The 55,191-nt window shown below is 63.3% G+C and carries 58 protein-coding genes and 1 tRNA gene (2 of these 59 running past the window's edge); 28 read left to right on the top strand and 31 right to left on the bottom strand.

Features of this window, described 5'->3' with window-relative positions; translation table 11 throughout:
- On the bottom strand, positions 1-32 hold the beginning of the coding sequence (locus tag JQ567_RS11010; protein ID WP_192736088.1) for a hypothetical protein. Its footprint begins 181 nt before the window's first position; 32 of the gene's 213 nt are visible here — the first part of the coding sequence; it begins with the start codon at positions 30-32; the stop codon falls past the left edge of the window.
- Between the two features lie 234 nt (positions 33-266).
- Between JQ567_RS11010 and cysK the strand changes: the two genes are divergently transcribed.
- From cysK to JQ567_RS10995, 3 genes are read left to right on the top strand one after another with little or no spacing between them, the layout of a single operon-like run.
- Positions 267-1,244: a cysteine synthase A gene (gene cysK / locus JQ567_RS11005; protein WP_212438828.1), complete on the top strand. Its 978-nt coding sequence runs from the start codon at positions 267-269 to the stop codon at positions 1,242-1,244.
- A 2-nt stretch (positions 1,245-1,246) separates the two neighbouring features.
- Complete coding sequence (locus JQ567_RS11000) at positions 1,247-1,486, top strand: BrnA antitoxin family protein (protein WP_192736086.1); 240 nt, start codon at positions 1,247-1,249, stop codon at positions 1,484-1,486.
- A gap of 23 nt (positions 1,487-1,509) precedes the next feature.
- Entirely contained in the window at positions 1,510-1,872 is a 363-nt protein-coding gene (locus tag JQ567_RS10995) for a hypothetical protein (protein ID WP_249165391.1), read from the top strand.
- Between the two features lie 50 nt (positions 1,873-1,922).
- On the opposite strand, the gene JQ567_RS10990 is transcribed toward JQ567_RS10995, so the two are convergent.
- Positions 1,923-3,341, bottom strand: coding sequence for a caspase family protein (locus JQ567_RS10990; RefSeq protein WP_212438827.1), 1,419 nt, complete (start codon positions 3,339-3,341; stop codon positions 1,923-1,925).
- Positions 3,342-3,539: 198 nt separating this feature from the next.
- Positions 3,540-4,418: a DMT family transporter gene (locus JQ567_RS10985; protein ID WP_212438826.1), complete on the bottom strand. Its 879-nt coding sequence runs from the start codon at positions 4,416-4,418 to the stop codon at positions 3,540-3,542.
- A gap of 171 nt (positions 4,419-4,589) precedes the next feature.
- Here JQ567_RS10985 and JQ567_RS10980 point away from each other — a divergent pair, with 171 nt between their 5' ends.
- Both JQ567_RS10980 and JQ567_RS10975 read left to right on the top strand, forming a co-directional pair.
- Positions 4,590-4,988 carry a RidA family protein gene (locus tag JQ567_RS10980; RefSeq protein WP_212438825.1) on the top strand — a complete coding sequence of 133 codons (399 nt, stop codon included), beginning with the start codon at positions 4,590-4,592 and terminating at the stop codon, positions 4,986-4,988.
- 42 nt (positions 4,989-5,030) lie between these two features.
- Entirely contained in the window at positions 5,031-5,249 is a 219-nt protein-coding gene (locus JQ567_RS10975) for a hypothetical protein (protein ID WP_212262814.1), read from the top strand.
- A gap of 87 nt (positions 5,250-5,336) precedes the next feature.
- On the opposite strand, the gene JQ567_RS10970 is transcribed toward JQ567_RS10975, so the two are convergent.
- The 5 genes from JQ567_RS10970 to JQ567_RS10955 form a co-directional block, all read right to left on the bottom strand.
- Positions 5,337-5,894 carry a hypothetical protein gene (locus tag JQ567_RS10970; protein WP_409363591.1) on the bottom strand — a complete coding sequence of 186 codons (558 nt, stop codon included), beginning with the start codon at positions 5,892-5,894 and terminating at the stop codon, positions 5,337-5,339.
- Positions 5,839-6,195, bottom strand: a complete 357-nt coding sequence (locus JQ567_RS38110; protein ID WP_249165390.1) for a hypothetical protein — start codon at positions 6,193-6,195, stop codon at positions 5,839-5,841. Before JQ567_RS38110 ends, JQ567_RS10970 begins: the two co-directional genes overlap by 56 nt.
- A 228-nt stretch (positions 6,196-6,423) precedes the next feature.
- A complete protein-coding gene (locus JQ567_RS10965) occupies positions 6,424-7,023 on the bottom strand; it encodes a formyltransferase family protein (protein ID WP_212438823.1) in 600 nt (199 codons plus the stop codon).
- A gap of 148 nt (positions 7,024-7,171) precedes the next feature.
- Positions 7,172-7,810: a hypothetical protein gene (locus JQ567_RS10960; RefSeq protein ID WP_212438822.1), complete on the bottom strand. Its 639-nt coding sequence runs from the start codon at positions 7,808-7,810 to the stop codon at positions 7,172-7,174.
- Between the two features lie 105 nt (positions 7,811-7,915).
- Positions 7,916-8,158: a hypothetical protein gene (locus tag JQ567_RS10955; RefSeq protein WP_212438904.1), complete on the bottom strand. Its 243-nt coding sequence runs from the start codon at positions 8,156-8,158 to the stop codon at positions 7,916-7,918.
- Positions 8,159-8,304: 146 nt separating this feature from the next.
- On the opposite strand from JQ567_RS10955, the gene JQ567_RS10950 reads away from it, so the two are divergent.
- Positions 8,305-8,709 carry a hypothetical protein gene (locus tag JQ567_RS10950; protein ID WP_212438821.1) on the top strand — a complete coding sequence of 135 codons (405 nt, stop codon included), beginning with the start codon at positions 8,305-8,307 and terminating at the stop codon, positions 8,707-8,709.
- A 47-nt stretch (positions 8,710-8,756) separates the two neighbouring features.
- Here JQ567_RS10950 and JQ567_RS10945 read toward each other — a convergent pair whose 3' ends face one another.
- Together JQ567_RS10945 and JQ567_RS10940 are read right to left on the bottom strand one after the other, a co-directional pair.
- On the bottom strand, positions 8,757-8,996 hold the full coding sequence (locus JQ567_RS10945; RefSeq protein WP_249165389.1) for a hypothetical protein: 240 nt from the start codon (positions 8,994-8,996) through the stop codon (positions 8,757-8,759).
- 386 nt (positions 8,997-9,382) lie between these two features.
- Positions 9,383-9,757 carry a hypothetical protein gene (locus tag JQ567_RS10940; RefSeq protein ID WP_212438820.1) on the bottom strand — a complete coding sequence of 125 codons (375 nt, stop codon included), beginning with the start codon at positions 9,755-9,757 and terminating at the stop codon, positions 9,383-9,385.
- A gap of 425 nt (positions 9,758-10,182) precedes the next feature.
- On the opposite strand from JQ567_RS10940, the gene JQ567_RS10935 reads away from it, so the two are divergent.
- A complete protein-coding gene (locus tag JQ567_RS10935) occupies positions 10,183-11,784 on the top strand; it encodes an alkaline phosphatase (RefSeq protein ID WP_212438819.1) in 1,602 nt (533 codons plus the stop codon).
- A 35-nt stretch (positions 11,785-11,819) separates the two neighbouring features.
- Here the strand turns inward: JQ567_RS10935 and JQ567_RS10930 are convergent, their stop codons facing one another.
- The 3 genes from JQ567_RS10930 to JQ567_RS10920 form a co-directional block, all read right to left on the bottom strand.
- Positions 11,820-12,527, bottom strand: a complete 708-nt coding sequence (locus tag JQ567_RS10930) for a DUF1045 domain-containing protein (RefSeq protein ID WP_212438818.1) — start codon at positions 12,525-12,527, stop codon at positions 11,820-11,822.
- 121 nt (positions 12,528-12,648) lie between these two features.
- Positions 12,649-13,842, bottom strand: a complete 1,194-nt coding sequence (locus tag JQ567_RS10925; protein ID WP_212438817.1) for an alpha-D-ribose 1-methylphosphonate 5-triphosphate diphosphatase — start codon at positions 13,840-13,842, stop codon at positions 12,649-12,651.
- Positions 13,839-14,507 carry a chloramphenicol acetyltransferase gene (locus tag JQ567_RS10920; protein WP_212438816.1) on the bottom strand — a complete coding sequence of 223 codons (669 nt, stop codon included), beginning with the start codon at positions 14,505-14,507 and terminating at the stop codon, positions 13,839-13,841. The genes JQ567_RS10925 and JQ567_RS10920 overlap by 4 nt, the downstream gene beginning before the upstream one ends.
- A gap of 198 nt (positions 14,508-14,705) precedes the next feature.
- Between JQ567_RS10920 and phnC the strand changes: the two genes are divergently transcribed.
- The 5 genes from phnC (at position 14,706) to phnE (JQ567_RS10895) (ending at position 19,367) form a co-directional block, all read left to right on the top strand.
- On the top strand, positions 14,706-15,521 hold the full coding sequence (gene phnC / locus JQ567_RS10915; RefSeq protein ID WP_212438815.1) for a phosphonate ABC transporter ATP-binding protein: 816 nt from the start codon (positions 14,706-14,708) through the stop codon (positions 15,519-15,521).
- Positions 15,522-15,580: 59 nt separating this feature from the next.
- Positions 15,581-16,519 carry a phosphonate ABC transporter substrate-binding protein gene (phnD, locus tag JQ567_RS10910; RefSeq protein WP_212438814.1) on the top strand — a complete coding sequence of 313 codons (939 nt, stop codon included), beginning with the start codon at positions 15,581-15,583 and terminating at the stop codon, positions 16,517-16,519.
- Positions 16,520-16,584: 65 nt separating this feature from the next.
- Positions 16,585-17,520: a phosphonate ABC transporter substrate-binding protein gene (gene phnD / locus JQ567_RS10905; RefSeq protein WP_212438813.1), complete on the top strand. Its 936-nt coding sequence runs from the start codon at positions 16,585-16,587 to the stop codon at positions 17,518-17,520.
- 99 nt (positions 17,521-17,619) lie between these two features.
- Positions 17,620-18,504, top strand: coding sequence for a phosphonate ABC transporter, permease protein PhnE (gene phnE, locus JQ567_RS10900; protein ID WP_212438812.1), 885 nt, complete (start codon positions 17,620-17,622; stop codon positions 18,502-18,504).
- Positions 18,504-19,367, top strand: coding sequence for a phosphonate ABC transporter, permease protein PhnE (gene phnE, locus JQ567_RS10895; protein ID WP_212438811.1), 864 nt, complete (start codon positions 18,504-18,506; stop codon positions 19,365-19,367). The genes phnE (JQ567_RS10900) and phnE (JQ567_RS10895) overlap by 1 nt, the downstream gene beginning before the upstream one ends.
- A 7-nt stretch (positions 19,368-19,374) precedes the next feature.
- Here phnE (JQ567_RS10895) and phnF read toward each other — a convergent pair whose 3' ends face one another.
- Positions 19,375-20,103: a phosphonate metabolism transcriptional regulator PhnF gene (gene phnF / locus JQ567_RS10890; protein WP_212438810.1), complete on the bottom strand. Its 729-nt coding sequence runs from the start codon at positions 20,101-20,103 to the stop codon at positions 19,375-19,377.
- A 119-nt stretch (positions 20,104-20,222) separates the two neighbouring features.
- On the opposite strand from phnF, the gene phnG reads away from it, so the two are divergent.
- The 9 genes from phnG to JQ567_RS10845 all read left to right on the top strand — a co-directional run bounded on the left by phnG (position 20,223) and on the right by JQ567_RS10845 (position 27,253).
- Positions 20,223-20,681 (top strand): phosphonate C-P lyase system protein PhnG, encoded by a 459-nt coding sequence (phnG, locus tag JQ567_RS10885; RefSeq protein WP_212438809.1) that lies wholly within the window; start codon positions 20,223-20,225, stop codon positions 20,679-20,681.
- A complete protein-coding gene (phnH, locus tag JQ567_RS10880; RefSeq protein WP_212438808.1) occupies positions 20,681-21,289 on the top strand; it encodes a phosphonate C-P lyase system protein PhnH in 609 nt (202 codons plus the stop codon). The genes phnG and phnH overlap by 1 nt, the downstream gene beginning before the upstream one ends.
- A gap of 2 nt (positions 21,290-21,291) precedes the next feature.
- Positions 21,292-22,395, top strand: a complete 1,104-nt coding sequence (locus JQ567_RS10875) for a carbon-phosphorus lyase complex subunit PhnI (protein ID WP_212438807.1) — start codon at positions 21,292-21,294, stop codon at positions 22,393-22,395.
- Complete coding sequence (locus tag JQ567_RS10870; RefSeq protein WP_212438806.1) at positions 22,392-23,276, top strand: alpha-D-ribose 1-methylphosphonate 5-phosphate C-P-lyase PhnJ; 885 nt, start codon at positions 22,392-22,394, stop codon at positions 23,274-23,276. Before JQ567_RS10875 ends, JQ567_RS10870 begins: the two co-directional genes overlap by 4 nt.
- On the top strand, positions 23,269-24,060 hold the full coding sequence (gene phnK / locus JQ567_RS10865) for a phosphonate C-P lyase system protein PhnK (protein WP_212438805.1): 792 nt from the start codon (positions 23,269-23,271) through the stop codon (positions 24,058-24,060). The genes JQ567_RS10870 and phnK overlap by 8 nt, the downstream gene beginning before the upstream one ends.
- 9 nt (positions 24,061-24,069) lie before the next feature.
- On the top strand, positions 24,070-24,768 hold the full coding sequence (phnL, locus tag JQ567_RS10860) for a phosphonate C-P lyase system protein PhnL (RefSeq protein WP_212438804.1): 699 nt from the start codon (positions 24,070-24,072) through the stop codon (positions 24,766-24,768).
- A 14-nt stretch (positions 24,769-24,782) separates the two neighbouring features.
- Positions 24,783-25,940: an alpha-D-ribose 1-methylphosphonate 5-triphosphate diphosphatase gene (locus tag JQ567_RS10855; protein WP_212438803.1), complete on the top strand. Its 1,158-nt coding sequence runs from the start codon at positions 24,783-24,785 to the stop codon at positions 25,938-25,940.
- The gene (gene phnN, locus JQ567_RS10850) at positions 25,937-26,527 is read left to right on the top strand and encodes a phosphonate metabolism protein/1,5-bisphosphokinase (PRPP-forming) PhnN (RefSeq protein ID WP_212438802.1); all 591 of its coding nucleotides are present in this window, start codon (positions 25,937-25,939) and stop codon (positions 26,525-26,527) included. The genes JQ567_RS10855 and phnN overlap by 4 nt, the downstream gene beginning before the upstream one ends.
- 114 nt (positions 26,528-26,641) lie before the next feature.
- Positions 26,642-27,253, top strand: a complete 612-nt coding sequence (locus JQ567_RS10845; protein WP_212438801.1) for a pyridoxamine 5'-phosphate oxidase family protein — start codon at positions 26,642-26,644, stop codon at positions 27,251-27,253.
- Between the two features lie 357 nt (positions 27,254-27,610).
- Here JQ567_RS10845 and JQ567_RS10840 read toward each other — a convergent pair whose 3' ends face one another.
- The 8 genes from JQ567_RS10840 to JQ567_RS10805 all read right to left on the bottom strand — a co-directional run bounded on the left by JQ567_RS10840 (position 27,611) and on the right by JQ567_RS10805 (position 33,593).
- The gene (locus JQ567_RS10840; RefSeq protein ID WP_212438800.1) at positions 27,611-27,805 is read right to left on the bottom strand and encodes a hypothetical protein; all 195 of its coding nucleotides are present in this window, start codon (positions 27,803-27,805) and stop codon (positions 27,611-27,613) included.
- A gap of 164 nt (positions 27,806-27,969) precedes the next feature.
- The gene (locus tag JQ567_RS10835) at positions 27,970-28,287 is read right to left on the bottom strand and encodes an antibiotic biosynthesis monooxygenase (protein WP_212438799.1); all 318 of its coding nucleotides are present in this window, start codon (positions 28,285-28,287) and stop codon (positions 27,970-27,972) included.
- 550 nt (positions 28,288-28,837) lie between these two features.
- Complete coding sequence (locus tag JQ567_RS10830) at positions 28,838-29,224, bottom strand: hypothetical protein (protein WP_212438798.1); 387 nt, start codon at positions 29,222-29,224, stop codon at positions 28,838-28,840.
- Positions 29,221-29,535: a hypothetical protein gene (locus JQ567_RS10825; RefSeq protein ID WP_212438797.1), complete on the bottom strand. Its 315-nt coding sequence runs from the start codon at positions 29,533-29,535 to the stop codon at positions 29,221-29,223. Before JQ567_RS10825 ends, JQ567_RS10830 begins: the two co-directional genes overlap by 4 nt.
- 57 nt (positions 29,536-29,592) lie before the next feature.
- Complete coding sequence (locus JQ567_RS10820) at positions 29,593-29,745, bottom strand: hypothetical protein (RefSeq protein WP_212438796.1); 153 nt, start codon at positions 29,743-29,745, stop codon at positions 29,593-29,595.
- Between the two features lie 179 nt (positions 29,746-29,924).
- Positions 29,925-30,000, bottom strand: a tRNA-Lys gene (locus JQ567_RS10815).
- A 148-nt stretch (positions 30,001-30,148) separates the two neighbouring features.
- Positions 30,149-32,827, bottom strand: coding sequence for a glycosyltransferase (locus JQ567_RS10810; RefSeq protein ID WP_212438795.1), 2,679 nt, complete (start codon positions 32,825-32,827; stop codon positions 30,149-30,151).
- 187 nt (positions 32,828-33,014) lie between these two features.
- Positions 33,015-33,593 (bottom strand): beta-1-3, beta-1-6-glucan biosynthesis protein, encoded by a 579-nt coding sequence (locus JQ567_RS10805; protein WP_212438794.1) that lies wholly within the window; start codon positions 33,591-33,593, stop codon positions 33,015-33,017.
- A 394-nt stretch (positions 33,594-33,987) separates the two neighbouring features.
- On the opposite strand from JQ567_RS10805, the gene JQ567_RS10800 reads away from it, so the two are divergent.
- Entirely contained in the window at positions 33,988-35,559 is a 1,572-nt protein-coding gene (locus JQ567_RS10800; protein ID WP_249165388.1) for a beta-(1-6) glucans synthase, read from the top strand.
- On the opposite strand, the gene JQ567_RS10795 is transcribed toward JQ567_RS10800, so the two are convergent.
- Positions 35,519-35,899 carry a hypothetical protein gene (locus JQ567_RS10795; RefSeq protein ID WP_211996787.1) on the bottom strand — a complete coding sequence of 127 codons (381 nt, stop codon included), beginning with the start codon at positions 35,897-35,899 and terminating at the stop codon, positions 35,519-35,521. The two genes, JQ567_RS10800 and JQ567_RS10795, sit on opposite strands and share 41 nt — an antisense overlap.
- Positions 35,900-36,040: 141 nt before the next feature.
- Entirely contained in the window at positions 36,041-37,477 is a 1,437-nt protein-coding gene (locus JQ567_RS10790; RefSeq protein ID WP_212438792.1) for a hypothetical protein, read from the bottom strand.
- 235 nt (positions 37,478-37,712) lie between these two features.
- Between JQ567_RS10790 and glmU the strand changes: the two genes are divergently transcribed.
- The 4 genes from glmU (at position 37,713) to JQ567_RS10770 (ending at position 43,043) form a co-directional block, all read left to right on the top strand.
- Positions 37,713-39,071 (top strand): bifunctional UDP-N-acetylglucosamine diphosphorylase/glucosamine-1-phosphate N-acetyltransferase GlmU, encoded by a 1,359-nt coding sequence (gene glmU, locus JQ567_RS10785; protein WP_212438791.1) that lies wholly within the window; start codon positions 37,713-37,715, stop codon positions 39,069-39,071.
- A gap of 854 nt (positions 39,072-39,925) precedes the next feature.
- A complete protein-coding gene (locus JQ567_RS10780; RefSeq protein WP_212438790.1) occupies positions 39,926-40,099 on the top strand; it encodes a hypothetical protein in 174 nt (57 codons plus the stop codon).
- Between the two features lie 243 nt (positions 40,100-40,342).
- Entirely contained in the window at positions 40,343-42,169 is a 1,827-nt protein-coding gene (glmS, locus tag JQ567_RS10775) for a glutamine--fructose-6-phosphate transaminase (isomerizing) (RefSeq protein ID WP_212438789.1), read from the top strand.
- Positions 42,170-42,266: 97 nt separating this feature from the next.
- Entirely contained in the window at positions 42,267-43,043 is a 777-nt protein-coding gene (locus tag JQ567_RS10770; RefSeq protein WP_212438788.1) for a DUF502 domain-containing protein, read from the top strand.
- 111 nt (positions 43,044-43,154) lie between these two features.
- On the opposite strand, the gene recG is transcribed toward JQ567_RS10770, so the two are convergent.
- The 3 genes from recG to JQ567_RS10755 all read right to left on the bottom strand — a co-directional run bounded on the left by recG (position 43,155) and on the right by JQ567_RS10755 (position 47,153).
- On the bottom strand, positions 43,155-45,263 hold the full coding sequence (gene recG, locus JQ567_RS10765) for an ATP-dependent DNA helicase RecG (RefSeq protein WP_212438787.1): 2,109 nt from the start codon (positions 45,261-45,263) through the stop codon (positions 43,155-43,157).
- A gap of 76 nt (positions 45,264-45,339) precedes the next feature.
- Positions 45,340-45,963, bottom strand: coding sequence for a peptide chain release factor H (prfH, locus tag JQ567_RS10760; RefSeq protein WP_212438786.1), 624 nt, complete (start codon positions 45,961-45,963; stop codon positions 45,340-45,342).
- A complete protein-coding gene (locus JQ567_RS10755; protein WP_212438785.1) occupies positions 45,960-47,153 on the bottom strand; it encodes an RNA ligase RtcB family protein in 1,194 nt (397 codons plus the stop codon). The genes prfH and JQ567_RS10755 overlap by 4 nt, the downstream gene beginning before the upstream one ends.
- Positions 47,154-47,553: 400 nt before the next feature.
- Between JQ567_RS10755 and JQ567_RS10750 the strand changes: the two genes are divergently transcribed.
- Both JQ567_RS10750 and mfd read left to right on the top strand, forming a co-directional pair.
- Complete coding sequence (locus JQ567_RS10750) at positions 47,554-47,844, top strand: succinate dehydrogenase assembly factor 2 (protein WP_212438784.1); 291 nt, start codon at positions 47,554-47,556, stop codon at positions 47,842-47,844.
- Positions 47,841-51,359 (top strand): transcription-repair coupling factor, encoded by a 3,519-nt coding sequence (mfd, locus tag JQ567_RS10745; protein ID WP_212438783.1) that lies wholly within the window; start codon positions 47,841-47,843, stop codon positions 51,357-51,359. Before JQ567_RS10750 ends, mfd begins: the two co-directional genes overlap by 4 nt.
- A 90-nt stretch (positions 51,360-51,449) precedes the next feature.
- On the opposite strand, the gene JQ567_RS10740 is transcribed toward mfd, so the two are convergent.
- The 4 genes from JQ567_RS10740 to JQ567_RS10725 form a co-directional block, all read right to left on the bottom strand.
- A complete protein-coding gene (locus tag JQ567_RS10740; protein ID WP_212438782.1) occupies positions 51,450-52,004 on the bottom strand; it encodes a hypothetical protein in 555 nt (184 codons plus the stop codon).
- A 245-nt stretch (positions 52,005-52,249) separates the two neighbouring features.
- Entirely contained in the window at positions 52,250-53,491 is a 1,242-nt protein-coding gene (locus JQ567_RS10735; RefSeq protein WP_212438781.1) for a GGDEF domain-containing protein, read from the bottom strand.
- A 91-nt stretch (positions 53,492-53,582) separates the two neighbouring features.
- Positions 53,583-55,088: a class I adenylate-forming enzyme family protein gene (locus JQ567_RS10730; RefSeq protein WP_212438780.1), complete on the bottom strand. Its 1,506-nt coding sequence runs from the start codon at positions 55,086-55,088 to the stop codon at positions 53,583-53,585.
- A gap of 94 nt (positions 55,089-55,182) precedes the next feature.
- Positions 55,183-55,191, bottom strand: partial view of an extracellular solute-binding protein gene (locus tag JQ567_RS10725; RefSeq protein WP_212438898.1) — the end only. It continues 1,818 nt past the right edge of the window; 9 of the gene's 1,827 nt are visible here — the last part of the coding sequence; its start codon lies off the right edge, out of view; the stop codon is at positions 55,183-55,185.

The following is a 55,191-nucleotide window of genomic DNA, read 5'->3' as shown; positions in this document are numbered from 1 at the left end:
GCGACGGACAGGACTTCAGCAACTGCTGGCATCGTGACCTCCTTTGCGATCTGAAGCGGAAGCTCAACTCACTACGAAAGTATAAACCGATTTATTTGACGTTGTCGCAACACAAATGCGTACGAACGGCGTTATCGGCGAACTTTCGATTTTGCGATGCAGCGAATTTTTGACTCTGACGTTTCATGCTTGCGCATCAGCTCGGCCACCTCCTAAGTAAGGAGAGCCCCGAATTCCGGGCACATTATCACCGCAGGAGTGTTTTGATGGAGGCATCGTCAGCCACGGGTGCAGTGCACCGTCCCGGACGGGGCCGGGTGTTCGACAGCATCGTTGACGCGATTGGCGACACCCCGATCGTCCGCTTGCGCAAACTGCCGCAAGCCCACGGTGTCAGCGCTACCATTTTAGCTAAACTTGAATATTTCAACCCGGCGGCAAGCGTCAAAGACCGCATCGGTGCGGCGATGGTGATCGCGATGGAGAAAGCTGGCGTGATCAACGCCGACACCGTGCTGATCGAGCCGACCTCGGGCAACACCGGCATTGCGCTGGCCTTTGTCGCGGCCTCGCGCGGCTACCGGTTGAAACTGGTGATGCCGGAATCGATGTCGATCGAGCGGCGCAAGATGCTGGCCTTCCTCGGCGCCGAGATCGTGCTGACGCCGGCGGCGCAGGGCATGAAGGGCTCGATTGCGACCGCCGAAGAGCTGGTGCGCACGACGCCGAACGCCGTGATGCCGCAGCAGTTCAAGAACCTCGCCAATCCCGAAATTCACCGCCGCACCACCGCGGAGGAAATCTGGAACGACACCGGCGGCAATATCGATTTCTTTGTCGCTGGCGTCGGCACCGGCGGCACCATCACCGGCGTCGGCCAGGTGCTGAAGCCGCGCAAGCCTTCGCTGCGGGTGATCGCCGTCGAGCCGGAGGAAAGCCCGGTGCTGTCGGGCGGACAGCATACGCCGCACAAGATCCAGGGCATCGGCGCCGGCTTCGTGCCGGACATTCTGGATCGTTCCGTGATCGACGAGATCGTCAAGATCAACTCGGCGACCGCGATCGAGATGTCGCGCGCGCTGGCACGCAACGAAGGCATTCCGGGCGGCATCTCCTCGGGCGCGGCGATCGCAGCGGCACTTGAGATCGGCAAGCGGCCGGAGGCCGCCGGCAAGACCATCCTCGCCATTGTGCCGTCATTCTCCGAACGTTATCTGTCGACCGTATTGTTTGAAGGAATTTAGCGATGGCGGACCAGCCGAGACGGCCGAGGACCCTGAACGACGCCCGCAGCGAGGCCGAGGCGGCGTTCAAGCGCACCACCACCAAGGTGGTGGAGGCGCCACCGAAGCCGACGGCGCTTCCCGGCGTGAAGGAACTGGTGTCGCTGCGCATCGACCAGGATGTGCTCGAATATTTCCAGGAAGGCGGCGCCGGCTGGCAGGACCGGATCAACGCGGCGTTGCGCAAGGCCGCCGGCAAATAGCCCCTCGAAACAGATACGCGCGAATGCGTCCTGTTTTGGCCCGCGTCCGGCTCGTTGCCCTGAGCTGTATCGGATTGGCGATTGGCGGCGACCTCGCCGGTCCGGCGATGGCGGATCAGGCGCCGTTCACCTGCACGATCCTGCCGGGCGAGGAGATCGCCAGCATCCTGATGACGAACCCGCTGTCGATCGACGCCTCCTGCATCGTGACGTGCAGATTCTCGACCACCAAGTACGACAGCAATCCCCAGATCACCTGTGCCAAGTCGGTGCCCTCGGGCAAGGAAGTGGAGATGTGCCGGCTGACGTCGGGCGGCGACAAATTCGTCAAACTCGCCGAAGGTCGCGCGGACTGCTTGGGGCTGTCCAACCCCAGCTCCGAATGAAAAAGCCCGGGATGATCCCGGGCTTTTTGCCGTGAATTGTCTTGGAGCGCTTAGCGCAGCATGCCGCCGACGACGCCGCCGATGAAACGGCCGGCACCGGCCGGATCCGGGCCGCCGCCGCCGCTGTGTTGGCGCTGCGGCTGCGGTTGGGGCTGGCCACCGCCGCCGCCACTGTTGGCGCGGCGGCGCGGCTTTTCCTCGTCGCTGGAGCTTGCGGTCGGCGCCGCCGCCACGATTTCGGTCAACAGGGCCTTGTGCTGCAGCCTGTTGAGGTAGCCGCTCTTGGGGTAGCCGCGGGCGGCCTGCCATCGCGTGATCACGGCCCGGGTCGGTGCATCGAAGGTGCCGGACATTTTGGTGTCGAAGCCGAGACCGTTCAGGCGGCGCTGGACGTCGCGGCGCTGGCCCTTGTCGAGGCCAATCTGATCCTCGGTGGTCTGGTTCGCTTCGTCCTTGAACGTCGCCGGATCGATGCCGGTGGTCAGGTTGCGCGTGGCGTTGTCCGGTTTGCTCTCAAGGGAGGCGATCCGTGCCAGCGCCAGCGATTTGAACTGACCGTTGGGATACTGAGCCACGTAAGCGTTGAGCTCTTCCGGCTTGCTCGAATCCTTGATCGAACGCCAGAACTCCAGCTCGACGTCGCTGCCCGGTGCAGCGGCGGCCACCGCCGGCGCGGATCCGGGCGCGGCAGGCGCTGGTGCACCGTTCAGGTAAACCGCACCCGTCAGATTGGTGTTGCCCCAGGGCAATTGACCCTTGTTGGTTTCCTCCTGGACCTGCGCGCGGACCTTGGTCATCGCCTGCTGAAGCTCGACGCCGGGCTGGGTGAGGTTGGCGAGCAGCGCGCGGGTGAACGGGCTGTTGCCGCCTTCCTTGCCGTCAAGCGCTGTCTGGCCGGGGCCGGTCGCAAACGCGATCAGCGTGCCTTCGCCGGATTTCATTTCGGCAAGGCCAGTCTGCACCGACACGCTGCGGGTGGACGGCGCGTTGGACTTGATCTTGGCGGCGAACGGATTGTCGCGGCAGGCATCGAGCAGCACCAGCTTGACCTTGGCATCGCTCATGGTCTGGTCGAGCGTGAGGTCGATATTGATGGCTGCGCCGAGCTTGACGTCCATTTCCGATTTGATGTCGGCGTCGATCGGCAGCAGATAATTGGTGCCGCCGACGGCGATACCGTGGCCGGCGTAGAAGAACACGGCCACGTCGGCGCCCTGCGCCTTCTTGCCGAAGTCGAGCAGCTTTTCCGTCATCTTGTCGCGGGTCAGGTTGGAGCCTTCCACCACTTCAAAACCGACGTTGCGCAGCGCGCCCGCCATCGCCTTCGCGTCGATGGATGGATTGGGCAACGCGGCGACGTGCTTGTAGGTGCCGTTCCCGACCACGAAGGCAACCCGCCTCTCGGCGCTGGCGGCGCCGGCGGTGAAGACCATGCAGATCAAGGAAAGGACAAGGGTTGGGAAGCGCATCAGAAAAATCCCCCTGGCAGAATCGAAAAAGATTTCGGCGGCAACGTTGGCCGCAGGTTACACGAAAAAAATACACACCGCGCCAGAAAAATGGGCCGCCTGCCCAGATCCGGGAGCCGTGTGATTCGCTCTTAAGCTATTGAATCTATCCAATATCTCATGAGATCCAGATCACAATTTAGTGGGTAAAATCCGAACTCAGGTTGCTGCCCGCGCGGGAACCGGGTTGATCGCGCGCAAGTTCAGCAGATTGCCGGCCAGGATCAGGATGGCGCCGAGCACGGTGAACAGGTCGAGCCGCTCTGCATAGATCAGCCAGCCCGCGGTGGCGGTTAAGGGAACCCGCAGGAAATCCATCGGGATCACCACCGTCGCATCGGCATGCAGCAACGCGCGTGCCATGCAGTAGTGGGAGAACGTGCCGCAGAAAGCGATCACGACGACCCAGCCCCAGGCGTAAGCCGGCGGCCACGTCCAGACGTAGAGCGCGGGAAAAAATCCAGCCACAGATTGTATCGCCAGCATCCAGAAAATGATCGCGACCGAATGTTCGGTCCGGGTCAGCGATTTGACCATCGCAATCGAGATGCCGAAGCCGACCGCGGCCCCCAGCGCAATCAATTGTCCGGGATTGACCTCGCCGGTCGCCGGGCGAACGATGACAATGACGCCGACGATGCCGAGCACGATGGCCGCGACCTTCCAGACCGTCATCCGCTCGCCGAGAAACATCGCGGCCAGGATCGCGGTCCAGATCGGCATCGTGAATTCGATCGCCACCACCTGACCGATCGGAATCAGCGTCAGCGCGAAAAACCAGCCGAGCTGCGCGCCGTAGTGAATGAGGTTGCGCGAGATGTGCATATGCAGCCGCGCGGTTTTCAGGATGGCAAATCCGCCATTGGCGCGGATCATCGGATACAGCAGGAAGAAGCCGATGATCGTGCGCATCTCCATCAGCTGGAACACGTTCAGCTCGCGCATGCCTTCGCGGCCGGCGACCACCACGATCAGCATCAAGGCGAGCCAGCCCGACATCCACAGCGCGGCCAGTGATTTGGAAGGTGTGCGGTCCATGCGCTAGCGGCTGAGTTGGGCTGACCTAGAGGGGCAGGCGGGTATCGGCGAGCGCTCGGCGATTTGCAACGTGCAAATCTGCGGACGCAGCGATGCGCGGGCGCCAATTTCGCTGTGGGAGGCAGTGCGGGATCGGTGCTAAGGATCGGCCCGTCTCAGGAGGACTTATCCATGCGTATCCTACAACCGGCCGAATGGTCGAAACCCCGCGGCTTTTCACACGGTGTCGAGGTCGATGGTCCCGGCAAATGGATCGTGCTGGCCGGCCAGACCGGCGGCGACGAGAAGGGCGACTATCAGCCCGACATGGCCGCCCAGGTCGGCACGGCGCTGAAGCGGATCATCAAGCTGCTCGGCGAGGCAGGGGCTGGTCCCGAACACATCGTCCGCCTGACCTGGTATCTGACCAGCCGCAGCGAATATGAGGCGGCGGGCGCCGGGATCGGCGCGGCCTGGAAAGAAACGATCGGGCGCAACTTCCCGCCATCGACGCTGCTCTATATCGACGGGCTGGTCGACGTCAGGGCCAAGGTCGAAATCGAAGTCACGGCTTACGTGCCCAAATCCTGAAGCGGACTTAGGCGCGCTCGAACAACACAGGAAACATAGACCATGACCAACCGCTCGACTTCAGAAGCCCGATCGACTTCAGCGAGTTTCGTAACTGCCTTTGCAACCGGCTGGCCCGAAGCGCAACCCGACATCATGGTGCTGTCGCTCACGACCCATAACGGGGTGCAGGATTTTGCCTTCAACAAGGAACAGGCCCTGCTGATCGCAAAGACCATCAAGGAGACTGCTGCGAGGCTGGAGAAGCCCAAAACCGGCTAGTAACCGCAAAGAGCGCTCATAACGAAAATCGCCCGCTCTTCAGCGGGCGATTTGGTATTCGCGACAGGGCGGGCGGACCGCTGCGGTTTACTTCGAAAGCGAAATGTTGGCGGCGCGGAACAGGCTGTCGGCCCGGATGCTGACGGACTGCTTGTTGCCGGTTGTCCTGAGCCCAATGTTGGCGTTGAAGCCGGCGGTGACCGCCGTGACCTGGAAGTTGCCGCCGCCGCCGCGGCCCTGCAGGCTGCCGGTGATGCCGCGGCTGGTTTCGCTCCACTGCCCGACAATCGCGCCGCCCTGGTCGACCACGTTGGCCGTCAGGTTGAACCTATAGGCGTCGCTCGCGCAGGTGAGGCTCATGTCCATCTTGGCGCCCGCAACGTCATAGACCGCGCGGCAACGGATGCGTTCGTTCGATCCGTCGTCCAGCGTGACGGTGCCGCCGCCGGCCCACTTGCCGGCCATGCCGGCGTAAGGTCCGGAGGACTGGGCATAACTTGCTGGGACTGCAAGCGAAGTCATAAAAAACGCGACGGCTGCAATTGTCAGCCGCCGCGGATAGGCGAAGAATTCTGATGTTCGGCTTGTCTTACTGACGGGACGCTTCCCATCGACCGCTACACGGTACACCAGCTGATGCCCCATTCCATTTCCCCGATCCGGAGTTGCCACTGAGTTGACCGTTCGCATATGCACCATTGATCGAGACTCGCACAAGTCCCCCGGAACTGACGGTGCCGGAGACCGGGGCGCCGGACCCCGTTACCTTACCGTCGCTTACAGTGACGGTTGAGGCGGTGCGCGCATCGCAACTGCCGGTTTTGGTGACGACGGTAACCTGCCAAAGCCCGTCATAGGGCTGCTGGGCGGCGGCGGGAGCGGCCGCGAAGGCAGCTATGGCAAGAAACGAAGTCAAAAACAGCTTGCTGATGCGGTTGGAACGCATGGATGGAATCCCCGAGCGATGTGTGTGATGAGCGCGTTATCCGGTCACAATGTGTTCAAACTTTGGTGCGCCGCAATAACGCGGAAAGTTCCTGTGGTCTCAAACACATCAAGGTGAATCCGGTTCCGGCCTCGGAACGAATAAATGCGCGAAATGGGCTTCGATACGGGCCATGATTCGGGTCCGGGATGCTTAACTGGCTGAAACGGCCGCATATTCCCCGTTCTGTCAGTGCTTGGCGTCGGAAAGCTTTGGCGCGAGGGTGGCGAATTGCTCGTCCTGGGGCCGGGCGGGCAGGGTCTTGTGGATCCTGGCGTAATCGATGACTTCGCCGAGCAGCTTTTGGCCCAGGGGAGCCAGCGCGCGCTCCCAGAGTTCGCGTGCGGTCTCGCCTTTCTTGACGAAAACCCACTCCTGCGCCGCGATCGCGCCGGCGTCCATCCGGTCGGCGAGGTGATAAATAGTGCCGCCGGCGATCGGATCGCCTTCCTTGATGGTCCATTCGACCGCGGCGATGCCGCGGTGCCGGGGCAGCAGCGAGGGGTGATAGCCGATACCGCCGAGCTTGGCGACGGCCAGCGCCTCGCGGGTGATGCGGGCGTGGCTGTGGGCGGTCACGATCAGGTCGCTGTCGGTGGCGATTTCCGCCGCGGTGACGAATCTGGCGTCTCCCTGCACGACGACCTCAACGCCAGCGGCCCTCGCTGCGGCCGCCAGCCGGTCTTCGTTGTCGTGGACGACTATCCTCGCGATTTCGACGCCGTGATCGCGCAGCATGGTGAAGGTCGTCACGCCGAAATGGCGGGAGCCGACGAGGGTGATCCGCATATGTTCCGTCCGTCGTTAGTCAGGCCGATATGCGGATAGCACACCAAAGCCGTCAGACTCGCCGCCGGGGTCGGCAAGTCCGGGTTATCAACAGTCAGGGTTATCAACGAAAGGCCGCGCCGGGCAAGTCGGCGCGCCGACGCCGCAGTTAGTTCCTGCTGGCGCAGCTCGGGTAGGGCGCGGGCTCGCCGGGCACGATCGGACAGACACGAATGGGCTGCAATTGGCGCAACCGCGCCAGCCATTTGGTCTCGTCGATTGCGCGTCGCCCTGTCGCCGGCGCGCGTTCGGCCCATTGCACCGTGTAGTAATCGGCGCTGCCTTTGACGGTGACGATGAGCGTGGTTTCGCTGTGTTTGTCGGCGCCGGTTTCGAGCCGGCCGCAGCTTGCCACCGCGACATACGCATCTTGATCGCCGAATTTGGTCGCGCCAAATCCTTGCGCTGCGAAGGAGTCGGGGCAGGCCGACTTGAACCCACCGACCATCGAGCCCGCAAAGCTTTCCGGCGAAACCCCGGCGTTGCCGGCGGCCCCCTTGGCGCCGGTCACCGTGATCATCTGGGTCCAGCTCTTGACCGTCTCGCCCTTCAGCACGGCCTCGCGGACATAGTTCGTCCCTTTGGTGTTCTCGAACACCGTGGCGAAACTGGCGGGCAAGCTGAACATGACGAGTTGACCGAAGATCGGCGAGATCACCTTGAACGCCGGTGGGGCCGGACTTTGGGCCGATGCCGACGTCGCGAGCAGCGCGCACAAGGCCGCCGAGAAAACTGTCACTCGCGTCATTGGCAGCTTCCTGGCCGGCTTCGCCTTGCAATCCGCGCGTCCGATCATAGGCCCGCGACGGCGCGCCGACGGTTGGCGCGTGATCCCCAAAGGGACCCCCAAGGGTCAAGTCAGGATACGAAGCTCCGGCCTACGGGGGGTGCGGGGCTGGTCCTTGACCGGCTGTGACTGACGCGTCGCCGCCAATTGAAGCTGGGTTCGCAGGTCGGCGCTGCATTGCTTCATCTGATTGCGCAGTTCGCGGCGCGTAAAGGTGGTGAGGGAGGGATCGGCCAGCTGCTGCCAGGCAGAGCGCAGCCATTCCTGCAGGGCGCGGATATCATTATCAAGGATTACGGGCTGGTTCATGCCGCCGAATCTCCGGATGTGATCGCCGCCAAATTAGGTCTGATTCGTTTACAGAAGCCTACTCCGGTAAATGACGGGCGCGACCTTACCCTCGGAACGAGCGCCCCACATATACGTTGGGTCCGCAGCTTTCCCCTGGAGATTCAATGTCCGGCCAATCGGCGCTTGTTGGCTTCGCAATGCTGGTCAGCCTGATCGTGCCCGGCAGCGCGTTCGCGCAGTTCCCGCCGCCCGCCGGCTCGGCCGGAGCGGGCAATTCTGCGATCAGCGGCATACCTTACGGTCCGGCCAATCCCAGCGTGGTCAGCGACCCCAGCGGAATCGGAAACGCCTCCCGGATCCCGCCGCCCGGCACCAACAGTCCTGCGCCGTCCCCCAGCTACAGTTCGGTCAACGCGTCGCCCTCGGGTTCGCGCGTGGTCGTGCCGCCCTATGCGGGCGCGTCACAACGGATCACCGTTCCACGCCAGGCAAGGTCAAAAAGGCCACCCGTGCGCCCGCGCGGCCGGGTTGAGACCAGCAAGTTCACCGGGATCTGTCGGGGCTGCTAGCGGCGCGTTGCCTTGAGGCAACGCCATGCGTCGCGCAGGGGCCCTGCCTAATGCGGCTGCAGATCGTTCGCTTTCCAGCCGGTGGAAAGCACAAGGAACAAGGCGCGATACGCATGGTATCGGGCGGCGGGCCGGGTTTTCTCCCGTCCGCCTGCAATCATTTTCCCGCTCTGATCGCGCACTTGCCAGCAAAAGTTCCGGCGGCGCTTGAAGATGACAAATTGCAGCATCGGAGGCCGGAACACCGCGCGGGGCGAGTTATTCCAGGGAAAATGCGGACGATGCATGTTTCGCCTCATGGCGTGCGTGGCTCCGATTGAGAGTGGGAGGAACGCTCAAACGCCTTATGGCCGATTCTCTTCCAAAATGTCGGGGTGGCAGGCTTGATTGCGGATCGTGGGGGCTGGGCCAAGGGGGGCACGGTATTGTTGCCCACCGGTGCGGATCCCAGCGACCCCAAGAATGAAAACCCCCGCCGGCCTGTGAGGATCGGCGGGGGCGTATGGGAAAGATGGTGCGAGGCTGGGGGGTGCCCAGGTGTCGCGCCAAGGACCCGCGTGAAATCAGCCCTATCGAACAGTTCCGGGCAAGACGATTTTGTAAGCAATGCTGCCTGCGTTTAATGCACCGCTGCGCCAGCGCGCGATCTTTGCGGCATCACTCGACCAATCGATCACTCCGCGATGAATGACGTCGTCTTGGTCCCGGAATCGTAGCGAAGCCTGAGCACGTTGAATTTGCACAGATTGACGTTCTTCCAGAGCACCGATTCATCATAGTTCGCCCAATCCACCTTGATGTTCCAGACGCAGCCGTCCTCGTCCTCGTCCTCATCGAATTCAACGTAAGCGGTGTCCTGGTTCTTCAGGGTCTTGTCGAGTTCGTTCTCCCATTCGTCGAGGCCGTCATCGGGCGAATTGAAACCCAAGAACTTGATCGCATAGCCGGTCTCGTTGATGACCGAAACATTGCGGTTGTCGGCGGCGAAAGCGGGCGCGGCGGCGAGCGATAGTCCAAGCACAATCAACGCGGATAAAATCGTTTTCATTTGAAATGCTCCTGGCGGCACAAGGCGTGCGGCGACGCGTTTAGCAACCTTTGCTTTCGCGGTCCTCTCACGCAGCGCACGATGATCGCAATCTGGACATCCGTATTCGTCCGGGTTAGCGGCACGCGGCTTCGCAATCTATAACGGCGTCGCTAACAGCGGGGGGCAGGGCGTTCGCTCATCACAGTGAACGCCTTTCCACTGGAGGCTCACGAGGCCCGGACTCCTAGGCACTCCGGGCCTCGTCTACCTCACCCACACATCCGCTCAGCCGGTCAGCAACCGACGGCGATCTTTTCCTCCACTGAGATTGCGATCACCGGCACTCTGCAGTGGCTGCGCGGTCATCCGCCTGTCGCAAAACCTTCGGGCTGCGGTCAATTAGGACGGGCACCCTTCGTCGCGATTCGACGAGGACGCCTTGAATGCCGATTGGAATACGCGCGAAGCAAGACCTGACCGGACAAGGCTTGACCAGACGTCAATTGCTGGTTCGGTCCGCATCCACCGCAGCGGTCGCAGCATTGGGAAGTGTTGCCAAACCTTATCTCAGCCGCGCTGCGGATCGTCCGCACATCGCCAGCGGGATCGCGTCGGGCGACGTCTCGGCCGATTCCGCGGTGATATGGGCAAGGGCCGATCGGGCCGCGCGCATGCAGGTGGAGTGCTCGATCGACGAGAGCTTCAAGTCCATCCTTCGCGTCGCATCGTCGGAAGCGCTGCCCGAGCATGACTTCACCTCGAAGCTTTTGCTCGAGGGCCTTCCTCCGGGGCAGGATATTTTCTATCGGGTGCGTTTCGCTGATATCGGCGAGTCCGGGATTTCGGGTGACGCACAGGTCGGCCATTTCCGCACCGCGCCGGTGGCGCGACACGCGATCTCGTTCGTGTGGTCGGGCGATACGGCCGGCCAGGGCTGGGGCATCGATCCCGCCCGCGGCGGCATGCGGACTTACAAAACCATGCTCGAAAACCGCCCGGACTTCTTCATTCATTCCGGCGATCACATCTACGCCGACTGTCCGATCGAAGCCGAATTGAAGCTGCCGGACGGAGGCTTGTGGCGGAACATCGTCACCGAAGACAAATCCGTCGTTGCCCACAGCCTCGCGCAATATCGCGCCAACTACAAATACAACTTGCTCGACGAAAATCTGCGCGCCTTCAACGCGCAAGTGCCGATGCTCGCGCAGTGGGACGACCATGAAGTGACCAATGACTGGGCGCCGATCGGCACCGCCGACGAGACCGGCTACGCCGAAGACGGCAGCTCCCACCTGGTGGCGCGAGCGGCCCGCGCGTTTCATGAATTCATGCCGATCCGCAACCTGGCCGGGCAGGCGGGGCGGATCTATCGCAAGGTCGCCTATGGGCCGCTGCTCGACGTCTTTCTGATCGACATGCGCAGCTATCGCGATTCGACAGGGAATAATCGCGACGACCGCAGCGACACCTGCATTCTCGGCCCGGCGCAACTGGCATGGCTGAAGCGTGAACTCACGGCGTCCGATGCGACCTGGAAGGTCATCGCCGCTGACATGCCGATCGGATTGATCAGCGAGGATGCGATTGCGCTTGGCGATGGCCCGCCGGAGCGGCGCGAATGCGAGATTGCCGATCTGCTGTCCTTCATGAAACGCATGGGCATCAGCAACACGGTGTGGCTGACGGCCGACATGCACTATACGGCCGCGCATCGCTACGATCCGAACCGCGCGGTATTCCAGGATTTCGAGCCGTTCTGGGAGTTCGTCTCCGGGCCACTGCATGCGGGGACCTGGGCGCCCGCCCAGTTGGACAATACGTTCGGACCGGCGGTGGCGTTCCAAAAAGGCTGTAGCGCGGAGCAGGGCGAAAACCTCGCGCCATGTTTCGGACTGCAGTTCTTCGGCCGGGTCGATATCGATGGCCGATCGGAGGTCATGACGGTGACCTTGAAGGATGTCGACAATCGGGATCTATGGTCGGTGGATATCGAGCCGCGGCCGGATGGACGGCAGAAGCAAGTGCTGTCGCAACACATCTGATCCGGCTGACGCAAAAGCGGCAAGCGCGGATGCGTCTAAGCCTGGCCCGGCATAAGGACGTACTGCCTGGCGACCCGGAAGCGGGAATCCGCACTGTCCTGACGGAATAGCGCGAGCCTGTCGATCGCGAGGCTCTCGAGGCCGAGCGTCGAAAAATTGTTTCTCAGCATCGCCAGAACGGTCTCCAGGCGGCTTGCGTCGAGCCGGCCTGTAAGCGTCATGTGGAAACGAAACTCTTCCATCACGTAGGGATAGCCCCAGCGGTCGAGATGGGCGCGCTGCGCCGATGTCAGGCGGGAAGGCTTGCGGCGCGCACGGTCCGCTTCGGTGAGCGGCGCGCGGAACGAATCGAATTCGCCGACGCAGTCGGCCGCAAGGCGGATCAATTCCGCCGGTGGCTCAGCCGGGATCACGGCGACGAAGCCACTGATCGAACCGACCACCGGCCTGATCACCGGAATCGCCCGGGCCGTTGCGGCGAACGCGGCACACGCCGCGAGCAGTTCGGCCTCAGTCCTGCCTTGTGCCAGCGAGAAGGGCGGCTTCAGCGTGGCGTGAAAGCCGTATTTGCGGGGATCGGCCGTCAGGTTGCGCCAATCCGGCGCAGCGCTGGCGACGTCTTCCGGAAACGGCAGGTCTTCGCCGCCAAAGGCGTCATAGCCAAGCAATTGCGCGCCGAAGCGATTGAGGTCGCTGGCCTGCGCCGGGGCGTAGTAGATCGCGTAACGCGGATAATTCGACATTAGAGCGTTTTCCAGCGAAGTGGATACCGGTTCGCGTCAAGAAAACGCGTCAATCAAGAATCTGGAGCCCTGTTCCGATTCAATCGGAACGGAAAAGGCTCTAGCACAGGATAGAGCCCGCTCACGCGGCCGCAACCGCCTTGCGCTGAGCGACGGTCGGATTGCGCAGACGGCCGGCCTCTGTCAGATGCACCAGGCGTCCCGCGGCCATGACGGCGACGACACGTGGCCGCAACGGCACCTTGTCATCAACGAAGATGATGTCGGCACGCTGGCCGGTGGCGAGAACGCCGCGATCGGTGAGGCCGGCGGCCCGGGCGGGGGCTGACGATATCAGCTGCCAGGCCTCGGCCAGCGGCAGCACGCCATCGGCAGCGAGACGGAACGCTGCCAATAGCTGCGCCGGATAATAATAGTCCGACGCCAGCACCGAGCATAAACCCTTGGCGATCATGTCGGACGCCTTGGTCCAGCCGGTATGGCTGCCGCCGCGGACGACATTGGGCGCGCCGAACACGATGAAGTCGCCGGCCTCTGCCGCCTCGCGCGCGGTTTCCTCATTGACCGGAAACTCGGCGATGCCGACGCCCTGCGCCCGAAACGCCTTCCGCATCTCGGGGCTTTCGTCATCATGCGACAGCATGCGCACATTGGCGTCACGCGCCGCTTTCGCCAGCCGGGCGATCGAGGCCGGCACCTCGTGTGCGCGGCCAACGACGCTCGTCACCAGCAAATCGAACGCCTCGTTCGACAACCCGGTGCGTTCGACCATGCGGCTGCGCTTTTGCGGCTTGTCGAGGTTGGCGACCGTCCCATCCATGTGGTCGTTGAATGCGAACAGATCGATGCGCCCGTCCGACAGCCATTCGATGATCTCGGCTTCGGCGTCGAGGTTGTAGGTCTCGTGGCGCAGATGGAAGCGGGTGTCGGCCGAAAGCTGCGGCCGCATCGACTCGATTGCTTCCAAGAGCCGCCTGGCATTGTCGCCAGAGCGCAGGCCCGGCTCCCACGACCAGGTCGTGCCGTGATAGACCGTGGTGATCCCGTTGCTGATCGCCTGCCGGTCGCTGTCAACAAGGGCGACGTCGATCGGGAAATCGACGCCCGGGCGCGGCATCATCTGCCGTTCGAACGCATCGCCATGCAGATCGACGATCCCCGGCAGCACCAGCAAGCCGCCGGCGTCGATGCCCAGCGAAGCGCGGCCCTGGTCGGCGCCGATTGCGCTGATGTCACGGCCTGCGATCCGCAGCGAGGTCTCGTGGATTTCGTGGCCGAGCAGGGCCCGGCCGCCTTCGATGAAAATGTCAGTCACGATGCTGCACCCTGATGCCTGATCTGCGCGCGGACGGAGCCCGCGCCTGCTTCGTATCTTGCGAGAAAATCCTCGACCGTGAGCTTGCGGAAATCGGGCAGGGCGCGGCGCAGCGTCTCATGGTCCCAGTTCCACCAGGCAAGCTCGGCGAGCCGGCCGGCGACCTCTTCCGAGAACCGCCGCTTGATCGGCCGCGCCGGATTGCCGCCGACGATGGTGTAGGCCGGGACGTCCCTGGTCACGATCGCGCCGGCGGCGATCACCGCGCCGGTGCCGATGTTGCGGCCGGGCAGAATGATCGCGCCATGCCCGATCCAGACGTCATGGCCGATATGGATATGGTGCGCGCGCCGCCATTCGAAGAACTCGGCGTCGTCGCTCTCGCCGGGAAAATAGGCGCTGGCCCGGTAGGTAAAGTGCGCCTGCGTCGCGCGGTGCATCGGGTGGTTGCCGGGGTTGATCCTGGTCATCGCCGCGATCGAGCAGAATTTGCCGATGGAAGCGTAGGTGATCTGGGCGTCGTTGACGACGTAGGAATAGTCGTCCATCGACACTTCATGCAGGATCGTGCGTGCGCCGACTTCGCAATAGGCACCGAGCCGGGTGTCGTGCAATTTCGCCGTGGGATCGACGGTCGGGTCGACTGAAAGCATTTTGCCGGCCATACGGGCGTCTCTCCGCGACAAAGATGGTGCCACGATGGCACGTCATCGACGGGCATGATGACATCTTCGTGACGGTTGCATGACGGATATCGCGTGAGCGATGAGGGTGTGGACGACGCCGCACCGCAGCGTGATTGTCACACAACTGTAAAGTCCAATCGCTAGCGATGATCCACGAGTGGGATTCTGGAGCATTGCATGCTGGTGGTGGAAGGTTTGACGTGCCGTTTCGGCACAAAAGCCGCAGTGGATGATGCGTCATTCTCAATCGCGCCTGGCAGCTTCGTCGGCGTGATCGGCCGCTCCGGCGCCGGCAAGTCGACGCTGCTGCGGATGATCAACCGTCTCGCTGAGCCTTCCGAAGGCCGCATCCTGTTCGAAGGCGTCGACGTGACCGCGCTGCGCGGCAAGGATTTGCGGCAGTGGCGCGCCCGCTCGGCGATGATCTTTCAGCAGTTCAATCTGGTCGGCCGGCTCGATGTGCTGACCAATGTGCTGATGGGAAGACTTTCCGACATTCCATCGTGGCGGTCCCTGACCCAGCTTTGGCCCGAAGAGGACAAGGCGCTGGCGATGTCGGCGCTGGAGCAGTTCGACATGGCCTCGCTCGCGGCGCAACGTGCCGACCAGCTTTCCGGGGGCCAACAGCAGCGGGTCGCTATCGCACGTGCGCTGGTACAGGAACCGGACATCATTCTCGCCGACGAGCCCATTGCCTCGCTCGATCCGCGCAACACAAGGATCGTGATGGATGCTCTGCTTCGCATCAACAAGCACTTCGGCATCACCGTGATCTGCAATCTGCATTCGCTCGACCTGGCGCGAAGCTATTGCGACCGCCTGATTGGCATGTCGGCTGGCCGCATCGTGTTCGACGGCGCACCGACGATGCTGACCGATCACATCGCGCGCGAGCTCTACGACCTCGAGGCTAACGAAGTCATGGGCGGCGCACCGCTTCACGCGCCCGACGATTCAACCGTGCCGGCGCTCGGCACCGCCGCTGCGGCCTGAGTATCGCGTCGATACAAGCCGGCAATCGGCCTGTTTCGCTAAAAGAGACAGGGAAAGTCATGATCAGTCGCCGTCTCGTTCTTGCCGCTGCTGCACTCTGGTGCGTTTCTGCCTCGGCGGCGTCCGCGCAGGACTGGAAAGCCAAGTATCCTGAACTGGTGATGGCGCTTGTGCCGGCCGAAAATGCCACCGGCGTTCTGGCGCGTGTTGGACCCTTTGCCGACTATTTGACCCAGCAACTCGGAGTCAAGGTGACCCTGCGGGTTGCCAATGACTACACCGCGGTGATCGAGGGTCAGAAGAATCGCCAGATCCACATCGGCCAGTATGGGCCGGGTTCCTATGCGCGCGCCAACGCGGTGTCCAACGGCAACGTCATCCCGTTCGTGACGCTGCGCAATTCCGGCGGGGTCATCGGATACTATTCGGTGATGTATGTGCGCGCCGACAGTGAGTACAAGTCGGTCGGAGACCTCAAAGGAAAAGTCCTGGGGTTGGTGGATGTCGAATCCACATCCGGTTACAAGGCGCCGACGTTTTTTCTGGCGGACCAGGGCTTCCCGGTCGAAAAACACTTCAAGCTCGCGCAGGCAACCGGCAGCCACGAGAATGCGATATTCGCGCTTGCGGGCGGAACGGTCGATGCCGCCGTCAATTGGTGGAACGCGGAAGACGACTCGAATTTGAGGCGCATGCTCACCAAGGGAATGCTGAAGAAAGCTGACGGCACTGCGATGACCCCAGCTGATTTCCGCATCGTCTGGAAGTCGCCGTTGCTCCCGGGCTCCCCCTTCGCGCTTCTTGCCGACATGCCTGAAGATCTGAAAGCGGCAATTATCCAGGCGTTTGTCGATGCCCCGAAGAAGAACAAGGTCGCGTTCGACGCTCTGACCGACGGCAAGGTCGAGAATTTTGCTCGGGTTTCCAAGGAAGACTACGTCGAATCCGTGAAGATGAATCTTTGGCTGGATCAACAGCGAAAGCACAGGGGTAACTGACCTCACGTCATCCCATTGTCACTTAATCTGCCGATGGTTTCGCAGAATTTCAGAGGGAGAAATCGATGATTACGCGCCGCAGCCTTTTGGCTTTGACGATCGGTCTGACACTGACCACTCCGGCCCTGGCCCAGTCCTGGAAGGACAAGTATCCCGAGTTGGTGTTTGCGCTCGTGCCCGCCGAAAACGCGACCGGGACGCTTGATCGCTATACCCCGTTCGCGAATTATCTCTCCAAGGAACTGGGCGTGAAAGTGACCATGCGGATTGCCAGCGACTATACGGCGGTGATCGAGGGCCAGAAGAACAAGCAGATTCACATCGGCTTTTACGGACCTGGATCGTATGCGCGGGCCAACACTGTCTCGGGCGGCAATGTTATTCCGTTTGTCACGACCAAGAACAGTGATGGATCGATCGGCTACTATTCCGTCATGTACGTGCGCGCCGACAGCAAATTCAAATCGATCGAGGACCTCAAGGGAACGACGCTCGGCTTTGTCGATGTGGAATCGACGTCCGGCTTCAAGGCCCCGAACTTCTTCCTGACCCAGCAGGGCTTCCCGATTGACCGTTACTTCAAGGTCGGCCAGACCACAGGCAGCCATGAGAACGCCGTGCTGGCGCTGGCCGCCGGAACCGTTGATGCCGCCGTCAACTGGTGGAACTCGGAGGATGATTCGAACCTGACGCGCATGCTCCACAAGGGCATGGTGAAAAGGACGGACGGAACGCTTATGAAGAAGGAAGACTTCCGTATCGCCTGGAAGTCGCCGCTTCTGCCGGGTTCGCCGTTCGCCTATCTGGCCGATATGCCCGACGACCTAAAAAAGGCAATTGTGAAGGCATTCGTTGACGCTCCGCAGAAAGACAAGGACGCGTTCGCCAAGCTGTCGGATGGCAAGGATCTCGGCTTCGTCGAGGTGACCGCGAAGGACTACGAAGAGTCGGTGAAAATGAACCTCTGGCTCGACGAACAGAGGAAGAAGAAGGCCTCCTGAACCGTCGGTGGACGGCAGCGGGCCTGATCGCTGCCCGCTGCCGTCACCGGGCTTGTTCGTTCACCATCGTCCCACGCATGAGTGGGGCAGGACAATATTTTGACTAGTCACCTTCACCGTCTTGGCGACCAACAGGTCGCGGCGCTCCTCGGCCAATACAGTGCGGCTGTCGGCGCAAAGCGCCGTCGAACGCTGCTTTTCGTATTGGCCCTTGCCGTGTGTGCCGCGCTGGCCGCCTGGGGCGGCGAGGTCGATCTGCGCAAATTTGTCGAAGGGCTTCCAAGGTTCTGGAGCTATCTCTACGACATCCTGCCGAAGCTGCGGCTTGGGCATTTCAGTACCGACTTCGCCGAATGGTTCTGGAACTGGGACGGCTGGCTCCGGCTGCTGGCTGAAACGCTTCTTGTTGCCTATGTCGGAACATTCCTCGGCGCATCGATTGGCTTTGTTCTTTGCTTCTTTGCGAGCGCAAACCTGATCACAAATGTTCTCGTTCGTAGCTTCGTGCGACGCTTGCTTGAGTTTTGCCGCACGGTGCCGGAGATCGTCTTCGCACTATTGTTTGTATACGCACTGGGGCTCGGTCCGATACCCGGGGTCCTGGCCATCGCCATTCACACGGCCGGGGCGCTCGGCAAGCAGTTCGCCGAAGTAACCGAAAACATCGATATGAAACCTGTCGATGGCGTCCGTGCAACTGGCTCGAGTTGGGTGGAACAAATCCGTTTTGCCGTAGTGCCCCAGGTCTTATCGAACTTTGTAAGTTATACGCTGCTGCGCTTCGAAATAAACGTACGTGGGGCGTCGGTGATGGGCTTTGTGGGTGCCGGAGGGATCGGCAAGGAGTTGCTGGGTTCGATCCGGCAGTTCTATTATTCGGACGTCAGTGCAATTCTTCTGATGATCATTGCGACCGTGATCGTTATCGATCTCCTCACGGAACGCTTACGCCACCGACTTCTCGGAATTGAGGGACATCGATGATGTCGCAACCGTCGTCCCTTGCCGGGGTTGACCGGGCTCGGCTGGCGCAAGCCTATCCCGACATTTTCAGGCCGTCGCCATTGAAGCGAATGCAGGCGGTGACGATCGCAGTTGCCCTCGTCGGATTGTTCGTGTTCGGCATGGTGTGGCTGGGCTTCTCGTTCGAAAAGTTGGTAACCGGAATAGGTCGTCTAGGTGTCATCATCGGCTTGATGTTTCCTCCAAGTCCGGGCGGCTTGCTTCACCTTTATCTCAAAGGTCTCGCTGAAACCCTTGCTATCGCATTTCTGGGTACGCTGCTGGCAGCGGTCATCGCGTTTCCGCTCGCTTTCATCGCCGCCAAGAATGTCGTTGGTCAGCGTATCCTGCATTTCCTGTCGCGTCGTTTTCTCGATACGATACGCGGCGTCGATACGTTGATCTGGGCGCTGATCTTCATCAATGTGGTCGGGCTTGGACCATTCGCCGGGATTCTGGCAGTCGCGATGTCTGACATAGGGTCGTTCGGCAAACTGTTTTCCGAGGCCATCGAGACCGCCGATACCAAGCAGGTCGATGGTGTGACCTCGACCGGAGGGTCTGCGCTTCATCAAATTAGATTTGGCGTCGTTCCTCAGGTGCTCCCGGTCATCCTGAGCCAGGTGCTCTATTACTTCGAATCAAACACGCGCTCCGCGACCGTGATCGGCATTGTCGGTGCGGGGGGAATTGGCCTTTACCTCTCGAACGAGATCAATCAGCAAAACTGGGATCATGTTGCATTCTTGATCATCATGATTCTTATCACAGTTGCGGTGATAGATTTTATCTCCGCTCGACTGCGTTTCGCGATCATTGGCCGCGCCGCAGTATTACGCGACTAGCTCACCGTCACGTATCCTCGACCAAAAACTCGACGCGCTCGGCGGCGAAGCGCGAGCGCTTGGTAACGATTGGCTTGCCGTCGGGATCAACGTCGGTGCTGTCGACCACCAGCACCGGGCGGCCGAGTGCGAGATCAAGCCGTGCGGCGTCGCTGGCGTCGGCTATGGCGGCGGTGATCCGGGTGGAAGACCTGCGGTAATCGCGGATGCCGTAATGCGCGGCCAGCTTGGTCATCGAGCGCACGCTGGCAAAGACCTGTCCCGCGTCGGGGAAGCGCTCGGCGGAGAGCCATGAGGTGCTGACGCAGATCGGGGTGCGGTCGGCCAGCCGAAGCGCCTCGATCCGGACCAAGGGTGCGCCCGTCTTCAGTCCGAGTTCCCGCGCCAGTTCACGGGTAGCGACATCGTCGGACGCTTCGATCAACTGGCCGCGCGGTTCATGGCCGCCGGCGCCGACGATTTCGGAAAACCGCGTCCGCGAGCGCAAGGGATAGGCGAGGCGCTGGGTCTCGACATAAGTGCCGCTGCCGCGCTCGGCGCGCACCAGCCCGCGTTCGGCGAGCGTCGCCAGCGCCCGGCGCACGGTATGGCGGTTGACCCGATAGGTCTCGGCGATCTCCATTTCGCCCGGCAGCTTTTCACCCGCGGCGAAGCGGCCCTCGGCAATGCCGCGTTCGATCCCGTCGGCGACCTGCCGCCACAACGCCACACCGGTGGCTGCATCCTGCATGCTCATGGTGTGAAACTACCCGGAACGGCCATCCGAAAAAACAACCCTGTTGTCACCAAACAGTCATGGCGTTTGGTTATGAAGTTGTCTACTAGCATAGACAACTTGATTCCGGCAAGGTGGATATGACGGCAACCGAGAACGACAAGCAGGTGCAGCGCAAGGCGGTCATGGCGGTGCTGGCGCATTCCGATCTATCGGAGATATCCGGCCGCCTGGCGGCGATCACGCTGCCTGATCACGAGCATCTGCGCGATCCGGAGAACGGCCTCGTGATGGTGCGCGGCCGCATCGGCGGCGATGGATCTGCCTTCAACCTCGGCGAGGCCACGGTATCGCGTGCGGCGGTCCGGCTTTCGACCGGCCAGGTCGGCTTCGGCTACACGCTCGGCCGCGACCGTGAGAAAGCGCGGATGATCGCGCTGTGCGACGCCATGGTGCAGTCGGATGAGTTCGCCGGCCTCGTCGAGACAAAGGTGATCGCGCCGCTGCGTGCGGCGATGTCCGAGAAACGGAACCGCAAGGCCGCCGAGGCCGCGGCGACGCGGGTGGATTTCTACACCTTGGTGCGGGGAGAGGGCTGATGACGACGGTTGCCGAACTGCCCGCTGGATTTGCCGACAAGGTGCTGTCGGCACAATCGACCTTCCGCTCGGTGATGGATGCAATGGCGCGTCCTGGCAGCGTGCAGCGCATTGCGGCCGTCGCCGGCACGCCCGCCGCCATGATGCGCGGCACCGCGGCCATTGCGCTGACCCTGTTCGACCATGATACGCCGATCTGGCTCGACAGTCGGATGTCGGAAACATCCGACGTCGCCAAATGGCTCAAATTCCACACCAGCGCGCCTGTCATCGCGGATTCCTCGATCAGCAGCTTTGCCCTGATCGGCAACCCCCGCGAGCTTCCGGCGCTCGATCGTTTTGCGTTCGGCAGCAATGAATACCCGGACCGTTCGACGACGCTGATCCTGCAGGTCGACAGTCTGACGGAGGGGCCCGCCCTCGAACTGCGCGGCCCCGGCATCGACGGCACCGCGATCCTGCAGGCCGCGATCCAGCCGCATGATTTGTTCGAACGGCTTGCCATCAACGTAGCCCTGTTTCCGCGCGGCATCGATGTCGTGCTGGTCCATGACGACGCGATTGTCGCGATACCGCGCTCCACGCGGCTGGTCGCGAGAGGAGGCTAGACATGTACGTTGCCGTCAAGGGAGGCGAACGCGCCATCGAGAACGCCCATCGTCTGCTGGCGCATGAGCGGCGCGGCGACCGTGACGTTCCCGAAATCTCGCTGTCCCAGATTTCCGAGCAACTTTCGCTCGGCGTCGACCGCGTCATGGCCGAGGGCTCGCTGTACGACCGCGAGCTCGCGGCTCTCGCGATCAAGCAGGCGCGCGGCGACATGATCGAGGCAATCTTCCTGGTGCGCGCGTTCCGCGCCACCCTGCCGCGCTTCGGCGCCACCGAGCCGGTCGATACCGGCGCGATGCAGGTGCGGCGGCGGATTTCCTCGACCTTCAAGGATATTCCGGGCGGGCAGATTCTCGGGCCGACCTTCGATTACACCCATCGGCTGCTCGATCCGCAACTCGCGGAGGGATTTTCTCCGGAAACGCCGGAGACGAGCGAAGCCTCGCTCGCGGCGACGCCGCGCGTGACCGACATTCTCGGCCGGGACGGGCTGATCGAGCCGTCGCCGGAGGCGAATGCCGAGACACCGGTTGGCGACCTGACGCGCGAGCCGCTCAGCTTCCCGGCGGATCGCGACCTGCGCCTGCAAAACCTGGCGCGCGCTGACGAAGGCTTTCTGCTGGCGCTCGGCTATTCGTCGCAGCGCGGCTACGGCCGCAACCATCCGTTTGCTGGCGAAATCCGGTTCGGCGAGGTCGAGATCGAATTCATGGCCGAGGACGTCGGCTTCGCCGTGCCGCTCGGCGCGATCGCGATGACCGAATGCCAGATGGTCAACCAGTTCAAGGGCTCGGCCACCGAAGCCCCGTGCTTTACGCGCGGCTATGGGCTCGCCTTCGGGCAGAGCGAGCGCAAGACCATGTCGATGGCGCTGGTCGACCGCACGCTGCGCGCCCGCGAACTCGGCGAGGAAGTGATCGCGCCCGCCCAGGACGAAGAGTTCGTGATGTCGCATTCGGACAATGTGCAGGCGACCGGTTTTGTCGAACATCTCAAGCTGCCGCACTACGTCGACTTCCAGTCCGAACTCGGCCTGCTGCGCAAATTGCGCAAGGAGTTCGCGGAAGCCACGGAAGCGCCGCCGATGCAGGAGGCCGCGGAATGAACGCACCGACGTATAATTTCGCCTATCTCGACGAACAGACAAAACGGATGATCCGCCGCGCGATCCTCAAAGCGATCGCGATCCCCGGCTATCAGGTGCCGTTCGCCAGCCGCGAGATGCCGATGCCCTATGGCTGGGGCACCGGCGGCGTCCAGGTGACCGCGGCGATCCTCGGGCCTGAGGACGTGCTGAAGGTGATCGACCAGGGTTCTGACGACACCACCAACGCGATCTCGATCCGCAAATTCTTCGGAAAGACCGCCGGCGTTGCGACGACCACCGCGACTGCGGACGCCACCGTGATCCAGACCCGGCACCGGATTCCCGAAGCGCCGCTGCATGGCGGGCAGGTGTTGGTCTATCAGGTGCCAATCCCCGAGCCGCTGCGGTTCCTTGAGCCACGCGAGACCGAGACGAGGCGTATGCATGCGCTCGGCGAATACGGCCTGATGCACGTCAAACTGTATGAGGACATCGCGCGCTTCGGCCATATCGCGACGTCCTATGCCTATCCGGTGAAGGTGAACGCGCGCTACGTGATGGACCCGTCGCCGACGCCGAAATTCGACAATCCCAAGATGGACAACTGCCCGGCGCTGCAATTGTTCGGGGCCGGGCGCGAGAAGCGGATCTACGCGATTCCGCCGCATACCACGGTGGTGTCGCTCGATTTCGAGGATCATCCCTTCACGCGCTACCGGTTCGACGCGCCCTGTGCGCTGTGCGGCGCTGATGACTCCTATCTCGATGAAATCGTCACCGACGACAAGGGCGGCCGGATGTTCGTCTGTTCCGATACCGATTACTGCGAGAGCCGCCAGTTGGCCGGCCATCGCGGCAGCGAGAGCGCGGCACCGCACAAGGAGAGGGCGCATGGCTGAGAAGACCCTCGACGATCAACCGCTGCTGGTTGCCGAAAACCTCGGCAAGACCTATGGCCGGCTGATTGCCTGCCGCGACGTGTCCTTTGCGCTCTATCCCGGCGAGGTGCTGGCCGTGGTCGGCGAATCCGGATCGGGCAAGTCGACGCTGTTGCAATTGCTGTCGGCCCAGTTGGCGCCGACCGCCGGCAGCGTCTCGTACCGGATGCGCGACGGCGTGCTGCGCGACCTGGCGGCCCTTGGCGAAGCCGAGCGGCGCTTTCTGTTCCGCACGGATTGGGGCTTTGTGCATCAGGATCCCGCGCAGGGCCTGCGGATGGCGGTCTCGGCCGGGGCCAATGTCGGCGAGCGGCTGATGGCGGTGGGCTGGAATCACTATGGCCGCATCCGCGACACCGCGTCATCCTGGCTGGAGCGGGTGGAGATCGACACCGACCGTATCGACGACGCGCCGCGGACCTATTCGGGCGGCATGCGCCAGCGCCTGCAGATCGCGCGCAACCTCGTCACCGAACCGCGGCTGGTGTTCATGGACGAGCCGACCGGCGGCCTCGACGTATCGGTGCAGGCGCGGCTGCTCGACCTGATGCGCAACCTCGTCAGCGAATTGGGCCTCGCGGCCATCGTCGTCACCCACGATCTTGCGGTGGCACGGCTGCTGTCGCACCGCGTGATCGTGATGAAGGGCGGCCGGGTCATCGAAACCGGGCTGACCGACCAGGTGCTCGACGATCCCCGCGAACCCTACACCCAGTTGCTCGTTTCCTCGATTTTGCCGGCATGAGTTAGGCCAATGACCGCGATGATCGACATAACCAACGCCGAAAAAACCTTCATTATGCATCTGCAGGGTGGGGTCGAACTGCCCGTCGTACGCGGGGTCTCGTTTCGCGTTGTATCAGGCGAATGCGTCGTGCTGTCGGGCCCGTCGGGCGCCGGAAAATCCTCGATCCTGAAGATGATCTTCGGCAATTACCGCTGCGACGGCGGCCGGATCGGCATCCGCCACCAGGGTACGGTGATCGATCTCGCCACCGCTGAGCCGCGGCAAGTGCTCAGCGTGCGCCGCTGCACCATCGGCTATGTCAGCCAGTTCCTGCGGGCGGTGCCGCGGGTCGCGACCATCGACGTGGTGGCCGAGCCCCTGATCGTGAACGGGATCGCCCGCGCAGAGGCGCGCGAGCAGGCCGGCACGCTGTTGCGCCGGCTGAATATCCCGGAACGGCTGTGGGCACTGCCGCCTTCGACGTTCTCGGGCGGCGAACAGCAGCGCGTCAATATCGCGCGCGGCTTCATTTCCGATCTGCCGATCCTGCTGCTGGACGAGCCGACGGCATCGCTCGACGCCGCCAATCGCGCCGTCGTGGTCGAATTGATCGATCAGAAGAAACATCAGGGGGTGGCAATGGTCGCGATCGTCCATGACGATGAAATACGCCATTTGATCGCGGACCGGATCGTTGATGTGACGTCGTTTGCCTCGGCGGCATAGGGAAGAGAAGTGAGATGAGCGCAACGAAGCACGAGACCATTTTGGGCAATGCCCGCATCATCCTCGCCGATAGCGTGATCGCGCGCGGCTGGGTCGCCATTGCCGATGGCCGCATCGCCGAATTCGGCGAGGGCGACGCCCCCGGGCGAGCCGAGGACGCCGCCGGCGACCTCATCATGCCCGGCCTGATTGAGCTGCACACCGACCATCTCGAAGCGCACTACGTGCCGCGGCCAAAAGTGTTCTGGGATCCGATCGCCGCAGTCGTCTCCTACGACGGGCAATTGGCAACTTCGGGGATCACCACTGTGCTGGACTCGCTGCGGGTCTGGCGCGAGGACGGCGCCGAGGAGGTCGACGGCAGGGCAGGCATACTTGCAAAGGCGATCACATCGGCGCGCGAGGAAAATCTGCTGCGTGCCGATCACTTCCTGCATCTGCGCTGCGAAATCCCGATGCCGAGCGTCGTCGAGGAAGCCAAGGAGCTGATCGACCGGCCGGACATCCGGCTGATGTCGTTGATGGACCACACGCCGGGACAGCGCCAGTTCCGCGACGAGGTGAAGCTGCGCGACTATTACCGCGGCAAGGGCGGCGGCATGACCGACGCCGAGCTCGACGTGCTGTTCGAGCGGCGCTTTGCCTACCAGAAGACCTATGCCGCGGCCAATATGCGCGAGATCGTGGCCCTGGCGCATCAATACGCAATACCGCTCGCCAGCCATGACGACACGACCGAGGAAAATGTCATCGACGCCGTGCGCGACCGCGTCGCGGTGGCCGAGTTTCCGACCACGATGGAAGCCGCGCGCGGCCTGCACCAGGCCGGCATCGGCATCCTGATGGGCGCGCCGAACGTGGTGCGCGGCGGCTCGCACTCCGGCAACATCGCCGCCGTCGATCTCGCCCGCGAGGGTCTGCTGGACATCCTGTCGTCCGACTACATTCCCTCGAGCCTGTTGATGGCCGCCCTGCAATTGCCGCGGCATGTTCCCGCCATTGACCTCGCTTCTGCCGTACGGACCGTCACCAAGACTCCGGCCGAAGCGGTGGGGCTTTCGGACCGCGGCGAAATCGCGGTCGGCAAGCGCGCCGATCTGATCCGGGTGCATGTGGCGCGCGACATCCCGGTGGTGCGCAGCGTCTGGCGGGAAGGGCAGCGTGTGGCATGACAGACATACTCACGACATCAACGGGCCATGCGGACGCGATCGGACCGGGCCGGCTCATCCTGGTGGTCGGGCCGAGCGGCGCCGGCAAGGATACGCTGCTTGGGCTTGCCAAGGCGGCCTGCGCCGATGATGGCACCATCGCATTCCCGCGCCGCGTGATCACGCGGCAGGCCTCGGCCTCGGAGGACAATGAAGAGGTCAGCGCCGGCACTTTCGAGGCGGCGCTGGCGCGTGACGAATACGCCATGCATTGGGAAGCGCACGGCCACCGCTATGCGATATCGCGCGCCATCGACGACGAAATCCGCGCCGGGCACACTGTTGTCGCCAATGTTTCGCGCACCATCATTTCAGCGATGCGCCGCGCCTATGCCGACGTCACGGTGATCTCGATCACCGCGCCGCCGAACGTTCTGGCGGAGCGCTTGGCGATGCGGAGGCGCAGCAGCGACGGCAAGATCGAGCACCGGCTTAGTCGGACGGTGGATGAGGCCGCGCCTGACGTCACCATCGTCAACACCGGCAGCGCCGAGTTTCACGCGCGTCAGCTGGTGCGGGCGATCAAGGGCGAGAAGTGGGAGGACTAGAGCAGGATGACGTTTCTTCGAATCGTCATCCTGCTCTAGCTTTTTGTTGGAGCATGATCTTGTCGGAAAACCGGTACCCACTTTTCCGCATCATGCTGTAGGCGGGGGACGCAAATGTCTATCATCACGACGATCGAGCAACTCGAGGCCATTTATGGCTTTCCCAATGATGCCTCGACGGTCAAGGTCGCGGACCGCGTGACCCAGTCCTATCGGGCGCTGATGGATCAGTCGCCGTTCGCGGCACTGGCGACCTGCGGGCCGGAGGGGCTCGATTGTTCGCCCCGCGGCGATCTGCCCGGCTTCGTGCGCATTCATGATGAAAAGACGCTGATGATGCCGGATCGCCGCGGCAACAACCGCTGCGATTCCCTGCGCAATATCGTGCGAGACCCGCGGGTGGCGCTGCTGTTCCTGATCCCGGGCTCGGGCAGCACGCTGCGCGTCAACGGCCGCGCGCATGTTTCCGCCGAACCTGAGCTCTTGGCGTCGTTCAAGATGGACGGCAAGGCGCCGCGCACCGTGGTCGTCATGACGGTGGACGAGATCTATTTCCAGTGCGCCCGCGCCATCGTCCGCGCCGATCTTTGGAATCCCGACAAGCGCGTCGACCCGAAGACCTTGCCGACGCCAGGCGATATTCTGGCCGAGATGAGCAACAACACCGTGGGCGGCGAGAAATACGACCGCGAATGGCCGGAGCGCGCGCGGCAGACGATGTGGTGACGGTGGTTCGGAAGCGCCGTTCGCTTTCCGGTTTAACAACTACGCCTCCACTCCGGCAGGTCGCTTTCTCTTCGCTGATTTCCGCGCATGCGTTGCTGCGTTGCACGGGGATATGGGCCGCTATCCTTATCTATTTGAGGGAGGCCACCCGGCTTGACCGACCGCGAGACTGTCGTGACACTTGGTGTCGCCGGTCTCCGAAGGGGCGAGCGCCGCGGACCGAAGGGCCCAGCCAGGTAACAGCCAGTGCCGGCTTTCAAACGGGCAAAAATGCTAATCTGATTCGACCAGCCAGCGCGTAGCGCGGTTGTCCTGGGCTCGCCGGCCATGCCGGTGAGCCCATTTTCGTAGGGGGCACTACCCTTGATTCGTTACCGGGCCCTGACTTGCGGGGCTGTTGATGAAAGCATTGAACCGCAGGGACGCCTCGGCAAATCTCTTCAGAAACTCGGCCGTGCTCGCCTCGGCTTCGGGCAAGACATTGTCCACAAGCCCGCCACCCGCAACGGACCCAAGTTCCTCAACGCTCAGTTCGCGATTTTCGTTGGTCATTGTCTCGCACCATTTTTGCGATGCCTCGCAGGCTGCGATCATGGCGGACCACAATCAACGGAGATGTGACGTAAATCACGAAACGAAGGAGGCCGCCGGAGTGGTGGCTTCTTTCACGGTTCTTGCCCCGGTTGAGTGTTCTGAATGGGTCCGCAGGAGCGGCGCTAGATTCCGTGGCTATGCCGTATCTTCAGAATCTGAACGGACTTCGGAAGCTCGATCAGAAAATCCTTGTCGCGCTCCAGGTGATGGATCTTGGATGGATCTCCGCCCGTGAACCTGCTCATCGATTCCAGGTTTTCCCAATACGAGATGGTGACAAACTCGGTCTCGTTTTGTCTGTCCTCCCTGAACGTCTGGACGGCAAGGGCCTTCTCGATCAGCGGCTTGATGCCGACCTCGTAATTGTAGGCCTCGTACTCGTCCGCCACGTCGGGATTGGTCCTGCCGCGCCAAATGCGGGCGATCTGGGGTTTGGTCATGTTGCGCCTCCGGTCGGAAAACCCGCTTCCGGAAAAACCGTTCCAACAACCCAGACGGGATTCGAGCCCACCTTGTTGGGGGCCTGGCATCTTGGCGCCTGAACCGTTGTTCAGAATTCTGCCGACGAAACAAGTTTGAAACAATCGCGAAACCAAATCGCCATGAACCCCGCGAAATCTCGGTTCGACTAACCATCGAACAGGAGATGATGACGATGATTAAAGTTGGTTCAAAGGAAGAAGTTGCCCTGCTGCTCGCATTGTTTGGCGTGCTCGATCTGCCGGTACTGGCGCCGAAGAAGCGGAAATGACACTGCTGGTCGCCCCACTGTTGTTTTTCTTGCTGGGCGTCGGGGCTGTCAAAGCCAAAAAGGCAGGCCTCTCCGGCTGGGAGGTCGTCCTCATGTCGCCGTCGGCAGCCTGTGCATTCTCGTGGTGACGTTGGGAATCCTGATGTGGGGATTTCGCAACTTCGGTTGATGATCCAGCCGCGCACATTCGGCAATTGAGACACGCTATTTCGATCTTGCCCTTAAAGGCCCTGGCTCATTTATCGCTCTGGTTCGGCCCCGCCGCGACTGACATTCGTTCCCATCGATTGAAGATCTACAAGATTAAGCCAGACCATTTCGCCGGGCGGCGTGATTACCATGCGACGAATGATTGACGAGGGAACGCCCAATTCTTCTGCAACGCTTGCCATCGACTTTGTTGCAGAACGAGACGCGGTACCTTTATCGGCGGCGCCATGCACTCCGATGCGGGCGCGATAGTTTGCGTGTTTTGCTTCCCCGGCCGCAAAAACGAGAAAGCACGCTGATGCGCAAGTTGCGTCCCGCCCCACATTCGTGGAGATTTTTGCAGACTTGACCACGGCTGCCAGCAGGACACCTTCTCGCAAGTTGCCGCCATCAGAGTGCAACCGCAGCGAGGTCACCAGTTACCCGCGTCATTCGCCGCTTTGATGAGCGCTTGCAGTAAGTCAGCGTCACCCGGCGCAATATTGCCGGAGATAGAAATTTTGACGCGATCGTCTTGGAGATCAAAGGGCTTTATCTCGGCAGCGGCTGCAATCGACACGCTCAGCGTGAGTGCCGCATTCACAAGCCCGCAAACCGCAATTCCCCACTTTCGCCGCTCGCAGAAAACAGGGTCACTCATTTTGCCCTTCGCCTTCAGCCCGATCTCGACCAGCCGGCGGGTGGCGTCGGGGAGAGAATGCTTCGTTGCGAAGAACAAAGCCGCCAAGCAGAATATATTCGCCTGACGGCTCGGTCGGTGTGGGCTCGGACGCAAGGGACTGCCCTAACTGATCGCCTTTCGACCTGTGCCGTCGCAGGCTTTGCAGGCCGGTGGGGGCGCAATCCATTCGCCAAACTTCATCGGCTTCGCTTCAATTTTTTGGCCTGTTCCGAAGCAGGCGTCGCAGCGGTGTTCGATGGTGTCTTGGGTATCCATTTTCGTCACTCCTTAAGCTCAGGATCGAGCGCTAGGAGTAGGGCGACACGGGAGATTGCTAGCAACGCACCAACATCGGCGCGCTGCTAGTCAATTGCTGACTAATTATCATCTCTGGTTGTGAACAACCCAATTAGCACTTTGGAAAGTCAAAAAACCGTTGCGGCAGTAGGGTTTCATGGTGAGCGCGGAGGGACTCGAACCCTCGACCCCATGATTAAAAGTCACGTGCTCTACCGCCTGAGCTACGCGCTCACTCGACGCGCTGTGTAGGGGGCGGACCCCTGCGGGTCAATAGCGCCGGCGCCAGAAAATGTTAGGCCGTGCGATCCAAATTCCTGAGGTTCGGCTTGCGGTTAGTCCGGCTTCTTCAAGCAGGCTGCGCCGATCGATTCACCGCCCGTTAATTGGCTTCCCGGCGAATCTCGGATGCAACCGGCTGGGAGGGGCGCGCGACCGTCGGCAGCCGGACCGGGCGGATCCCGATCAGCTCCGCCGTGCGCACCGCGCTGTTGCGCCAGAAGGCGAACGAATTGGTGCGGGAGTTTTCCAATAGCGCGATCGCGACCGCGGACAGGAACGGCAGGCTTTCCAGCACCAGGACGGCCGCGAACACGTAGATTTCGTGCACCTGCTTGTATCCGTTCGTGACCACCAGCACGGCAGCGCCAATCAGCAGCAGCACGCCGATCACGGCCTCCCAGAACGCCTGGAATTCGATCGACATCCGCGACAGGCCGCCCTTGGAGGTGCGGGCAAAGGCGAGGTGCTCGGTTATCAGGCCCTGGGCAACGGCGCGCGACACGGTCCATTGCACGCTCATCGCCGCGATCATGGCGCCCAGCATCTGCCCGGCCTTGATCTTCACGCGCAGGCGGTAAAGCGCGATGAAATGCACCAGCGAGACGATGAAGGAGGCGATGATCGGCAGCGTCAGAATCTTGTCGGGAATGGCGATGTCGGCAAACGCCACGATCGGAACCCAGATCAGATTGAGGATCGCAACCACCACGCCGAGGCTCTCGGCGCCGAGCCAGTTCAGCCAGCCGAGCGAGAATTCCCGGCGTTGATCGGGGGTAAGCCGGCTCGCGCCGGGCAGGAAGCGCCGCCAGTGCTTCTTGACGATCTGGAAGCCGCCATAGGCCCAGCGATGGCGCTGCTTCTTGAACGCTTCGTAGGTGTCGGGCAGCAGGCCCTCGCCATAGCGGACGTTGGTGTAGTGCGTCAGCCAACCCTGTTGCTGGATGGTCAGCCCGAGATCGGTGTCCTCGCAAATGGTGTCGCTGGACCAGCCGCCAGCCATATCCATCGCGGAACGGCGGATCAGGCACATCGTGCCGTGCACGATGATCGCATTGAACTCGTTGCGCTGGACCATGCCGATGTCGAAGAAGCCGGCATACTCGCCGTTCATGATGTAGTGCATCAGCGAGAGGTCGCCGTCGCGATGCTCCTGCGGCGCCTGCACCAGGCCGACGCGAGGGTCCGCGAAGACAGGGACGAGGTCCTTCAGCCAGTCCGGATGCACGACATAGTCGGCGTCGATGATGCCGATGATTTCGGCGTCCGCCGCGGTGCGCTCCATCGCGATGCGAAGCGCGCCGGCCTTGAAGCCCTGCACCTTCTCGGCGTTGATGAACTTGAAGCGTTCACCCAGCGTACGGCAATGATCCTGGATCGGCTGCCAGAATGCCGGGTCGGGCGTGTTGTTGATGATGCAGACGCATTCGAAGTTCGGATAGTCGAGCCGCGACACCGCATCGAGCGTCTGCTTCAGCATCTCGACCGGCTCGAAATAGGCGGGAATGTGGATCGATACCTTGGGGAAGGCTACGTTCTCGCCGATGGTGGCGGGCGCCAGCGGCGCGCTCTTCGTGATCAGCCGGCGCGGGCCGCGGCCGAAGGCGACCGCTGCGATTTCCTCGATCCGCGCCATCGCGATCAGGACCAGCGGCACCAGCAGGATCAGGCCCAAGGTGAGCGCGAACGCCGAGCCGAACACGAAATAATGCCCGTCCCAATAGGCAAACACGGTGGCCGTCCAGGCGCCGACGCCATTTGCCGCCGCCGATAGCATGATGGTCTGCATGACCGTCGGCCGGTCGAGGCGCAGGATCGGCAGCGACAGCAGGATGCCGACGAGGACGGCGATCAGCGCGAGCTTCCAGTAGTTCTCGTTTACGATCGGGCCGGTCCAGGCGAATTTCGGTTCGCGCGACGCGTTCAAAATGCCCCAATAGGGACCGACGCCGCCTTCGAAGAATTTCCAGGGCTGATCGATCGCCTCGACGATGTTGTAATCCATGCCGATGGCGTCGGCCCGGGCGACGAAGTTGCGCAGCACGGAAGCCTGCTGGAACGGGCCCGGCTCGGCATTCCTCAAATTATAGCCCGCGCTCGGCCAGCCGAATTCGGCGATAACGATCCGCTTGCCCGGGAATTTCTCACGCAGCAGCTGGTAGAGATAAACCGCCTGATCGACGGCCTGCTTGTCCGTGAAGTTTTCCCAATAGGGCAGCACGTGGGCGGCAATGAAGTCGACGGACGAGGCCAGTTCCGGATTGTCGCGCCAGATGTTCCAGATTTCGCCCGTCGTAACGGGAACATTGACCGATTTCTTGACCCGCTTGATAAGGTCGATCAGGTCCTCGACCTTTTGCTCGCCGCGGTAAATCACCTCGTTGCCGACGACGACGCCGATGACGTTGCTGTTGCGCTTGGCGAGGGTGATCGCCGCGTCGATTTCGCGTTCGTTGCGGTCGGAATTCTTGTCGATCCAGGCGCCGACGGTGACCTTGAGGCCAAACTCGGCGGCGATCGGCGGAACCAGTTCGACGCCGCCGGTCGAGGAGTAGAGCCGTATAGCCCGCGTCATCGTCGACAGCTTCTTCAGGTCGGCGCGGATTTTCTCGACTTGCGGAATGTTGTCGACGTCGGGATGCGCGGATCCCTCAAACGGCGCGTAGGAGACGCTCGGCAAAATGCCGCGGAAATCGGGCGCCGGCTGCTTTTCCTGGAACAGACCCCACAACGCAGCGTGAGCTGCGGTCACAAACAGCAGAACGGCGACGACGGCACGCATCGGTGGTTAAACCATAACGGGGCCTGTATGTGGGAAAGCGAACCCGTCCCCTAGGTTCGACCGGCACGGCGGCGTCATAAGGATAATCCTGCCGCACAATTTCACAACTGATATGACGCGATGGCGTTTTAAGGGCGCGGACTATTCAAACGCGGAAAAAATTCGATCGTTCCCACGCCAATGCCGACTACTTCGCCGGCGCGGCGGGGGTGGGGCTCGGGGCCGGCGAGGGGGATGCGGCTGGCGCTGGCGCCGCATTGCCGGCGGCCGCAGGCGCGGCCGGGCTGGCGGCAGCTGCCGCCGCCTGGGGCTGGGCGCCCGGATTGATCCAGCAGGCATGGATCCGGCTCGACAGGGTTTCGGCGACCTTGGGGTCGATCTGGCCGCCAAACCGGGTCAGGCAGCGGAAGGTGGCCTGAACATGGCCGCCGGGGCAGCCGAATCGGTCATAGAGGTCGAGGTGCCGGAACGCGGTATCGAGGTCGTCGAGCCACATCAGGCGGACCACGCGGCGGCCGAGCCAGACGCATTCCGGGTTTCCGGCCGGACCGTTGATGGCCTGCGTGGCCTCGACGAATTCGTCGGTCTTGCGCTGGTTGTCCCGGTTCACGTCGGCCGAACTGGCCGCAGGCGGCTTGCCGGTTTGGTCCGGGGCGGGGGTGCCGCTCTGGGCCAAAACCCCGCCTGATCCGATCACGAGGACAAGGCCTGCAACGGCGAGGTGGCGCAAAACCGCACTTTTGAGATCAGGCCCACTTCGACGCATACATTCCCCGACTTGTTACATGGCCGCTGAATTCCCGAAAAGGCAATTCCCACGGCTCGTGATGGCTTGGCTAGTTGCCGTCCAAATAGGTCTCCATTGCGGCGGAGACGCTGCCGGATTCCCATGACGGTTATTTCGGATTTTGTCCAGCAAAGTCACAACTTTATCGTCGCGTGGTAAAATCGTCGCAGGGAAGGCGCGGAGGAGGACTTTGATCTGCCCTTTGGACTAGCTCTGGACTAGCTCTTGGGATCAGCTGTTTGGATTAGGTCTATCCTCCTGATAGATCACTCTTGGCAGAACGCCGGTGACCGGCTAATCGACGGTCCCCGCCCGGAGGATGGAACCGATTTCTTTTCGTACGCCGCTGGCGCTTCTCCTGACATCGCTAGGTATGATCGCAGCTTTGTGGTGGTGGCTGGCCACCCCGATCACGCTCGTGCGCGCCCCGATCGACCCCAACGCCAAACTGCAATGCGTCTCCTATGCGCCGTTCCGGGGCGAGCAGACGCCGCTGGTGCCGACCACGCATATCGATGCCGAGCAGATCACGCAGGATCTGACGCAACTCGCCAAGATCACCGACTGCGTACGCACCTATTCGATCGAGAACGGGCTCGACCAGGTTCCGGCCATCGCCGCCAAGGTCGGGCTGAAGGTCATTCAGGGCATCTGGCTCAGCAGCAACCGGATCAAGAACTATTCGCAGATCGCGATCGCGGTCGGCCTGACCAAGGAATATCCGGGTGTCATTACCGCGCTGGTGGTCGGCAACGAAGTGCTGCTGCGCGGCGAGATGACGACGTCGGATCTCGCGGCCTACATCCGCGCGGTCAAGCCGCAGGTCACCATTCCCGTCACCTATGCCGATGTCTGGGAATTCTGGCTGCGCAACCGTGAGATCTACGACGCCGTCGATTTCGTCACGATTCATATCCTGCCGTACTGGGAAGACATGCCGGTGCGCGCGAAGTTTGCCGCCTCCCATGTCGATTCGATCCGCAAGCGGATGGCGGTCGCCTTTCCGGGCAAGGAGATCCTGATCGGCGAGACCGGGTGGCCCAGCGCCGGGCGGATGCGCGAGGGCGCGCTGCCGTCGCGCACCAACCAGGCGCGGGTGGTTTCCGAAATTCTCGATCTCGCCAAGCGCGAAGGCTTTCGCGTCAACCTGATCGAGGCCTACGACCAGCCGTGGAAGCGCCAGCTCGAGGGCACCGTCGGCGGCTATTGGGGCCTGATCGATGACGCGCAGCGGGCGGTGAAATATCCGCCGGGCGAGGCCATCAGCAATTTTCCGTTCTGGAAGCTGCAGATGGGATGCGGCATGGCGCTCAGCTTCTTCGTGTTTCTCGCGGGCTGGCTGACGTTGCGGCGGCGGCCCTGGCAGCCGCGGCTGGCCGCCTGGCTTGCGGTCGGCACCTCGGCGACGATTTCCGGCATGCTGCTCGGCGTCGCCGCCGACAAGATGTTCTATGAGAGCTACGGGACCGGCGGCTGGCTGCAATGGGGGGCGCTGCTGGCGGCCGCGATCGCCTCGCCGATGCTCTGCGCCAACGCTGCGATGTCGGGACGGCCGCTGCCGACCTTCCTCGAATTGCTCGGCCCGCGCGATGGCCGGACCGGATCGGTGCTGTCAGTGCTGCTCGGCCTGACGCTGGTCGTCGCCACGGTGATCGGCGCGGAGACCGCGCTCGGTTTTGCGTTCGATCCGCGCTATCGCGATTTTCCGTTCGCTTCGCTGACCATGGCCGTGGTGCCGTTTGCCGCCTTGATGCTGGTCAACCGGCCGAAAGAGGGCGCTCGCCCGATCGCCGAATCGGCCTTTGCCGGACTGCTCGTGGTGGCCACACTCTATATCGGAGTGAACGAAGGCGCGCAGAACTGGCAGGCGATGTGGACCTGCGCGATCTACTTCCTGCTCGCGCTTACGCTGTGGCGGGCGCGGGCCGCGCAAAGCCCAAAATAAGCAACCCGATCGCGATCCCCGACAGCACGACATTATAGAGCACGATCCCGAGCCCGGCTGCGATCAGCCCGCCGGTCAAAAGCACGATCGACGGCCGCATCACGTGAAGCACCGCGATGATCAGGGCGACGATGCCGAACACCGAATTCTTGAACAGGGTGGTGGCGAGCGTGCGGGCCTTGCAAATCATCGTCTGCAGGCCGGCGTCGCACGCCAGCGCGACGGTGGAGAACTCGACCGCGAGATAGCGCAGATAGAGCGCGTAGCCGACGGTGACGAAGCCGACCACCAACAGGAACTGCACCTGATAGGGCGTCAGCCGGAACGGAGTTTTTTTCACAGCGGCATTTTCTCGGGCTTGGATGGATGGCGGGGCGAATATGGTCGGGAATGGCCGCCGGGACAAGTCACTGCAGGACATTAAGGGGCAACAAAAACAGTTCAGAGTCTCGCCGCAACCCCTTGTATTGCAATGAAATATCTATTGGCCCCGCTTGCTGAACCAGGACGAGACCGCGGTTGTTGCCGCTGTTTCCGGCTTCTTTGCCGGCTCCTCCACGACGACGGCCGCTCGCTTCGCCACCGCACCCCGCCGGCGCGGCGCGGGTTTTGCGCCCGGGGCAGGCGCGGGGTTGTCGCCGGTCAGCGACAGCCGTTGGCCGTCGAAGATCGCCGTCTCGCAGTTCCGCTTGTTTTCGGTCAGAACGGCGCAGATCCGGGCGGCAGCTCCGGCGTCGTTGATGGGACCGGCCACCAGCCGAAGCTGCATACCGAGCCCGTTGGTGCTTTCCTTGATCACGATAATCGGGCGGAGCGCGGCGAGCGGCGCGTTCGATCTCGATTTCAACAGCCCGCGCCACAGCGCGCGCAGGCCGGGGACCGAATTGGCGGTGCCGAGATCGACCCCGAATTGGGTCCGTTGGACCGGGACCTTCGGGGTGGTTTCCTCGTCCGCCTCGGCGTCCGTGGCCGGTACGGCCGCCATCACTTCCGGGATCGGACTCGCGATCACCGGATTTAAGTGCCTGGCGGGTTCGATCAGTTTGGTGGCGGACGGATCGGGCGGCGCCATGAAGGACTGTGAGGCGACCAGCGGCGTAGCCGGCGTCGCAGCGTCGGCCTTCGCAACTTCGATCTTCACGGTATCGATTTTCGCCGTATCGGACTTTACCGCTTCAGGCTTTATCGCCTCAGCTTTGGCCAAATCAGCTTTGGCGGCTTCAGACCTTGCCGCCTCGGTCTTCTTTACTTCGATCTTCGGCAGCTCGGTCTTGATGGTTTCCTTGGAGGTCTCCTTGGCAGTTTCCTTGCCAGGTTCTTTGGCCGGATCCTTGGCAACGGATGAAACTGCCGCCGGACCCGGTTCGGCGGGGATCGGATTGGCACCGGATTTGTCAGGCGCGGCCGCAGCCGTCTGTGTCGCCACCGGCGCCACGGCAGGTGCGGGACTTTGCGCGGCCTGATTTTGGGGAGCTTGGGGCTCGGCAGGCGAAGGCGCTGCCGGGGCGGGCGGCGATGCCGCGGCGGAATTCTGGCGGGCGATGGACCCGGTCACGGAGTCCAGCCCGCGTTCCAGGCCGGTGACGCGGGCATAGAGCCGGTCGCGATCGCTGTTGAGCGTATCGATGGCCGCGGCGAGCCGCCGCGCCTCGCGTTCCGTTTGATTGGCAACATTCTGGATCTGCTGCGCTCGCTGGCTGAGATCGGCCGCGGCCATCTGGTCGCGCTTCCATCCAAACTGGGTCTGGTTGGCCATCACGGCGACGACGACCGCGGCCACCGCACCGACGCCCCACGATCCGAGCCGCCACAGCGCGCGGCGGTCGAGATCCTCTTCCTCGGCCAGCAAACCGCTCAGCACGCCGCCGGTATCGTCCGTCTCGAGGCCGCCAGCGCGATGGTCGGAATTCTTGGCCAAACGTCTCTGGCCCTCCCGAGGCCTGCCGAATCACAGGGCAAACATTAACAGGAATTCTGCCATGATCTTGAATCCGGAACTTTGCGGGACGGCGAATCGGGTTTCCACTCACAGCGAAAACACCTAAAGACGGCGCCGTCGCCTTTGGCCCTGATAGGGATTCTTGTTTTGACGCGTTTTCTTCACGCGAACCGGATTCCACTTCGCTGGAAAACGCTCTAGTAGAGGACTTCTCATGACTGCTCGATCCAGCCTGACGGTGGTGCTCGCGGCCGGCGAGGGGACGCGGATGCGGTCCTCGCTGCCCAAGGTGCTGCACCCGGTGGCCGGCCAGTCGCTGCTGGCGCATGTGCTGGATGCCGCCCCGAATGGCGCGGGCGCCTCGCTCGCCGTCGTGATCGGGCCGGACCACAAGGCGGTCGCCGACGAGGTCGTGCGGATCCGCCCCGATGCCGCGACCTTCATCCAGCGCGAACGGCTCGGCACCGCGCATGCGGTGCTGGCGGCCCGCGATGCGCTGGCGCGTGGGGCTGACGACCTGATCGTTGCCTTCGGCGATACGCCTTTGATATCGGCCGAGACCTTTGCGCGAATGCGGGCGCCGCTGGAGAAGGGCGCAGCCCTCGCGGTGCTCGGTTTTCGCGCCGCCGACCCGACCGGCTACGGCCGCTTGCTGATCGAAGGCGAGCAGCTGGTGGCGATTCGCGAGCATGCCGATGCCAGCGCCGAGGAGCGCAAGGTCACGCTGTGCAATGCCGGCGTGATGGCGTTCGACGGCAAGAAGGCGCTCTCGATCCTCGAGCGGATCGGCAATGCCAACAGCAAGGGCGAGTATTACCTGGTCGACGCCGTCACACTCGTCAGGGACATGGGATTGGAGGCTGTCGTGATTGAAACCAGCGAGGATGAAGTGCGCGGAATCAACACCAAGGCCCAGCTCGCCGAAGCCGAAGCTGTGATGCAGGCGCGGCTGCGCAAGGCGGCGCTCGACGCCGGCGTGACGCTGATCGCGCCGGAAACCGTGCATCTCGCCGCCGACACCACCTTCGGCAACGACGTCACCATCGAGCCGTTCGTGGTGATCGGCCCCGGCGTCACCATCGCCGACGGCGCGGTGATCCATTCGTTCTCGCACATCGTGCAGGCCTCGATCGGCAAGAAGGCGTCGGTCGGCCCGTACGCGCGGCTGCGGCCGGGCACCTCGCTCGGCGACGGCGCGCGGATCGGCAATTTCGTCGAGACCAAGGCGGCTCACCTGGAAGCCGGCGTCAAGGTCAACCATCTCTCCTACATCGGCGATGCCCATGTCGGCGCCAATTCCAACATCGGCGCCGGCACCATCACCTGCAACTATGACGGCTTTTTCAAGCACAAGACCACGATCGGCGAGGGCGCTTTCGTCGGCACCAATTCGTCGCTGGTGGCGCCGGTGAAAATCGGCAAAGGCGCCTATATCGGTTCGGGCTCGGTCATCACCAAGGACGTGCCCGACGATGCGCTGGCCGTCGAGCGCAGCCCGCAGAACAACCGCGACGGCGGCGCGGCGCGCTACCGCGAGATGAAGCTGCGGGCGAAGGCGAAGAAGGAAGGTTGAGGGGTTCGCGTGCCGGAGGTCTTCGAACGACGCTGGCTCATCCTGGTCGTCCCGGCGAACGCAGATGCGCAATTGCGCATCGGGGGACCCATACCGCGTGATCTCTCGACGAAGCCTCGGTAGCAGAGACCTTCCGCAAAACTTCTCCCTGTGGTTATGGGTCCCGGCTCAAGGCCGGGACGACGTGAGGAGAATTTCTGCTTCATATCAAGTGAGCCGAGGGGATGTGCGTTCGCGTTCTCGCGACGCATTGCGCCCGAGCTTTGCCAGAAACTTCCCGCCCTCTCATTGAGAGGGCGCAGGGAAGACCGGGTGCGCGCTGCACCCGCGGTCTCGTGTGCGGTTTGCACAGAAAAGTGTGCACACGAGCATACAGGGCAGCGGAGAACACCCAGCCTTCCCTGCGCAATGGCTTTACGGCTTATAACGCGATCTCCCCGGTCGGGCCGTGCTCGTTGTCACCGTCGCTCCTCCGAAGCGTTAGCCTCTTTGGAGCTTGACGCCAGCATACGGGGCGTCAGGACCACGCGTCTTTGCCGTACACTCGACCCGCGCTCGTCAGTCGCAACTCTTGCGTCCATCGCATCCCCGTCCCACGTTCGTGACGATCGCGAGCGCCCCTCTCAGCGGGACGGGATGGCGATAATTGTGCACCTGATTTTCCTTCGGGAAAAGCGAAATATTTTTTAATTCAGGGCTTGACACGAATTCTGTAAAGCAGAATTGATTTGCCCGTCGGGTTGTTTTGTCGCAGTCAGCGTTCGTGCGGCAGATCACGGAAGTCTTGTGTCCCAACAAATAGCGTGAGGCGGCAAACGAGGGGATTCGCCCGAGCACCGATGAGGAGGATGCCAATGAACATCGATACGCAGAGTGACAGCCGAGGGCAGCAGAACGACAACCGATCCCTTAACGATGACGAGCTTGGTCGCGTGCAGGGCGGCGTCAACCTGCTCGACGTTGCGAAGGCCGTGTTGACCACCATCAGCACGGTCCTGCGCATGGCCAACGGTCGCCCGCAGCTTTGATCTGACCAAACCGGGGCGCAGAAGGGGCGCCTGACCGGCGCTCCCTGGTGCATCGGAGAGTTTTGAACACGCCACGGATGGCGTTCGGTCAATCGAAACGTTAACAGTCCCCGTCGTTAAGCTTTCCGCTTAAGACTGTCTCAATCCGCAATAATTATTGAGTAGGTGGGTAGCCGCGTTTCCCGTTAAGGGAACGTGGCGTTGCTTCGGCAAATTTTCGACGATTTGGGGATATTAAACCGCATGTGCGGCATTGTCGGCATTCTCGGACGCGCTCCGGTCGCGGAGCAGTTGGTGGATTCGCTCAAACGCCTGGAATATCGCGGCTATGATTCCGCAGGCGTCGCCACGCTGGAGGGCGACCATCTGGCGCGGCGCCGCGCCGAGGGCAAACTCAAAAACCTCGAAAAGCGGCTGGAGGCCGAACCGCTCGCCGGTCATACCGGGATCGGGCATACCCGCTGGGCCACCCACGGCCGGCCGACCGAGAACAACGCGCACCCGCACGCGACCGAACGCGTCGCCGTGGTCCATAACGGCATCATCGAGAATTTTCGCGAGTTGCGCGAGGCGCTGGAGAAAAAGGGCGCGGTCTTCAAGACCGAAACCGATACCGAGATCGTGCTGCATCTGGTCGACAATCTGCTCGCCCAGGGCATAGGTCCCGTGGAAGCGGTGAAGGCGGCGCTGTCGCAGCTGCGCGGGGCGTTCGCGCTCGGCTTCATCTTCGCCGGCGACAATGATTTGATGATCGGCGCCCGCAACGGCCCGCCGCTGGCGATCGGTCACGGCGACGGCGAAATGTATCTGGGGTCGGACGCGATTGCGCTCGGGCCGCTGACCAATACCGTCAGCTATCTCGAGGACGGCGACTGGGTGGTGCTGACGCGCAAGGGCGCCACTATCTACGACAAGGACAATGCGATCGTTCATCGCGACGCGATCAAGCACACGGCGTCGAGTTCGCTGGTCGACAAGGCGAACTACCGCCACTTCATGGCCAAGGAAATCCACGAGCAGCCGGAAGTGGTCGGCCATACGCTGGCGCGCTACGTCGACATGGCGACCGACCGCGTGATGCTGCCGGTGACGCTGCCGTTCGATTTCAGGAATGTTCAGCGCATCGCGATCGTCGCCTGCGGCACCGCGAGCTATGCCGGCCATATTGCCAAATACTGGTTCGAGCGGCTCGGCCGCGTGCCGGTCGAGGTCGATGTCGCCTCGGAATTCCGCTACCGCGAGGCGCCGCTGCGCAAGGGCGATCTGGCGATCTTTATCTCGCAGTCCGGCGAGACCGCCGACACGCTGGCGGCGCTGCGCTACGCCAAGTCGCAAGGCGTGCACACGCTCTCCGTGGTCAACGTGGCAACTTCCACGATCGCGCGCGAGAGCGAAACCGTGCTGCAGACGCTGGCGGGGCCCGAGATCGGCGTCGCCTCGACCAAGGCGTTCACCTGCCAGCTGATGGTGCTGGCCGCGCTAGCCGTTGCCGCCGGCAAGGCGCGCGGCGAATTGTCCGACGAGGATGAGACCAAGCTGGTCCATGGCCTCGTCGAAGTTCCCCGCCTGATGGCCGCGGCGCTGACGACCGAACTGCAGATTGAAAAGCTGGCGCGCGACATCGCCAAATGCCGCGACGTGCTCTATCTCGGCCGCGGCACCAGCTATCCGCTGGCGCTGGAAGGCGCGCTGAAGCTGAAGGAAATCTCCTACATCCACGCCGAGGGCTATGCCGCCGGCGAGCTCAAGCACGGCCCGATCGCGCTGATCGACGAGAACATGCCGGTGGTGGTGATCGCGCCGCATGACCGGGTGTTCGAAAAGACCGTCTCCAACATGCAGGAGGTCGCCGCCCGCGGCGGCAACATCATCCTGATGACCGACGCCAAGGGGGCTGCGGAGGCGACCATCGAATCCCTGGTCACCATCGTGCTGCCCGACATGGCTGCGACCTTTACGCCCATGGTCTATGCCGTTCCGGTCCAGCTGTTGGCCTATCATACCGCCGTGGTGATGGGCACCGACGTCGATCAGCCGCGAAATCTGGCCAAATCGGTCACGGTCGAATAGCCGCAGGGGCGTGCTTGCCGGCACCTCAGGCCTTCAAAAACCTGCTAGGATGGCTTAGCTGGAACAAGACCGGCTGCCCCCGCGACCTGGAACCGCAATGAATCCCCAAGATCTGCCCCCGTCCACCCCGGCCGACGTCCCGCCGGAAGTCGTCCATACCGGCCTGATGGCCCGTTTCCGCAACTACTTCCTCACCGGCCTGGTGGTCGCCGGACCGATTGCAATTACCTTTTATCTGACCTGGTGGTTCGTCACCTGGGTCGACGGCTTGGTACGGCCGTTCGTGCCCATTGCCTACCGGCCGGAAACCTATCTGCCGTTCGGGCTGCCGGGTTCCGGGCTGATCGTCGCCGTGATCGCGCTGACGCTGCTGGGTTTCCTGACTGCGAACCTGATCGGCCGGACCTTGGTCGACCTCGGCGAACGGCTGCTCGGCCGCATTCCGGCGGTGCGTGCGATCTATCGCGGCCTGAAGCAGGTGTTCGAGACGCTGTTCTCGGGGAACGGATCGAGCTTTCGCCGGGTCGGCCTGGTCGAGTTTCCCTCGCCGGGCATGTGGTCGATCGTGCTGATCTCGCAATCGCCAAGCGTCGACATCGCCAACAAGCTGCCCGGCCAGGACGAGCACATCTCGGTGTTCCTGCCCTGCGCGCCGAACCCGACCACGGGGTTCTTCTTCTATGTGCCGAAGAACAAGATCATCGAAATCGACATGAGCGCCGAAGACGCCGCAACGCTGATCATGTCCGCGGGCGTGGTGCAGCCGGGCTCCGATCCGCAGAAGAAGATCGCGGCACTGGCCGCCACCGCGAACGCCGCGCGCGCGGCCAACGCCGCGAATGCAGCCACGCTGCAGCCGGCGAAGGTGGAGTAGGGCACCGGCCGCTCGGCGTCATTGCGAGGAGCGCAGCGACGAAGCAATCCATCTATCCGTTATGCCGCGCGTGGATTGCTTCGCTGCGCTCGCAATGACGGGGAGAGGCCGTCACCCAGCCCCGATCAGCGGGATCGCTTCATCCCGCTCATACAAATACAGCAAACAGCGCAGCGCTTCGCCGCGGTCGCCCTTGAGCTTCGGATTGTCCTTCATGATCCGCAGCGCTTCGTCGCGGGCCTGGGTGATGAGCTGGCCGTGGACTTCGGAGCGCGCGATGCGGTAGCCGGGCAGGCCGCTTTGCCGGATGCCGAGCACGTCGCCTTCGCCGCGCAGTTTCAGGTCTTCCTCGGCGATCCTGAATCCGTCTGACGTTTCGCGGATCACTTTCAGCCGCGCGGTCGACATCTCGTTGAGCGGTTCCTTGTAGAGCAAGAGGCAGGTTGACGCCTCCGAACCGCGGCCGATGCGGCCGCGCAATTGATGCAACTGGGCGAGGCCAAAGCGTTCGGCGTTCTCGATCACCATGATCGACGCGGCGGGGACGTCGACGCCGACTTCGACCACGGTGGTGGCGACCAGGAGGCCGATTTCGTGGGCGGCGAACTGCGCCATCACGCGGTCCTTTTCCGTGCCCTTCATCTGGCCGTGGACGAGGCCGACGCGGTCGCCGAAGCGCTGTTGCAGCCGCTCGAACCGCTCGGTGGCGTTGGTGAGGTGCTCGATGCCCTCGGCTTCGGATTCCTCCACCAGCGGACAGATCCAGTAGACCAGCTTGCCGGCCTTGAGTGCCCGGCCGACGCCGTCGACGACTTCGTCGAGCCGGCTGTTGGGGACGGTGCGGGTATCGATCGGCTGGCGGCCGGCGGGCTTTTCGCGCAGTTCCGAGACGTCCATGTCGCCGAAATAGGTCAGCACCAGCGTGCGCGGGATCGGCGTCGCGCTCAGCACCAGCACATCGACGGCGTCGCCCTTGTTGGTGAGCGCCAGCCGTTCGCGCACACCAAAACGATGTTGTTCATCGACCACGGCGAGCGCCAGCGCCTTGAAGGCGACGTCGTCCTGGATCAGCGCGTGGGTGCCGACCAAAAAATCGATCTCGCCGGCTTCAAGCTGGGCGAGGATTTCGCGTCGCTCCTTGCCCTTTTCGCGCCCCGTGAGGATCGCCACCCGCATGCCGGCGCGCTCGGCCAGCGGCGTGATGGTCTTGATGTGCTGGCGCGCGAGGATTTCGGTCGGCGCCATCAGCGCCGCCTGTTTGCCCGCCTCGGTCACGGCGGCGGCCGCGAGCAGGGCGACCACCGTCTTGCCGGATCCGACGTCGCCCTGCAGCAGCCGCAGCATCCGCACCGGCTGTCGCAGATCCCCGGTGATGGCGGCAACCGCATCGCGCTGTGACGCCGTCAGCGCATAAGGCAGCGCGTCGATGATCCTGCTGCGCAGATGGCCGTCGCCGGCGTGGCGATCGCCGGCGGGACGGCGCAACTGCGCGCGCACCAGCGCCAGCGCCAGTTGACCCGCCAAAAGTTCGTCGAAGGCGAGCCGCGACCAGAACGGGCCATCGGGGAGGATGTCCGTCAGCTCGACCGGGACATGGACACGGGTGAACGCTTCCCGGATGGGCGGGAAGTGGCAGCGGCGGACGACTTCCGGACTGATCCATTCGGGCAGTTCGGGGAGTTTCTGCAGCGCCTGGGCCACAGCGCGGCGCAGCGAGCCGAGCGCGAGGCCTTCGGTCAGTGGATAGACCGGATCGATGCCGGTCAGTTTCGCAAAGGCCGCTTCATCCACGATGTTGGTGGGGTGCACGATCTGGGGAATCCCGTCGTACATCTGCAAGGTGCCCGACACGTAGCGCTTCTCGCCTGCGGGTAGCAGTTTTTCGACATAACCGGGCTTGGCGCGGAAGAACGTCAGCACCACGTCGCCGGTGTCGTCGCTGGCGTAGACGAGATAGGGCGCGCGCGAATTGCGCGGCGGCGGCGGCCGGTGGCGATCGACGGTGACCTCCAGCGTCACCACGGTTCCCTGAGCGGCTTCGCGGATCTTCGGCCGCGCCCGGCGATCGATCACGCTGGCCGGCAGATGCAGCAGCAGATCGACCAGCCGCGGCGTCTCGCTGCGGCCGAGCAGATAGCGCAGCAATTTGTCTTGCTTCGGCCCGACGCCAGGAAGCGTCGTGACCGGAGCAAACAGCGGATTGAGCAGAGGAGGGCGCATCAGGGCAAATGTAGGTCCGTTCCGGTCCGGGATGCCCGGCTTTGTGCCAGACGTCCACGGCTTTTTTGGTGTCGGACTACGATGCCTGAAACGCGCTGCCCTTGAACCGCTTGACCGGGCTGCCGCGCTCGAGGCGATCATGCGCCGCATGCGCATCATTCCGGGCCGTGATCGCTTCGAGTTCGCCCTGCAGCCTGATCAATGCCGCGATCCGCTCCAGTGCCAGCGCCTTGTTCCGATGTTGCGAGCGTTCCTCGCGCGCCACGACGGACAGACCGGTTGCGATGTGGGTCGCACGCACGGCGCTCTCGGTCTTGTTCTGATGTTGACCGCCGGGGCCGCCGGCCCGGAAGGCTTCAAAGCGAACGTCGTGCGCGGCCAGCGCTTTCGGCGCTTCGGGCGGCGCCGGAAGTTCAAAAACACCAATGAACCAGTTCTTCCGCTTGTGATGTGGCCGGAGCGGGCTCTGCGCCACCCACTGGATCGAACCGATCCACGGCCGTGCGAAGGCCGCGGCGGCATCGCCATGGATCACTGTTATCGCCGACGCCGGACCATGCCCGTCCGGATTCGGCCCATTCACGCAATCGGTATCAAGACCCAGCGAGGTCGCTTCGGCGGTGAGCGTCGCGACAGCCTTTGCGAGCGCGATCCGGCATTCCGCCGGACCGCGTCCGCTGGTGAGGAGAAGCCGGATCATCGGCGATCCTCCTTCCAGGATTTTTCGCGCTTGCCGTTGCTTGCTGCGACGCTGGATTGCGCCTTCTTGAACGTCACCAGCGGCCGGAATGTCGCCACCACGCGCGCCAGGCCGAACTCGACGAGGTCGGCGATGACGCGGTCGATGTTCTTGTAGGCCTCCGGCGCCTCTTCCACGAGCAACCCGCGATCCCCGCAGACGACGATGCCGCCGTACGGATTGCGCTCCAGCCGTGCCACGTCGGATTTCTTGCCCCGCACGCGGCCGTGCATGGATGCCCGGTCGTATTTGCGGCCCGCACCATGCGCGAGCGAGGCGAGCGCCTCGGTTTGCATCGCCGCCAGCGGCTCCACCAGATAGGACAGAGTCCCGCGCGATCCCGGCACCGGCACCAGCCCGCGATCGGAAGCCGCTGCGCCTTTCCGATGCAGCGCCATGACGTCGCCACCGATGGAGCCCTGACGCTCGACCATGTTGTGGGCCAGATCGTTCAGCGGACGCAGGTCCGCACGCGCTGCCGCTGCGGCCCGCTCTGCGATGATGCGACGGTTGAGCCTGGCCCATCGCACGGCGTGATCATGCGCGTCCATGTAGGATCCGCCGTCTTCACTCGCGGGATCAAGCGCTGCTTGCCCGTTCGACAGGACGCGTTCCAGAATCGAGTAGCCGAGACCGCGCGAACCGGAATGAACCAGGACATAGGCCTGATCCCGGTCCAGTCCCGCTTGCGCGGCGGTCTCCGGCGCAAGGATTTCCTCGATGGCCTGGATCTCGCAGAAATGATTGCCGCCGCCGATGCTGCCGAGCGAAGCATCGAACGTGGTGGCGTCAAGACCGGTGTCAGCCAGGACGCCGGCGACATCGCCGTCCCAGGGTTGATCGAGCGAGCTCAAGCGGTCGGCCAGCTGGTCGAGCCGCAGCTTGCGTGCGGCAATATCGAGTTCAAACAGTCCCATGCCGCAGCCGATGTCGGAGCCGACCAGCTGCGGATGAATCCGGTCGGCCAGAATGGCGCAACCGACGGGACCATATTTGCCGGGATGCAGATCCGGCATGGCGGCGACCGCCCGGACTCCAGCCAGGCCGGCGACCTGTTCCAGTTGAAGCGTGGCGTTGCCCTCGATCCAGGATTTGGACGAGGCGAAGACATGGATCGGCGCACGGCCGTCCATCTTGGGAGAAGTGCCCATTTGAAAGCTTTCAGAGAGATTTGGGTTAGTCGACGCGCACCGCACAGCTCTCGCTGACTTAAGCGCGTGATTTCCCAAGCGGCGCGGCTAACGCACGCGCCCTCAGGCGATGCCCTCGACGGGGCGGCGAGACATCAACGTCATCGAGCCTTCTCCCTGATGATCGTGCCAAAATCGGCCACTGATCGCGCAGATCACATACCGGCGAAACGCAAAAGCTGCAAGTCCGCCGCGCCAAGCTATTGTCGCATGTCACGGGCATCAGGTTCACATGCATCAAGTTCACTTGGACTTTCACTTGGATTTGCGCCGGAAACGCTACTGACATTCGCTGCGGCCATGGCTATATCAACCCCGCCCGGCACGTCCGGGCTTTTGGCGTTCGGATGGGAATGGGACAATGACGGGTTCGACACGATCGAGCGGTGGCCTCGATGACCGCCGCAAGCGGCTTTTGTTTCGCTGCTGGCATCGCGGCACCCGCGAGATGGATCTCATCCTCGGGCGCTTTGCCGACGCCGAGATCGCTGATCTGTCTGAGAGCGACATGGCCGAGTTGGAACGGCTGCTCGAGGTGCCCGATCCCGACCTCTATGCCGCGCTGACCGGCGAAAAGCCGCTCGATCCCGAATACGCCAGCGCGCTGTTCGATCGCATCAAGGCGCGTCGCGCCGTGGATCACGACGCATGAAGTCACCTGTGAAATCTCCTGCTGCGCTGCTGGCTCCCGGCCGCGCGCTGACTTTTGCCAATGTCGCCGAGGGCGCGGAAGGGCTGGTCGTCGCTGACCTCGCACGCGCGGTCGCCGCCAAGCCGAAGCCACCGGCGGTGAGCCTTGCGGTGGTGTGCCGCGACGGCTCCCGCATGCAGCAACTGGCGCGGGCGCTGGAATTCTTCGCGCCCGATTTGCCGGTCATGCAGTTTCCGGCCTGGGACTGCCAGCCCTACGATCGGGTGTCGCCGCATGGCGGCGTCCTGGCCCAGCGCCTGACCACGCTGGCGCGGCTGTCGCGGCTTCAAGGCAGCGACAAGCCGCTGATCGTGCTGACCACGGTCAACGCCATCGTCCAGCGCGTTCCGGCGCGCGAGGTGGTGGCGGCGCAGGCGCTGTCGGTGGCGCCCGGTCACGTCGTGCCGATGGACTCCATCGTCGCCTGGCTGGAGCATAATGGCTACAACCGCTCCTCGACGGTGCGCGAGCCCGGCGAATACGCCGTGCGCGGCGGCATTCTCGACCTCTTTCCGGCCGGGCTCGACCAGCCGGTGCGGTTCGATTTCTTCGGCGACAGCCTGGAATCGATCCGCACGTTCGACGCCGAAACCCAGCGCACGCTGCTCGACATGCGCGCGCTCGATCTGGTGCCGGTCTCGGAATTCCAATTGGTCACCGAGACCATCCGCCGCTTTCGCATGGGCTATGTCGCGACCTTCGGCGCGCCGCAGCGCGACGATCTGCTCTATGAAGCCGTCAGCGAAGGCCGCCGCCATCCCGGCATGGAGCACTGGCTGCCGTTGTTCCAGGAACGGATGGACACGCTGTTCGACTATCTCGACGGCGCGCCGGTCGCGATCGAACCACAAGGGGAGGACGCTGCCCGCGAGCGTTTCAAGCAGATCGCGGATTATTATGAAGCGAGGCGCGAGGCGCTGGAGCATCCCGGGGGCGGCGCGATCTACAAGCCGCTGCCGCCCGACCGGCTGTATTTGACCGAGCAGGAGTGGACGACACGATTGGAGGAAGCCGCGCTGGCGCGGCTGACGCCGTTCGCGGTGCCCGACGACAGTTCTGACGTGTTCGATGCCGGCGCGCGGCAGGGGCGCAACTTCACGCCGGAGCGCGCCGATAGCTCCGTCAACGTCTTCGAGGCCGTCGTCGCCCATGTGCTGGCGCTGCAGGCGCAGCGCAAGAAGGTCGTGATCACGCTGTGGAGCGAGGGCTCGCGCGACCGCATGGGCAGCATGCTGCGCGATCACAAGCTGCTCAACCTCACCAGCGTCAACACCTGGCGCACCGTGCAGGCGACCCCGCGCAACGAGGCCATGCTGGCGGTGGTCGGCATGGAATCCGGTTTCGAGACTGACGACGTCGCCGTCATCAGCGAACAGGACATCCTCGGCGACCGCCTGGTGCGGCCGCGCAAGGCGAGCCGCAAGCTCGATAATTTCATCTCGGAGGTCACGAGTCTCGCCGCCGGCGATCTCGTGGTGCATGTCGAGCACGGCATTGGCCGCTTCATCGGGCTGCAGACGCTGGAAGTCTCCGGCGCGCCGCATGACTGCCTCGAACTGCACTACGCCGCCGAAACAAAACTGTTCCTGCCGGTCGAGAACATCGAACTGCTGTCGCGCTACGGCTCCGACCACGCCAACGTCGAATTGGACCGCCTTGGCGGCGGCGGCTGGCAGGCGCGAAAAGCAAAACTCAAGAACCGCATCCGCGAGATCGCGGGCGAACTGATCAAGATCGCGGCCGAACGCCATCTGCATGAAGCGCCGAAAATGCCGGTGCAGCCGCATGTCTATGACGAGTTCTGCGCACGCTTCCCCTATGAAGAGACCGAGGACCAGCTCGGCGCCATCACGTCCACGCTGAAAGACCTCGAAAGCGGCCGGCCGATGGACCGGCTGATCTGCGGCGACGTCGGCTTCGGCAAGACGGAAGTAGCGTTACGGGCGGCGTTTGCCGTCGCGCTCGACGGCAAGCAGGTCGCAGTGGTGGTGCCGACCACGCTCCTGGCGCGGCAGCACAGCAAGACCTTTGCCGAACGGTTTAGAGGTTTCCCCGTCAACGTCGCACAGGCCTCAAGGCTGGTCGCGCCGAAGGAACTGACGCAGGTCAAGAAGGGGCTTTCGGAAGGCAATGTCGACATTGTCGTCGGCACCCATGCGCTGCTCGGCAAGGCGATCAAGTTCAGGGATCTCGGCCTCTTGATCGTCGACGAGGAACAGCACTTTGGCGTCAGCCACAAGGAACGGCTCAAGCAATTGCGGGCGCAGGTGCATGTGCTGACGCTGAGCGCGACGCCGATCCCGCGCACGCTGCAGCTGGCGTTGACCGGCGTGCGCGATCTCTCGATCATCGCTTCGCCGCCGGTCGATCGCCTCGCGGTGCGCACCTTCGTGGCGCCGCATGATCCCCTGATGATCCGCGAGGCGCTGCTGCGCGAACGCTACCGCGGCGGCCAGGCGTTCTATGTGGTGCCGCGCATCGAGGACCTCGCGGGCGTCAAGGACTTCCTCGACAAGCACGTGCCGGAGATGAAGGTTGCGGTTGCCCACGGCCAGATGCCGCCGACCGTGATCGAAGACATCATGTCGGCGTTCTACGACGGCAAATACGACATCCTGCTCTCGACCACGATCATCGAATCCGGGCTTGATATTCCCTCGGCCAATACGCTGATCGTGCACCGCGCCGACATGTTCGGCCTGGCGCAGCTCTACCAATTGCGCGGCCGGGTGGGGCGCTCGAAACTGCGGGCCTATGCGCTGTTCACGCTGCCGGCGCAGCAGAAGATCACCGGGCAGGCCGAGCGACGGCTGAAGGTGCTGCAATCGCTGGAGACACTGGGCGCCGGCTTCCAGCTCGCGTCCCACGACCTCGACATCCGCGGCGCCGGCAATCTGCTCGGCGAGGAACAATCCGGCCACATCAAGGAAGTCGGCTTCGAGCTTTATCAATCGATGCTGGAAGAGGCGATCCTCAACCTCAAGGCCGGTGTGGTCGAGCCCGCGGCCGACCGCTGGTCGCCGCAGATCACCATCGGCATGCCCGTGCTGATCCCGGAGGATTACGTCAACGACCTCGCGGTACGGCTGTCGCTGTACCGCCGGCTCGCCGATCTCGAGACCGACGAAGAGATCGACAATTTCGCCGCCGAAATGCGCGACCGTTTCGGCGTGCTGCCGGACGAGGTGCGCTATCTGTTCAAGGTCGCCGCGATCAAGGCCTATTGCCGAAGGGCCAATGTCGAGAAGGTCGATGCCGGGCCGAAGGGCGCCGTCATCAGCTTCCGCGACAACAAGTTCGCGCAGCCGGACCGGCTGGTGTTCTTCATCCGCCAGCACGGCCAGGCCGCCAAGGTGCGCCCGGACATGAAGGTGGTGTTCCTGCAGATATGGAAGACGCCGGAAGAGCGGCTGATGGGCACGACGGAGATTTTGCGCCAGCTCGCCAACCTCGCGGAGAACAAGAAGGCGGCGTAAGCGCTTTGTAGGGTGGGCAAAGGCGCGCTTGCGCCGTGCCCACCATGGAGCGTGGTGGGCACGCTTCGCTTTGCCCACCCTACGAAGATATCAGCTCGACAATTGCCGTGTGATCGCGGGCGTCTGTTTCGAGGGCTTGCAGTTTGCGATCACGACCTTCGGCAATAGCCCGCTGCCTGTCTTCTTGATTGTTATCGCGCCATCTCCGGCGGTGGCTACATCGAGCTTCACCTCCAACTTGGCGAATCCACTGATCTTGCCGTCGGACACGGAGGATATCAGCGTGTGCTCGGGCGAGTATGTGGCCCTGGTGCGCGCGGTGTACTTGTACCCGCTAAGCCAGCTGAACCAGCGGGAGCCGCTCACGTTCGGCATTTTTCCCAACACGCCCGTCGATTCCCACGCATAGCTGACGCCGTTGAAATCGATCACCAGGTGCACCTGGTCGCCGGGCGCGAATGCGCCACTCAGCGTTGCCGTGTCGCCGCCCTGGTCGAACAGCTTACGGGCATTCGCCTCGAATTCATGGCAGTTGCTCGAACCGGCGGTGGCAGCTTCCGCGACGGCGGCGGGAGGTTTCGTGTCGTCGTTTGCCTTGTTGAACAGCGAGAGCCCTCCCACAAGCGCAAGGACTATCGCAAACAAGGCGATGCTCCGAGCTTTCCAATTTGGCTCCGTGTTGTCTCTCGGCATTGCCTCGTCCTCACCGGGTGGGCGCAAAGCGCCCGCGCCCGTCGGCCCAGGCGACGAGCAGCATCCGCCTTGTGTGTCGCCCCAGCAGCCCAGCGGGTTCATGGACGATAACAAGGGACGTCTCACCATTGACCGGTGGTGGATTTTGGGATCGGCCCGTTGGGTTTCCACTTCTTCGAAGACCCGACCTGAGGCCTTCACGACGCGGCGCGATGCGCCTCTTCGCCGAGGCGCGCGAGCAGCGCCTTCGCGGAGTCCTTCGACTCCAGCGTCGCGACCGTCACGGTTGGTTCTGCGCGCGTGTCGCGCTTGCCGTGGCTGGTGTGGCGCATCACGCTGGACAGCCGCCGCGCGATCGTATGCGCGGTCTTGAGGTCGGTCTCGGCGAAGGCGACGAGGACCGATCCGTCATCGCAAACGGCACCAAAATCCATCTGCCGCATCAGCCGGCTGATGATGCGCGCGCCGTCGAACTGGGCGCGGGGATGCGCGGGGTCGAAGGCGAAGCGCGCAACCGACAGGCCGCCGCCGCGTTGCTGGGTCTGGTAGACCGCGCTGGCGAAGTCGCGTTCGAAGGCGGTTGGTGTGAGCAGGCCGGTGCGGGCATCGATCAAACCCTCGGCGTCGATCGAGCGCAGCGTCCGGCTCAAATGCGCTTCGAAGGCATGCTGGCGGATCAGAGGCAACGCGGTCGCCACCATTTGTGCGGGCTCGCCCAAGAGGATTTCGAGGTTCGGCAATTCATAGGCCGGCAACAGATCGCCTGACGTCACCACCACAGGCAGATGGCGGAAGCGGGCGTCTTCCGCCAGCACGGTCAGGAAAGCATCGACCACGCGCGGGCTAAAACCTTCGCTGACCACGATGCCGTCGATGTCGCGCGCATTGAGATGCTTCGCCGCAGCCTCGATACTGAGCGCGCCGACCACGCCGGTTTGTTCGCCGAGCGAGACCGACAGCGTGGGGTAGGCGCCGCCGCGGCCGACCAGCAGCACGGTAGCATCTCGGAAGGTGTCGATGTCCGAGAGCGCGATCCGGGTGGCCGGTACCAGCCGGCGCATCACGGTCGCGTGCAGCGAGCGGATGCGCAGCGCCGCGCGCAGGCGCGCGACGAGGCGGTTGGAGTCTCCGAGTTCTTGAGAATTTTGGCTCTGGAAAAATGGAATGACGTTTTCGGGCAACGTTCCCTGCGGATCGACCGCGATCAGCGGCAGGTAAGGTTGGTGGGCCGCAATCGGCGCGGCGAGTGCGGCAAGCGTGGCCTGATCGACGTCGGACGTGGCGGCCAATACCGCCGCTGGCTGCAGCTGTTCGACCGCGCGGCCTGCGTCCGCCCATTCGGCCTCGACGACCGGAAACAGCTTTGCGACATCGAGCGCTGCGGCAAACGACGGACGCCTTGCGGTCGCTACGACGAGGATCGGGCCTTGCTGGGACATCTGACAACTCGGATCAAGCGCGCCATTTATGAGAGCGCGATCCTAGTTTGCCGGGCTTAATGTGGCGTCAACGCAAGCCGCGAAATTGCGCTCAGGTGGTGTTGGCCCGGTCGCGAAACGCTTCGACCATCAACGGGTTAAGCCCGAGTTCCGTCAGCGCGTCGCGGGCGCGGGCGTTGTCCTGGGCCCGGCCGGCAAGCCGATGGCCGCTAAGGCGATCCGGCAATGCCGTGAGCAGCGCGCCTTGCCCGAGCCGCCGGGCCCATTCCTGCAGGTCCTGCGCCAGGAAGCGGTAGCCGCCAACCGCCATGATGCCGGACGGCGGCGCGGTGATGTTGATGGCGCCGGTCGAGCGGTCGAGCCGGGCGGAATAATCGGTGTCGACGTAATCGCGCGGCGGGGCTGCGATCAGCGAGTCGCTGGGGGGCGGTGGGGGCGCATAGGCCGCGACCGGGATCATCGGTCCGCGCAGTCCCAGGGTGCCCCGCGGCGTCAGCAGGATGTCGCCCGCGATCGAGGAGCCCGGCAGTTCGCGCGGCGCCCCGTGCGGTCCTGACTTGATCAGGGCCGGCGAACCGTCGTCCGCAATCCGGCGCGCCCCGAACAAACCGACTTCGCCGAACAGATAGACGTCGGTCAGCGTTGCCTGCTGGGTCGACCAGGACGCGCTCGACATCACCTGTTCCGGCGCGCGCCACAAGCCGATGACGTTGCGCAGGGAGGGCAGGCTGCCCGCGAGGTCGAGTTCGTCCAGCCGCAACGCCAGTTGGGCCGGGGCAATCAGCGTATCGCAGGCATACTCGTTGACCTGCTGCTCCAGCACCTCTTCGTCGAAGGGATGGTGCAGCACCAGGGTTCCGCCCGACAACAGCCAGACCGTCAGCGTCGAGGCGAGGCCGGCAAACGACATTGGCGAGAACGCCGACAGGATCGTTGCGCCCTGTGGGACGTCGCTTTCGAGCGAGACCGAAAGCCCTCCGGCGATCAGGCCGAGATGGGCGCGCGGCACGGGCCGGAAACCTTCCGACGTCAGATCGAACGAGATCAGCGCCGCCTTGCGGCCATCCTGGATCACCGCGCGCGCGGTGGTGGATTCCCTCAGGATCGCGTTGTCGAGGGAGGCCATGCCTTCCGGCAAATCGGTGCCGAAGCCGCAGACATGGCGGATCGAAAACGCTTCGGCCGCGGCATTCATGGCCAGATCCGCATAGACGATGCCGTCGACCTTGCTTGTGGTGACGATCGCCCGCGCCGCGGTGCGGTTGAGCGCCATGGTCAGTTCCGCCTGCCGCCACAGCAAGGGCAGCACGGCGACCACCAGTCCGGCGCGATAGGCGGCCAGAATTGTCAGCGCGAATTCGATGGTGTTCGGCAGCTGGACCGCGATCACCGAGTTGGCCGGCAATCCCGATTCGATGAAATGCGCAGCCAGCGCGGAAATGGCGCGGTCGGCCTGCGCATAGGTGAGGCGCTTCGGCGTCTGCCCGGTGACGCGCTGCTTGTTCGGCGGATCGACCAGCGCCGTCGCATCCGGCTGCCGTGCCAGTGACCGCTTGAACAACGTATCGAGCGTGGGCGAAGCGGCTGGCAGGGTCACGGCGTCACTTCGATGGCACTAGAGTCTTGATTTGACGCGTTTTCTTCGCGCGAACCGGTGTCCACTTCGCTGGAAAACGCTCTGGGCGGTTGCATCATTTGGC

The organism is Bradyrhizobium sp. AUGA SZCCT0431, from assembly GCF_018131065.1.
Lineage (GTDB): Bacteria > Pseudomonadota > Alphaproteobacteria > Rhizobiales > Xanthobacteraceae > Bradyrhizobium.
This window is presented reverse-complemented; position numbering and strand designations above follow the sequence as displayed.

Bases quoted from the DNA above. Each gene is read 5' to 3' on its own strand.
- JQ567_RS10990 (WP_212438827.1), bottom strand. From the start codon at position 3,341: ATGCGCTTCCCAACCCTTGTCCTTTCCTTGATCTGCATGGTCTTCACC.
- JQ567_RS10970 (WP_409363591.1), bottom strand. From the start codon at position 5,894: ATGGGGCATCAGCTGGTGTACCGTGTAGCGGTCGATGGGAAGCGTCCC.
- JQ567_RS10870 (WP_212438806.1), top strand. From the start codon at position 22,392: ATGAACGCACCGACGTATAATTTCGCCTATCTCGACGAACAGACAAAA.
- JQ567_RS10935 (WP_212438819.1), top strand. From the start codon at position 10,183: ATGCCGATTGGAATACGCGCGAAGCAAGACCTGACCGGACAAGGCTTG.
- phnH (WP_212438808.1), top strand. From the start codon at position 20,681: ATGACGACGGTTGCCGAACTGCCCGCTGGATTTGCCGACAAGGTGCTG.
- JQ567_RS10965 (WP_212438823.1), bottom strand. From the start codon at position 7,023: ATGCGGATCACCCTCGTCGGCTCCCGCCATTTCGGCGTGACGACCTTC.
- JQ567_RS10995 (WP_249165391.1), top strand. From the start codon at position 1,510: ATGCGTCCTGTTTTGGCCCGCGTCCGGCTCGTTGCCCTGAGCTGTATC.
- glmU (WP_212438791.1), top strand. From the start codon at position 37,713: ATGACTGCTCGATCCAGCCTGACGGTGGTGCTCGCGGCCGGCGAGGGG.
- JQ567_RS10755 (WP_212438785.1), bottom strand. From the start codon at position 47,153: ATGGGCACTTCTCCCAAGATGGACGGCCGTGCGCCGATCCATGTCTTC.
- prfH (WP_212438786.1), bottom strand. From the start codon at position 45,963: ATGATCCGGCTTCTCCTCACCAGCGGACGCGGTCCGGCGGAATGCCGG.
- phnN (WP_212438802.1), top strand. From the start codon at position 25,937: ATGACAGACATACTCACGACATCAACGGGCCATGCGGACGCGATCGGA.
- JQ567_RS10975 (WP_212262814.1), top strand. From the start codon at position 5,031: ATGACCAACCGCTCGACTTCAGAAGCCCGATCGACTTCAGCGAGTTTC.
- JQ567_RS10875 (WP_212438807.1), top strand. From the start codon at position 21,292: ATGTACGTTGCCGTCAAGGGAGGCGAACGCGCCATCGAGAACGCCCAT.
- JQ567_RS10820 (WP_212438796.1), bottom strand. From the start codon at position 29,745: ATGGATACCCAAGACACCATCGAACACCGCTGCGACGCCTGCTTCGGA.
- JQ567_RS38110 (WP_249165390.1), bottom strand. From the start codon at position 6,195: ATGCGTTCCAACCGCATCAGCAAGCTGTTTTTGACTTCGTTTCTTGCC.
- JQ567_RS10855 (WP_212438803.1), top strand. From the start codon at position 24,783: ATGAGCGCAACGAAGCACGAGACCATTTTGGGCAATGCCCGCATCATC.
- JQ567_RS10955 (WP_212438904.1), bottom strand. From the start codon at position 8,158: ATGAACCAGCCCGTAATCCTTGATAATGATATCCGCGCCCTGCAGGAA.
- phnD (WP_212438814.1), top strand. From the start codon at position 15,581: ATGATCAGTCGCCGTCTCGTTCTTGCCGCTGCTGCACTCTGGTGCGTT.
- phnL (WP_212438804.1), top strand. From the start codon at position 24,070: ATGACCGCGATGATCGACATAACCAACGCCGAAAAAACCTTCATTATG.
- JQ567_RS11000 (WP_192736086.1), top strand. From the start codon at position 1,247: ATGGCGGACCAGCCGAGACGGCCGAGGACCCTGAACGACGCCCGCAGC.
- JQ567_RS10780 (WP_212438790.1), top strand. From the start codon at position 39,926: ATGAACATCGATACGCAGAGTGACAGCCGAGGGCAGCAGAACGACAAC.
- JQ567_RS10805 (WP_212438794.1), bottom strand. From the start codon at position 33,593: ATGCGTCGAAGTGGGCCTGATCTCAAAAGTGCGGTTTTGCGCCACCTC.
- JQ567_RS10835 (WP_212438799.1), bottom strand. From the start codon at position 28,287: ATGACCAAACCCCAGATCGCCCGCATTTGGCGCGGCAGGACCAATCCC.
- JQ567_RS10980 (WP_212438825.1), top strand. From the start codon at position 4,590: ATGCGTATCCTACAACCGGCCGAATGGTCGAAACCCCGCGGCTTTTCA.
- cysK (WP_212438828.1), top strand. From the start codon at position 267: ATGGAGGCATCGTCAGCCACGGGTGCAGTGCACCGTCCCGGACGGGGC.
- JQ567_RS10920 (WP_212438816.1), bottom strand. From the start codon at position 14,507: ATGGCCGGCAAAATGCTTTCAGTCGACCCGACCGTCGATCCCACGGCG.
- JQ567_RS10750 (WP_212438784.1), top strand. From the start codon at position 47,554: ATGACGGGTTCGACACGATCGAGCGGTGGCCTCGATGACCGCCGCAAG.
- JQ567_RS10810 (WP_212438795.1), bottom strand. From the start codon at position 32,827: ATGCGTGCCGTCGTCGCCGTTCTGCTGTTTGTGACCGCAGCTCACGCT.
- JQ567_RS10945 (WP_249165389.1), bottom strand. From the start codon at position 8,996: ATGCATCGTCCGCATTTTCCCTGGAATAACTCGCCCCGCGCGGTGTTC.
- JQ567_RS10845 (WP_212438801.1), top strand. From the start codon at position 26,642: ATGTCTATCATCACGACGATCGAGCAACTCGAGGCCATTTATGGCTTT.
- phnG (WP_212438809.1), top strand. From the start codon at position 20,223: ATGACGGCAACCGAGAACGACAAGCAGGTGCAGCGCAAGGCGGTCATG.
- phnE (WP_212438811.1), top strand. From the start codon at position 18,504: ATGTCGCAACCGTCGTCCCTTGCCGGGGTTGACCGGGCTCGGCTGGCG.
- JQ567_RS10840 (WP_212438800.1), bottom strand. From the start codon at position 27,805: ATGACCAACGAAAATCGCGAACTGAGCGTTGAGGAACTTGGGTCCGTT.
- JQ567_RS10770 (WP_212438788.1), top strand. From the start codon at position 42,267: ATGAATCCCCAAGATCTGCCCCCGTCCACCCCGGCCGACGTCCCGCCG.
- recG (WP_212438787.1), bottom strand. From the start codon at position 45,263: ATGCGCCCTCCTCTGCTCAATCCGCTGTTTGCTCCGGTCACGACGCTT.
- JQ567_RS10985 (WP_212438826.1), bottom strand. From the start codon at position 4,418: ATGGACCGCACACCTTCCAAATCACTGGCCGCGCTGTGGATGTCGGGC.
- mfd (WP_212438783.1), top strand. From the start codon at position 47,841: ATGAAGTCACCTGTGAAATCTCCTGCTGCGCTGCTGGCTCCCGGCCGC.
- JQ567_RS10960 (WP_212438822.1), bottom strand. From the start codon at position 7,810: ATGACGCGAGTGACAGTTTTCTCGGCGGCCTTGTGCGCGCTGCTCGCG.
- phnC (WP_212438815.1), top strand. From the start codon at position 14,706: ATGCTGGTGGTGGAAGGTTTGACGTGCCGTTTCGGCACAAAAGCCGCA.
- JQ567_RS10735 (WP_212438781.1), bottom strand. From the start codon at position 53,491: ATGTCCCAGCAAGGCCCGATCCTCGTCGTAGCGACCGCAAGGCGTCCG.
- phnK (WP_212438805.1), top strand. From the start codon at position 23,269: ATGGCTGAGAAGACCCTCGACGATCAACCGCTGCTGGTTGCCGAAAAC.
- JQ567_RS10950 (WP_212438821.1), top strand. From the start codon at position 8,305: ATGTCCGGCCAATCGGCGCTTGTTGGCTTCGCAATGCTGGTCAGCCTG.
- JQ567_RS10800 (WP_249165388.1), top strand. From the start codon at position 33,988: ATGATCGCAGCTTTGTGGTGGTGGCTGGCCACCCCGATCACGCTCGTG.
- JQ567_RS10930 (WP_212438818.1), bottom strand. From the start codon at position 12,527: ATGTCGAATTATCCGCGTTACGCGATCTACTACGCCCCGGCGCAGGCC.
- glmS (WP_212438789.1), top strand. From the start codon at position 40,343: ATGTGCGGCATTGTCGGCATTCTCGGACGCGCTCCGGTCGCGGAGCAG.
- phnF (WP_212438810.1), bottom strand. From the start codon at position 20,103: ATGAGCATGCAGGATGCAGCCACCGGTGTGGCGTTGTGGCGGCAGGTC.
- JQ567_RS10940 (WP_212438820.1), bottom strand. From the start codon at position 9,757: ATGAAAACGATTTTATCCGCGTTGATTGTGCTTGGACTATCGCTCGCC.
- phnD (WP_212438813.1), top strand. From the start codon at position 16,585: ATGATTACGCGCCGCAGCCTTTTGGCTTTGACGATCGGTCTGACACTG.